The 53297-nt window shown below is 57.0% G+C and carries 61 protein-coding genes and 1 tRNA gene; 19 read left to right on the top strand and 43 right to left on the bottom strand.

Annotated features, from left to right (window positions below):
* Positions 1–163: 163 nt before the first annotated feature.
* Complete coding sequence (locus ACEQWH_RS08325; protein WP_372521396.1) at positions 164–1711, bottom strand: AMP-binding protein; 1548 nt, start codon at positions 1709–1711, stop codon at positions 164–166.
* A gap of 239 nt (positions 1712–1950) precedes the next feature.
* On the opposite strand from ACEQWH_RS08325, the gene ACEQWH_RS08320 reads away from it, so the two are divergent.
* The 3 genes from ACEQWH_RS08320 (at position 1951) to ACEQWH_RS08310 (ending at position 4316) form a co-directional block, all read left to right on the top strand.
* On the top strand, positions 1951–2769 hold the full coding sequence (locus ACEQWH_RS08320) for a DUF6502 family protein (protein ID WP_370229658.1): 819 nt from the start codon (positions 1951–1953) through the stop codon (positions 2767–2769).
* Entirely contained in the window at positions 2766–3662 is an 897-nt protein-coding gene (locus ACEQWH_RS08315) for a DUF5666 domain-containing protein (RefSeq protein WP_370229656.1), read from the top strand. The genes ACEQWH_RS08320 and ACEQWH_RS08315 overlap by 4 nt, the downstream gene beginning before the upstream one ends.
* Before the next feature lie 165 nt (positions 3663–3827).
* A complete protein-coding gene (locus ACEQWH_RS08310) occupies positions 3828–4316 on the top strand; it encodes a helix-turn-helix transcriptional regulator (RefSeq protein WP_370229653.1) in 489 nt (162 codons plus the stop codon).
* Between the two features lie 134 nt (positions 4317–4450).
* On the opposite strand, the gene ACEQWH_RS08305 is transcribed toward ACEQWH_RS08310, so the two are convergent.
* The 4 genes from ACEQWH_RS08305 to ACEQWH_RS08290 form a co-directional block, all read right to left on the bottom strand.
* Positions 4451–4527: transfer RNA gene (locus ACEQWH_RS08305), tRNA-Arg, on the bottom strand.
* A 62-nt stretch (positions 4528–4589) separates the two neighbouring features.
* A complete protein-coding gene (locus ACEQWH_RS08300; RefSeq protein WP_370229650.1) occupies positions 4590–5978 on the bottom strand; it encodes a sensor histidine kinase in 1389 nt (462 codons plus the stop codon).
* A 28-nt stretch (positions 5979–6006) separates the two neighbouring features.
* The gene (locus tag ACEQWH_RS08295; RefSeq protein WP_370229648.1) at positions 6007–7425 is read right to left on the bottom strand and encodes an NAD(P)/FAD-dependent oxidoreductase; all 1419 of its coding nucleotides are present in this window, start codon (positions 7423–7425) and stop codon (positions 6007–6009) included.
* Between the two features lie 5 nt (positions 7426–7430).
* Complete coding sequence (locus ACEQWH_RS08290) at positions 7431–8159, bottom strand: TVP38/TMEM64 family protein (RefSeq protein WP_370229645.1); 729 nt, start codon at positions 8157–8159, stop codon at positions 7431–7433.
* A 283-nt stretch (positions 8160–8442) separates the two neighbouring features.
* Here ACEQWH_RS08290 and rpmH point away from each other — a divergent pair, with 283 nt between their 5' ends.
* The 3 genes from rpmH to yidD are packed head-to-tail and all read left to right on the top strand — an operon-like array spanning position 8443 to position 9305.
* On the top strand, positions 8443–8577 hold the full coding sequence (gene rpmH, locus ACEQWH_RS08285) for a 50S ribosomal protein L34 (RefSeq protein WP_072791770.1): 135 nt from the start codon (positions 8443–8445) through the stop codon (positions 8575–8577).
* A gap of 24 nt (positions 8578–8601) precedes the next feature.
* Positions 8602–9036, top strand: coding sequence for a ribonuclease P protein component (rnpA, locus tag ACEQWH_RS08280; RefSeq protein ID WP_370229642.1), 435 nt, complete (start codon positions 8602–8604; stop codon positions 9034–9036).
* A complete protein-coding gene (gene yidD / locus ACEQWH_RS08275) occupies positions 9036–9305 on the top strand; it encodes a membrane protein insertion efficiency factor YidD (protein WP_370229640.1) in 270 nt (89 codons plus the stop codon). The genes rnpA and yidD overlap by 1 nt, the downstream gene beginning before the upstream one ends.
* On the opposite strand, the gene ACEQWH_RS08270 is transcribed toward yidD, so the two are convergent.
* On the bottom strand, positions 9295–10233 hold the full coding sequence (locus tag ACEQWH_RS08270) for an alpha/beta fold hydrolase (RefSeq protein ID WP_370229638.1): 939 nt from the start codon (positions 10231–10233) through the stop codon (positions 9295–9297). The two genes, yidD and ACEQWH_RS08270, sit on opposite strands and share 11 nt — an antisense overlap.
* A 344-nt stretch (positions 10234–10577) precedes the next feature.
* On the opposite strand from ACEQWH_RS08270, the gene ACEQWH_RS08265 reads away from it, so the two are divergent.
* From ACEQWH_RS08265 to ACEQWH_RS08220, 10 genes are all read left to right on the top strand, one after another.
* Entirely contained in the window at positions 10578–10808 is a 231-nt protein-coding gene (locus ACEQWH_RS08265) for a hypothetical protein (protein ID WP_370229635.1), read from the top strand.
* 121 nt (positions 10809–10929) lie between these two features.
* Positions 10930–12078 (top strand): aromatic ring-hydroxylating dioxygenase subunit alpha, encoded by a 1149-nt coding sequence (locus tag ACEQWH_RS08260; RefSeq protein WP_370229634.1) that lies wholly within the window; start codon positions 10930–10932, stop codon positions 12076–12078.
* A 106-nt stretch (positions 12079–12184) separates the two neighbouring features.
* Entirely contained in the window at positions 12185–13057 is an 873-nt protein-coding gene (ttcA, locus tag ACEQWH_RS08255; protein ID WP_370229632.1) for a tRNA 2-thiocytidine(32) synthetase TtcA, read from the top strand.
* 66 nt (positions 13058–13123) lie between these two features.
* Entirely contained in the window at positions 13124–14671 is a 1548-nt protein-coding gene (locus tag ACEQWH_RS08250; protein WP_370229629.1) for a putative bifunctional diguanylate cyclase/phosphodiesterase, read from the top strand.
* Positions 14672–14865: 194 nt separating this feature from the next.
* Positions 14866–16671, top strand: coding sequence for a membrane protein insertase YidC (yidC, locus tag ACEQWH_RS08245; protein ID WP_370229626.1), 1806 nt, complete (start codon positions 14866–14868; stop codon positions 16669–16671).
* A complete protein-coding gene (locus ACEQWH_RS08240; RefSeq protein WP_370229625.1) occupies positions 16668–17405 on the top strand; it encodes an MOSC domain-containing protein in 738 nt (245 codons plus the stop codon). The genes yidC and ACEQWH_RS08240 overlap by 4 nt, the downstream gene beginning before the upstream one ends.
* Complete coding sequence (yihA, locus tag ACEQWH_RS08235; RefSeq protein WP_370229622.1) at positions 17405–18058, top strand: ribosome biogenesis GTP-binding protein YihA/YsxC; 654 nt, start codon at positions 17405–17407, stop codon at positions 18056–18058. The genes ACEQWH_RS08240 and yihA overlap by 1 nt, the downstream gene beginning before the upstream one ends.
* A gap of 40 nt (positions 18059–18098) precedes the next feature.
* Complete coding sequence (gene argB, locus ACEQWH_RS08230) at positions 18099–18959, top strand: acetylglutamate kinase (RefSeq protein ID WP_370229620.1); 861 nt, start codon at positions 18099–18101, stop codon at positions 18957–18959.
* A gap of 57 nt (positions 18960–19016) precedes the next feature.
* Positions 19017–19811: a sterol desaturase family protein gene (locus ACEQWH_RS08225; RefSeq protein ID WP_370229617.1), complete on the top strand. Its 795-nt coding sequence runs from the start codon at positions 19017–19019 to the stop codon at positions 19809–19811.
* The gene (locus tag ACEQWH_RS08220) at positions 19808–20455 is read left to right on the top strand and encodes a ferredoxin (RefSeq protein WP_370229614.1); all 648 of its coding nucleotides are present in this window, start codon (positions 19808–19810) and stop codon (positions 20453–20455) included. The genes ACEQWH_RS08225 and ACEQWH_RS08220 overlap by 4 nt, the downstream gene beginning before the upstream one ends.
* Positions 20456–20515: 60 nt before the next feature.
* On the opposite strand, the gene ACEQWH_RS08215 is transcribed toward ACEQWH_RS08220, so the two are convergent.
* The 11 genes from ACEQWH_RS08215 to ACEQWH_RS08165 form a co-directional block, all read right to left on the bottom strand.
* Positions 20516–21280 carry an amino acid ABC transporter ATP-binding protein gene (locus tag ACEQWH_RS08215; RefSeq protein WP_370229612.1) on the bottom strand — a complete coding sequence of 255 codons (765 nt, stop codon included), beginning with the start codon at positions 21278–21280 and terminating at the stop codon, positions 20516–20518.
* A 5-nt stretch (positions 21281–21285) separates the two neighbouring features.
* Complete coding sequence (locus ACEQWH_RS08210) at positions 21286–22572, bottom strand: amino acid ABC transporter permease (protein ID WP_370229611.1); 1287 nt, start codon at positions 22570–22572, stop codon at positions 21286–21288.
* A 1-nt stretch (position 22573) separates the two neighbouring features.
* Positions 22574–23794 carry an amino acid ABC transporter permease gene (locus tag ACEQWH_RS08205; RefSeq protein WP_370229608.1) on the bottom strand — a complete coding sequence of 407 codons (1221 nt, stop codon included), beginning with the start codon at positions 23792–23794 and terminating at the stop codon, positions 22574–22576.
* Positions 23795–24021: 227 nt separating this feature from the next.
* On the bottom strand, positions 24022–25041 hold the full coding sequence (locus ACEQWH_RS08200; protein ID WP_370229606.1) for an amino acid ABC transporter substrate-binding protein: 1020 nt from the start codon (positions 25039–25041) through the stop codon (positions 24022–24024).
* 199 nt (positions 25042–25240) lie between these two features.
* Positions 25241–25954, bottom strand: coding sequence for an ATP12 family chaperone protein (locus ACEQWH_RS08195; RefSeq protein ID WP_370229604.1), 714 nt, complete (start codon positions 25952–25954; stop codon positions 25241–25243).
* Positions 25955–25958: 4 nt separating this feature from the next.
* Positions 25959–26630, bottom strand: coding sequence for an HAD-IA family hydrolase (locus ACEQWH_RS08190; RefSeq protein WP_370229602.1), 672 nt, complete (start codon positions 26628–26630; stop codon positions 25959–25961).
* The gene (locus ACEQWH_RS08185; protein WP_370229599.1) at positions 26627–27670 is read right to left on the bottom strand and encodes an RluA family pseudouridine synthase; all 1044 of its coding nucleotides are present in this window, start codon (positions 27668–27670) and stop codon (positions 26627–26629) included. Before ACEQWH_RS08185 ends, ACEQWH_RS08190 begins: the two co-directional genes overlap by 4 nt.
* The gene (gene crcB, locus ACEQWH_RS08180) at positions 27667–28044 is read right to left on the bottom strand and encodes a fluoride efflux transporter CrcB (RefSeq protein ID WP_370229597.1); all 378 of its coding nucleotides are present in this window, start codon (positions 28042–28044) and stop codon (positions 27667–27669) included. Before crcB ends, ACEQWH_RS08185 begins: the two co-directional genes overlap by 4 nt.
* Positions 28045–28223: 179 nt before the next feature.
* Positions 28224–28883 (bottom strand): alpha/beta hydrolase, encoded by a 660-nt coding sequence (locus tag ACEQWH_RS08175; RefSeq protein ID WP_370229596.1) that lies wholly within the window; start codon positions 28881–28883, stop codon positions 28224–28226.
* A gap of 123 nt (positions 28884–29006) precedes the next feature.
* Positions 29007–30098 (bottom strand): sensor histidine kinase, encoded by a 1092-nt coding sequence (locus ACEQWH_RS08170; RefSeq protein WP_370229594.1) that lies wholly within the window; start codon positions 30096–30098, stop codon positions 29007–29009.
* 11 nt (positions 30099–30109) lie between these two features.
* On the bottom strand, positions 30110–30805 hold the full coding sequence (locus tag ACEQWH_RS08165; protein ID WP_370229592.1) for a response regulator: 696 nt from the start codon (positions 30803–30805) through the stop codon (positions 30110–30112).
* 345 nt (positions 30806–31150) lie between these two features.
* On the opposite strand from ACEQWH_RS08165, the gene ACEQWH_RS08160 reads away from it, so the two are divergent.
* Positions 31151–32572, top strand: coding sequence for an amidase family protein (locus ACEQWH_RS08160; protein ID WP_370229590.1), 1422 nt, complete (start codon positions 31151–31153; stop codon positions 32570–32572).
* A gap of 1 nt (position 32573) precedes the next feature.
* Here the strand turns inward: ACEQWH_RS08160 and ACEQWH_RS08155 are convergent, their stop codons facing one another.
* From ACEQWH_RS08155 to ACEQWH_RS08145, 3 genes are all read right to left on the bottom strand, one after another.
* Complete coding sequence (locus ACEQWH_RS08155; RefSeq protein ID WP_370229588.1) at positions 32574–33887, bottom strand: replication-associated recombination protein A; 1314 nt, start codon at positions 33885–33887, stop codon at positions 32574–32576.
* Positions 33888–33904: 17 nt separating this feature from the next.
* On the bottom strand, positions 33905–35290 hold the full coding sequence (locus ACEQWH_RS08150; protein WP_370229586.1) for a trypsin-like peptidase domain-containing protein: 1386 nt from the start codon (positions 35288–35290) through the stop codon (positions 33905–33907).
* Between the two features lie 112 nt (positions 35291–35402).
* The gene (locus tag ACEQWH_RS08145; RefSeq protein ID WP_370229583.1) at positions 35403–36713 is read right to left on the bottom strand and encodes a ferric reductase-like transmembrane domain-containing protein; all 1311 of its coding nucleotides are present in this window, start codon (positions 36711–36713) and stop codon (positions 35403–35405) included.
* 213 nt (positions 36714–36926) lie between these two features.
* On the opposite strand from ACEQWH_RS08145, the gene ACEQWH_RS08140 reads away from it, so the two are divergent.
* A complete protein-coding gene (locus tag ACEQWH_RS08140; protein ID WP_370229581.1) occupies positions 36927–38558 on the top strand; it encodes an AMP-binding protein in 1632 nt (543 codons plus the stop codon).
* Here ACEQWH_RS08140 and ACEQWH_RS08135 read toward each other — a convergent pair.
* Entirely contained in the window at positions 38555–39604 is a 1050-nt protein-coding gene (locus tag ACEQWH_RS08135) for a TauD/TfdA family dioxygenase (RefSeq protein WP_370229579.1), read from the bottom strand. The genes ACEQWH_RS08140 and ACEQWH_RS08135 overlap by 4 nt on opposite strands.
* A 167-nt stretch (positions 39605–39771) precedes the next feature.
* Between ACEQWH_RS08135 and ACEQWH_RS08130 the strand changes: the two genes are divergently transcribed.
* Complete coding sequence (locus ACEQWH_RS08130) at positions 39772–40161, top strand: thiol-disulfide oxidoreductase DCC family protein (protein ID WP_370229576.1); 390 nt, start codon at positions 39772–39774, stop codon at positions 40159–40161.
* 48 nt (positions 40162–40209) lie between these two features.
* Here ACEQWH_RS08130 and rplQ read toward each other — a convergent pair whose 3' ends face one another.
* From rplQ to rpsN, 22 genes are all read right to left on the bottom strand, one after another.
* The gene (rplQ, locus tag ACEQWH_RS08125) at positions 40210–40629 is read right to left on the bottom strand and encodes a 50S ribosomal protein L17 (RefSeq protein ID WP_370229574.1); all 420 of its coding nucleotides are present in this window, start codon (positions 40627–40629) and stop codon (positions 40210–40212) included.
* 166 nt (positions 40630–40795) lie between these two features.
* Positions 40796–41812, bottom strand: coding sequence for a DNA-directed RNA polymerase subunit alpha (locus ACEQWH_RS08120; RefSeq protein ID WP_370229571.1), 1017 nt, complete (start codon positions 41810–41812; stop codon positions 40796–40798).
* A 111-nt stretch (positions 41813–41923) separates the two neighbouring features.
* Complete coding sequence (gene rpsK, locus ACEQWH_RS08115; protein ID WP_209355423.1) at positions 41924–42313, bottom strand: 30S ribosomal protein S11; 390 nt, start codon at positions 42311–42313, stop codon at positions 41924–41926.
* 15 nt (positions 42314–42328) lie between these two features.
* Positions 42329–42697, bottom strand: a complete 369-nt coding sequence (rpsM, locus tag ACEQWH_RS08110) for a 30S ribosomal protein S13 (protein ID WP_209355422.1) — start codon at positions 42695–42697, stop codon at positions 42329–42331.
* Between the two features lie 248 nt (positions 42698–42945).
* Entirely contained in the window at positions 42946–43686 is a 741-nt protein-coding gene (locus tag ACEQWH_RS08105; protein WP_370229568.1) for a hypothetical protein, read from the bottom strand.
* A complete protein-coding gene (locus ACEQWH_RS08100) occupies positions 43676–44212 on the bottom strand; it encodes an RNA polymerase sigma factor (RefSeq protein ID WP_370229565.1) in 537 nt (178 codons plus the stop codon). Before ACEQWH_RS08100 ends, ACEQWH_RS08105 begins: the two co-directional genes overlap by 11 nt.
* Before the next feature lie 25 nt (positions 44213–44237).
* A complete protein-coding gene (locus ACEQWH_RS08095) occupies positions 44238–44612 on the bottom strand; it encodes a cytochrome c family protein (RefSeq protein ID WP_370229562.1) in 375 nt (124 codons plus the stop codon).
* A 65-nt stretch (positions 44613–44677) separates the two neighbouring features.
* Positions 44678–45262, bottom strand: a complete 585-nt coding sequence (locus ACEQWH_RS08090) for a YceI family protein (RefSeq protein WP_370229560.1) — start codon at positions 45260–45262, stop codon at positions 44678–44680.
* 142 nt (positions 45263–45404) lie between these two features.
* Positions 45405–45980 (bottom strand): adenylate kinase, encoded by a 576-nt coding sequence (locus ACEQWH_RS08085; protein ID WP_370229557.1) that lies wholly within the window; start codon positions 45978–45980, stop codon positions 45405–45407.
* Positions 45977–47338 carry a preprotein translocase subunit SecY gene (gene secY / locus ACEQWH_RS08080; protein WP_370229554.1) on the bottom strand — a complete coding sequence of 454 codons (1362 nt, stop codon included), beginning with the start codon at positions 47336–47338 and terminating at the stop codon, positions 45977–45979. Before secY ends, ACEQWH_RS08085 begins: the two co-directional genes overlap by 4 nt.
* A gap of 105 nt (positions 47339–47443) precedes the next feature.
* A complete protein-coding gene (rplO, locus tag ACEQWH_RS08075) occupies positions 47444–47917 on the bottom strand; it encodes a 50S ribosomal protein L15 (protein WP_370229551.1) in 474 nt (157 codons plus the stop codon).
* A 263-nt stretch (positions 47918–48180) separates the two neighbouring features.
* Complete coding sequence (locus tag ACEQWH_RS08070; protein ID WP_370229549.1) at positions 48181–48396, bottom strand: DUF1127 domain-containing protein; 216 nt, start codon at positions 48394–48396, stop codon at positions 48181–48183.
* Between the two features lie 203 nt (positions 48397–48599).
* Positions 48600–48815: a DUF1127 domain-containing protein gene (locus ACEQWH_RS08065; protein WP_370229546.1), complete on the bottom strand. Its 216-nt coding sequence runs from the start codon at positions 48813–48815 to the stop codon at positions 48600–48602.
* Positions 48816–48966: 151 nt separating this feature from the next.
* Positions 48967–49725 carry an anti-sigma factor gene (locus ACEQWH_RS08060; RefSeq protein WP_370229543.1) on the bottom strand — a complete coding sequence of 253 codons (759 nt, stop codon included), beginning with the start codon at positions 49723–49725 and terminating at the stop codon, positions 48967–48969.
* Complete coding sequence (locus ACEQWH_RS08055; protein WP_370229540.1) at positions 49722–50225, bottom strand: RNA polymerase sigma factor; 504 nt, start codon at positions 50223–50225, stop codon at positions 49722–49724. The genes ACEQWH_RS08060 and ACEQWH_RS08055 overlap by 4 nt, the downstream gene beginning before the upstream one ends.
* Positions 50226–50283: 58 nt before the next feature.
* Positions 50284–50670: a hypothetical protein gene (locus ACEQWH_RS08050; protein WP_370229539.1), complete on the bottom strand. Its 387-nt coding sequence runs from the start codon at positions 50668–50670 to the stop codon at positions 50284–50286.
* 156 nt (positions 50671–50826) lie between these two features.
* Positions 50827–51015 (bottom strand): 50S ribosomal protein L30, encoded by a 189-nt coding sequence (gene rpmD / locus ACEQWH_RS08045; protein WP_370229537.1) that lies wholly within the window; start codon positions 51013–51015, stop codon positions 50827–50829.
* A 12-nt stretch (positions 51016–51027) separates the two neighbouring features.
* Positions 51028–51591: a 30S ribosomal protein S5 gene (gene rpsE / locus ACEQWH_RS08040; protein ID WP_370229534.1), complete on the bottom strand. Its 564-nt coding sequence runs from the start codon at positions 51589–51591 to the stop codon at positions 51028–51030.
* 114 nt (positions 51592–51705) lie between these two features.
* Entirely contained in the window at positions 51706–52062 is a 357-nt protein-coding gene (gene rplR / locus ACEQWH_RS08035) for a 50S ribosomal protein L18 (protein ID WP_370229532.1), read from the bottom strand.
* An 11-nt stretch (positions 52063–52073) separates the two neighbouring features.
* Complete coding sequence (gene rplF, locus ACEQWH_RS08030; RefSeq protein WP_370229529.1) at positions 52074–52607, bottom strand: 50S ribosomal protein L6; 534 nt, start codon at positions 52605–52607, stop codon at positions 52074–52076.
* 11 nt (positions 52608–52618) lie between these two features.
* Entirely contained in the window at positions 52619–53011 is a 393-nt protein-coding gene (gene rpsH / locus ACEQWH_RS08025) for a 30S ribosomal protein S8 (RefSeq protein ID WP_370229527.1), read from the bottom strand.
* A 12-nt stretch (positions 53012–53023) separates the two neighbouring features.
* The coding region (gene rpsN / locus ACEQWH_RS08020) for a 30S ribosomal protein S14 (protein WP_370229524.1) at positions 53024–53297 on the bottom strand (274 nt) is incomplete at its 5' end.

The raw sequence follows: 53297 nt of genomic DNA, 5'->3' as shown, positions 1-53297 counted from the left end.
GTTCCGTCGTGCCAATGGCCATCACGAATGCCGATCCCAAAGACCAGCAAGTTGACCGAGGCGACCAGAAAGGCCAGCCGGCGGTATTCCATCAGGGCCGGATGACGGGTGACTCTGCGCCAGCGGGAGGGCTTGGCTTCGATATCAAGTGTTTCAGTCGCCATCACTTCAGCTCCACACCACGGGTCTCGATTTCGGCCTTGGCCATCTGTAACAACACCCGTTTGTCGATCTTGCCGCGCGCGGTTCTTGGCAGCTCGTCCAGCGCCAGAACAAGGCTGGGTTTGTTGTAGTAAGGCAGCTTTGCTTCGACGGACTGCACAGCCGCTGCGACATCCGCTGTCGCGGGCGAAATAAAACTGACAAGGTTGCGGTCGTTGTATTTCAGCGTGACAGCCTGCTCACAGCTTTCGGCGGACTCCAACGCGGATGACACCCCGTCCAGCTCGACACGAAAGCCGCAGATCTTCACAAGGTCATCGACGCGACCATGGTGCAAAAGCTCTCCGTCATCGGTCCAAGAGCCCAGATCGCGTGTGTTGAACATCATATGACCGGGCCGGAACGGATCGGGACGATAGCGCTCGTGCGTCAGCTTTGGATTGGCCAGATAGCCTTGGCTCACACAGTCTCCGCCTGCCCACATCGTGCCTTTCTCGCCAATCGGAAGCGGCCTCAGATCCTCGTCCAGAACATAGACCGTATTGTTGGGCGTCGGCCGTCCAATCGACAGGTCGGCCTTATGCGCGGCATGAGGCTCTGCGGTGTTGATGATCGTCGTTTCGGTCGGGCCGCACGAATTATAAAACGTGCAGAACTGCGACCACGCATCCGCCAGCGGACGCGGACAGGGCTCGCCCGCCACCGCCGCGACTTTGATGTGCTGGCAGGTTTCAACGTCCAACGTGTTCAGGATCGAGGGTGTGCCGATCAGGATGTCTACCTTGGCGGCGGTTTCTGCAATGGATTTCCCGCGGATCACCAGGGTTGCGCCGTTCGACAAAGCCCCCAGGGTTTCCCAGGCCGCCATGTCAAACGCGATCGACAGGATCTGTCCCACACGCAACCCCGGACGCATCCCCAGATTGCCCGGCGAGGTCAGCAGGATGTTGCACAGGTTCTTATGCGTGACCTGAACCCCATTCGGGACGCCGGTCGTGCCAGAGGTGAACAACACAATGGCGCGGTCACTGGCGCGCAGCCTATAAGCGTCACCGGAAGGGGCCTCAGAAGACAGGGCTGTGTCCGCCATGACCTCATCGATACACACCAAGCTCTGGCGATCTGTGTCCACCGGCACGTCGTCTTTGAACTTCGATAGGGTCAGCAAAACTTTGGCCCCGGTCTGTTCAGCGATATAGCGCAGCCCATCTTCAGTCGCGACGCCCACATGCTGCGGGGCATAGGCCGCGCCCACTTTCATTGCCGCCAGAATGCCAACCACCATCTCGATAGAGCGTTGCAGATAAAGGCCTACGACCTGCCCGCGCTTAACGCCCTTTTGCGCCAAAACCCGCGCCAAACGGTTGGCCGCCGTATTCAACGCGCCATAGGTGATCGCTGCCCCCTGATGTTCGACGGCAACCGCCATAGGTTGCAGCGCCGCAAAATGGGTGAAGCCGTCCAGAATGGTTGAAAACCGCGGAGCTTCTGTTGCCCCCCACCCAAAAGCAAAAAACCGGTCGCGGTCATACGGTGTCAAAGCTTGCAAGCCGGTTTGATCGGGACTGGTTAACGCGACAGGGTGAATTTGAGGAGAATGTAACGATGTATCGGATGCAAGGTTCTGCACGGTGAAATCTCTCTTTTGGGTGTGAGTAGATTTTTGTTAATGGGAAATTTTCCCATTTACATATCACAATGGTTAACGCTCGCTCACGACCATGTGTAAATCCGATGAAACTCTGATAGTCACAGTCATAATATCCTTGGAAATATAAGGAATCTGCCTTGAGCGAGAAAACGCCTGACCTGTTTTCGGACGTGCTGACCGATTTGCTCGCGCCACTGTCATCAGCGATGGTGGCGCATGGCGTCACTGTGGGCGCTGTGACGGAATCGATAAAGGTGGCTCTTTTGAATGCGGTAATCGAAGCTCAGGGGCCCGAGGTGTCTGACAGCCGGATCAGCGTTCTGACCGGGCTGCACCGAAAGGATGTGCGCCGCCTTCGCAGCAGCGCCTCCACGGGGGATGGTCGTAAAACCGCGAACCGGCTGGCCCTTCTGGTGGGACACTGGAGCACATCGCCGGACTACCGACAGGCAAACGGACGCCCCCGCGCCCTGCTGCGCGAGGCCAGCGACGAAGGGCCAGGGTTTGACGATCTGGTGCGCCACGTAAGGCTGGACGCGGCACCGGGCACACTGCTTCAGGCGCTGCTGGATCAAGGGGCCGTCACCAAGGACGAAGACGACCGCTATCATCTGGGTGTGAACGCACTGATCCCAAGTGCCGGATCCAAAGAACTGGTGGCCGCTTATCGCGCAACGCTGAGCACGCATTTGAAGGCCGCCACAGAAAACCTTCTGGCGGACGAAGGCACACCCCGACATTTTGATCGCCTCGTGCGCTACTCTCATCTCAGCGATGCCTCTGTTGCCGAGCTTGATGCCCTTGCGCGCACCGAGGCACAGGCCTTGCTAGAGCGCCTGAACGCCCGTGCCCGCGAATTGCAAGACCGAGACACGGATCAGAACGCCAAAGGCCGGTTTGCGGCGGGCGTCTATGTTTTGCCAGTACAAAAAAAGACGACGAAGGACACCGAATGACCCTGTTGCGACTCCTGTTATCTGCCGCTCTGACCCTATCCGTGGCGAGCGCGGCACTGGCTGGTGACGAAGAAAGTGAACAGGAAGGCGGCATACTTGGTACCGGTATTCTGGGAACCGTCACGGCGCTTGGCAGCATCTTTGTGAATGGACAGCACATCCGGTTCGCCCCCGACCTTGAGGTTTCTGAAGGCGCAACCGTTGCTATGGCCAGACAACTGCGCCCCGGTCACACCGTCGCTGTCATCGCCACGCAACATGACGACAGCTGGCAGGCCTCATACATTCGCCAGATTGCGCCGCTGGTCGGCCCCGTGCAAAGCAAAGCTGCGGGGCAGATCATGGTCATGGGCACAGCCGTTCTGGACGCGGGGCTCGACACCACCGACTTAAACGTTGGCGACTGGGTGGCGGTAAGTGGCCTGTGGCGGTCCGATACGATCGTCGCCTCGCGGATAGAAAGCGTGTCGCCCGACAGCCAGGCCCAGATCGAAGGCACCGTCTTTGACGTCACCCCGGGGCAGCCGCTCCGAATTGGCGGCACCGAGATCACGGGCTTTGCGCCGCGTCACTTAAGTGACGGGGACGTCGTACGCGCCTTTGGCACCACCACGGGGAACGCCTTGCGGGCCGACCGTCTGGAGGCTGGTGTCTTTGCCGGCAAGCCGCATGTCGTCTTCTCTGAGGGGTATTTTTCGGTGCCGGAACCCTCTGGCGTCTATACGCTGCTTGGGTCTGACATCGTGAGCTATACGGATAATCCGGAGATGATAGACCCCTCGTCGCGTCAGTTCGTGTGCAACAGCAACGACCGCCTTTTCGCCATCCTTGCTGACCAGAACGAAGCCACAGAGATCGCGACCGTCCTAGAAAGCTGCCTGCCTCCGCACTAGATGCGTGGCGGCAGAGGACATTGGGCGTCGCCGTAAAGACCGCGTCCCAAGGCCCGACGCATCACGAAACATTTTGCGTTCCAGCCCAATGGCTTTTACAGACGCGCACAGCGTCTGAAACGCCGGCGTGCTATGAATAGCCTCTTTCGATCTAAGGACCACAAAATGCCAAATGCCAAAAGACTGATTACAGTGGTCGGCCTCGCCATGTTCCTGGGCGTTTTGATGTTGGCAGAAGAAGCGATCGAAGTTTTCGGGTTTCACGCGCCCGAAGATCTCTTCATCCTGGAAGTGCTTGAAATCATAGTGCTTGTCGCGCTGATCCTCTGCATCGCGCTGGCAGCCTTTGAAGGCCTTAGAATGTGGAAATACCAAAAAACCCTGGAGTTCAAAGTCAGCAGGGCCGCCCACGCGTTTCAGGACATGCTGGATGCGCATTTTGAAAAATGGGACTTCACCGGCGCGGAACGGGACGTCACACGGTTGATCCTGAAGGGATGCAGCATCGCCGAGATCGCGGAAATTCGGGACGCAAAGCAAGGCACCGTGAAAGCGCAGACCAACTCTATCTACAAAAAATCCGGCTACGCGGGCAAAGCCCAGCTACTGAGTGCATTTCTGGAAGAACTAACCGACGGTGCCTCGGTTAAGTAACGCGGCCCGCGCCGTTTCAGATGATCGCGGTACGAGGTGCTCGTCAAGGTCGCTATATGTAATTTCAAACTGAATTGCGCGCAGGCAGAGAAACTGCATGTGTAATGTCGGTCAAGATTTCAGCTGGGGAAAAATGGCGCTCTGGGGAGGATTCGAACCCCCGACCCCTTGATTCGTAGTCAAGTACTCTATCCAGCTGAGCTACCAGAGCGCGGTGTGAGGGGCGGTTTAATCCTAACCTGCGCGACTCGCAAGCGCAAAAATCCACTTTTTTTAGATTTCTGTCACTGCGCCCTTCGGAAGGCGAATTTTGAACACTGTTCCGGTCTCGTCGCTTCTCTCAAGCGTCAGATCACCGCCATGTCCGCGGATCAGCTCTGAGGAAATGGCAAGCCCCAACCCGGTGCCGCCTTTGCGCATACCGCCTTGAAATGGCTTGAAAAGATGCTCAAGCGCTTTGGGCGGAAGGCCCGGGCCCGTGTCGCTGATCCGGATCAGCCAGTCTTGGGGCGCATCCTCTAGGGCGACCTGAATTTGACCAGGTTTGCCAGAGGCAACAATCGCCTGCCGTGCGTTGCGCACAAGGTTGTGGATCACGCGGTAAAGCTGTTCTGCATCTGCCATCACCAAAGCGCCCGGCGTGATGTCGGCAGAAAATGCCAGGTCATATTCGCCCACCGCAAGATTTTCAGATTCCAACGCGTCCTGCACCACATCCGCAAGTGGGACGTCAGTCAGCGACGGGGCCGGTTCTTCGGCCTTACCGAAAGCCAGCGTGCTTTCGCAAAGATGGACAGCCCGCGTTATCGAGTTCACCAGCTTGGGTGCCATGCGCTTGACCGTGGGGTCTTCGGACATTTCAATCCGGTCTGTGAAAAGCTGAGCCGAGGTCAGAATATTACGCAGATCGTGGCTGACTTTGGCCACCGCGCCGCCCAGTTGCGCCAGACGCTCGCGCTGTTTCAGGGCCGCTGTAAGTTCCATCTGAAGCGTCTGCAAGGCCACCTCGGCTTCGCGCAGCTCTTCTACGCCAGCGCTGGGCTGAATGATGCGGCGAGCATCTTCGGGGGCGGCGGCATAGCTTTGCATATACCCGACAACACCTCGGATCGGCTTTACCAGGATCAACCTGACGGCCACAAACAGCAGCGACGCCGTAAAGATCGAGATTACTGCGGATAGCACCAGAATATTCAGGCCATAGTCCAGCATCGCGCTGCGCAGATCCTTGGTCCAGATCGTGACTTCGATCAACAGACCCGCTTCACGCACCGGCGCGCCGATCACGCGGATGACCTCTGGTTCAGGATCAAACAAGCGCGCTGTAGCATCATAAATCAGCGTCCAGGCAGACGGATCGCGCAAGTCGACGGTGTCTTCAATGGGGGCTGGCATCTCGGAGCTCAGCATCAGCTGACGCACCTCGTCGCGCCGCAGCACAACGTTATAGACCTCGGCGTTGCGTAACAGCTCTGCCTCAAGGTCTTCGCTGATCATGTCATCTGCAAGCAATGCGAGAGAGGCAATCTGAGCGCGTTCCAGGCGCGACAAAAGATAGTCTTCGCGAAAGCGTGCAATCGACGGCACAAAGATCAGGATTTCCGCAACCATTACAAAAATAACAGTCAGTATAAGAAACCGTCCTGAGAGGGTTCTGAGCATCTGTGCCGCCTGTGCTAATATATAGGTCTTATGGGAGCCAGCGCTGTACGAAACGAACCACCGACTTAACCTTAGGGTTATCAAACAATCTTGGAGAGTAATAGGCACCTGCGGCGCGTTTGTTCAACTCTCCGACTGTTGGATAGGGTGCAACCATATTGGCAACAGCGGACATTTTCAGTTTGTTCGCGATCACCAGAGCCCACAGATTGACAAGTTCACCTGCCTGATACCCGGCAATCGAGGCTCCGATCGGGCGGCCCTTTACAACCATAACTTTAATAAGACCGGCGGTCTTACGCTCGGCAATTGCGCGGTCGTTGTGGTTGAAATGGAAGCGTGCCACCTCAAGATCGTCGCCATGCTTTTCGCGAGCTTGCGCTTCGGTCAGGCCAACCTGCGCCAGTTCTGGCTCTGTATAGGTCGACCAAGGAATGTGATCGGTGCGCTCTTTGGCTGGCAGGCCGAACAGGGCCGAGCGAATGATAAGACCCGCGTGGTATCCGGCGACATGGGTGAACTGCAGACCGCCTGCGACATCGCCGATGGCATAGACGCGACGGTTCGTGGTCCGCATTCCGGCATCGACTTTGATACCAGTGCGGGTGGTTTCGATGCCCGCAGCTTCCAGATTGAGTTTGTCGATGTTTGGCTTGCGCCCTGCGGCCATCAGCAGATGGGTGCCCTTAAAGACCCTACCATCCTGTACTTCGACCTCGATCGCACCATCTGTGCCACGCACTTCAGAGACCAGCGCGCCTTCTTCGATCTCGACACCTTCGGCGCGCAGATTGTCCAGAACAATCGCGGCCATTTCCGGATCGTCCTTGCCCAGCGCCTTCATGCCTTCGATGACCGTCACCTGAGAGCCCAACCGACGGTGCGCCTGTGCCATTTCCAGACCGATAGGACCACCGCCAATCACCAGAAGGTGCTCGGGTTGCTCGCGCAACTCAAACAGGGTTTCGTTGGTTTGATATGGCACTTTGTCCAGCCCGGGGATCGGCGGCACAAACGGGGAAGAGCCGGTCGAAATCACAACCCGACGCGCTTTAATCAGCGTGTCGCCTGCCTTGACTTCACGATCCGAGACGAATTCGCCGTATTCCTGAATGACACGCACGCCCAGACCTTCGAAACGTTCGACCGAGTCGTTTGGCTCGATTTCGGCAATGACGTCCGCCACATGATCTTTGGCAGCAGCATAGTCCACTTTGGGCGTTACATCCGCCACACCGTATTTGGAGGCGTGGGCCTGACCCCAGGCGGCCTTGCCACTTGCGATCAGAGCCTTGGAGGGCACACAGCCAAAGTTCAGACAGTCGCCACCCATCTTGTGGCCTTCAAGCATGGTCACATCTGCGCCCATCTGAACGGCACCGGCTGCGACGGACAGACCACCAGAGCCTGCACCAATAACGAGGAGATCGGTTTTAATGTGTTTCATTGTGATCAGTCCTTTTGGCCGCGAATGGCTTTGAGCGCGATAGGGAGAGCCGCCAGAGCACAAAGGCCGAGGATTGGCAGCAGAATTTGAGGTTCAAAGATAATGCCGAGGTTTGGTGTTTCACCGCGTGCAAACACATCGCCCAGACCCGCTCCAACCGAGGTATAGACAACGCCGCCCGGAATGATGCCCAGGAAGGTCGAGATCGCAAAGCGGTTCAGCGGAACACCGACCAGCGCAGGTACGAGGTTGGCGACAAAGAAGGGCACAACAGGCACCAGGCGGATCAGGAACAGCATCGACCATTGGTTCTCGTCGATTCCGTCTTTGATATTCTTAACGGCGCCTTCAGAGCCTTCCATCTTTGCGGCCAGGCGTTCGCCAAGCCCCCAGCGGGCTGCCAGAAAGATCAGGATGGCCCCGATGGTTGCGGCGGTGACGTTGAACAAAGCGCCGGGGAAGGTTGCGAAAAGGAACCCGCCAGTCAATGTGGCCACCGTAGCCCCCGGGAGGCTAAAGGCGACGATGACCACATAGGCCAGCATAAAGGCCGCGACCGTCAGCAGGTAGTTTGCATCACGGAAGGCCAACAGCGCTTCGCGATTGTCACGCAGTGTTTCAAAGGTCAGATAATCGCGCAGGGTAAAGGCCCCAATCGCGGCGATCACTAAAATTGCAATAAGGGGCAGGCGTTTGGCCAAACCGGACTTGGGTGCTTCGCTCATATCAGACATTCTACCTATCTCGTGGCTTTCGATTGCCCTCAAGATGTCCTGTTGTGCGCAATACCGAAAGGGTGTTCACAGGCGCTTGAACTCGATCACGACTTCTGTGATGAAAGCGGCCATATTGTAATGGAATTGAAACATTACTCCCCCGACTGGCCGCATTTTTGTTGCAAAAACGGGGATCGACGTTTGACTTCCCCCAAAGCCGCGCCTATAGGCAGGGCTTCGAATAGACTGTTTGCCCGATGTGAGTCGGCGCAGGCCTCAAGTTAAGTACGGAGACGGAGCGATGAAACGCACCTACCAACCCTCGAACCTGGTTCGCAAGCGCCGCCACGGCTTCCGTGCGCGCATGGCAACAAAAGCCGGTCGTAAGATCCTGAACGCACGTCGTGCACGTGGCCGCAAGGCGCTGAGCGCGTAAGCCTTAGCCTTTAGGTCAAAGAACATGACGCCGCCGGAGGCCCCCATGGATGGCACAGCCACGACGGGGGAGACCCCTCCGGCGGCTTCGTCATGTCTGGACGGCGCAAAGCTGGTCATCATCAAAACCCGCAAAGACTTTGTTGCGGCGTCACGGGCCCGCAGACAGGGCACCGGCTCGATGATGGTGCAGGCCCGAAAACGGCGCGAGGGCGAACCACATGACCCTGTGGCATTTCGCGTCGGCTTTACCTGTTCCAAGAAAGTTGGCAACGCGGTCGCGCGCAATCGCGCAAAACGGCGTTTGCGTGAAGTCGCACGCGCGGTTTTGCCTCTTAAGGCGCGTGCGGGCTGGGACTATGTCCTGATCGGACGCGCAGAGGTGACCGCCGCCCGCCCCTTTGAAGATCTGAAACGCGATCTTATCTATGCGCTGAAGAAGCTGCACGAGAAACGCTGATGTCTCCGCTTGCGCATATCGCGGCCCTGCCCGTCCGCGCCTACCGTCTGATCTTCAGCCCGTGGGTTGGACACAACTGTCGCTATCAACCGACATGTTCTGCCTATGCGTTAGAAGCCCTGGACAAACACGGTGCCGTCAAAGGCAGCATTCTGACCCTTCGCAGAATTGGCCGCTGTCACCCGTGGGGCAGCAGCGGCTATGACCCCGTTCCCGGAACCTATCAGGACGAGGCCGACGAACAGGCCTCGGGCGATCCTAAGACATAAGCGCCAGTCGCCCCTTATTGGTGAAACCGCGGGTCGGGATTTCCTCGCGATCCAATTTCCCTGAGAGCGTGTGATTTAGATCTTCATAAAACCGGTCTGCCTCGAAATACCAACGGTGGCTCGTAGACACGCCGCTTTCAAACGAGTCTTTATGGTCTTTGTAAAACTGCCCACAGTAGACGTCATAGACCTTTTCCGAATGCTCGCTTGGCAACCCAACCCGCCCCAGACGGCGCGACACGCCGATGCGTTTGACCTCTGAAATCGACAGAATTTCGTCCAAAGGGCTGAAATAGTTGGTCACTCGGGTGGCATGGCGCAGCAACGAGGATGTCTTAGGGCTGCCGCCCCGCATCGATTTGGCCGAAATATCAGCTGCAACCAAAGCCACCTGGCTGACGTTCCAGCTTTTCTGCGCGGTCTTGTGGTCATCATCGGCATAGTCAAACGCCTCGCGGACAAGGAAAGACCCCATCGAGTGCGCCAACACGTGAATATTGAATTCACAGTCCTCGCGTTGCATCGCAGACAAACGCGTAATGCCATGTTTAAACAGATAATCCGCCGCCCGCCGCGCATCGCGCCGATCCGAGACATAGCCCAGCGCGGTGCCGTCACTGGGCCAGTCGAAACTAACAACCGTGCCGACATAGCCCCGCTTTTGCAGCCCCTTGCGAATAAGCCGGTGGCGCTCCAGCATATCCCATTGGTCCGTATTGAACCCATGCACAAAAATCAGAATATTGCCCTTGGCCGGTGGCGACGCGCAGGCGGCCTCTTGCACATCGCTCAGCCATTGTTTCAGCCCGACCTCGTGGTCGCGATGCAGCCCATCGGCGCCTTCAGGTACTTTTAGGTATTTTGGCGTTGCCAGCGCGTTTGAATAGTGGTCGCCAGACCGACCTCTGACCGAGAAAAAATAGTCCATCGTAAATACTCCTGAAAAACAGGCCTCAAGCTTACTGCCCGACGGGGATGCAATCAAATACAGGGCTTAGACTACGCTCAACCTAAGGAATACCGTACTCGTGTTTCACGTCCGCCCCTTTAGAAAGAGCAACAGTTCAACCCACAGCCACAGGAGGCGACACATGCGTATGACTGCACGAGCTTGCCGCCCTCTTTTTGGCCTATCAGCCCTAGCCTGGGCAGACGCGGTCTAACCCGCCCCGTCACTTGAACTCTCTTCAGATTTTACTCTGATCTTACGTCCGCACCCGGACTCTCATTTTAACAATTGATATAGGATCGCCGCATTCGGCGAAGACAGACATGACTCGTATTGAAAACCCATCGCCCCTGCATGACTTGCATCTGGCGCTTGCGCATCTGATCACGCGCTTCGGCTTGCGGCGGATAGCACTCGCGCTTCTGAAAGAAGCCTTCAAAACGACCAGGCGGCCGATCAAGCTGCCTCATACCGCAAGTGACCATCTGCGTCGGGACATCGGCCTGCCGCCTCAGGTCAAATCGCCAGACAGGTGGACCAACGGTCCATTCTAACCCGTCGTCAGTCCAGTTTTGGGCTGGAGATGTCGCTGAGAGGACACTCTTGTCGCCATGATATTTTGCGCCCAGCGCATTCGGGCGTAGCATTGGCCAATCAGCCACGGAGGACGCAGCTATGGTCACGGATATTTCAGGCGTAGATCGCCCAATTGCCAAAGCGAACGGCTTGCCAAATGCGCATTACACGGATCCCACCGTGTTTGCCGAAGAACGCGACGCCCTGTTGTTTGACCAATGGGCCGGCCTTGCGGTTGCCTCTGATGTCCCCGAACCCGGCGATGCAAAACCGATCGAGTTTCTTGGTGCGCCCTTGCTGCTTTTGCGCGACAAAAAGGGTGTTGTGCGTGTGTTCAACAACATCTGTCGCCATCGCGGGATGATCCTGGTGAGCGAGCCGCGCAAAATCGAAGGCGCGATCCGTTGTCCCTATCACAGCTGGTGCTATGGCACAGATGGCAAGCTGGTGGCGACGCCTCACGTCGGTGGGCCGGGTATGAACACGCATGATGACATGGACCGCGCGACACTGGGGTTGATCGAAGTGCCCAGCTATATCTGGCGTGATGTGGTGTTTGTGAACCTGTCAGGCAAAGCCGCGCAGTTTGAAGAGGTCAACACCGATCTTATGGAGCGCTGGAAGGAATTTGACAGCCCCCATATTCACGGCGGAGACGGCAGCTATTTCCGCCTTGATGTGAAAACCAACTGGAAACTCGCCGTAGAGAATTATTGCGAAAGCTACCATCTGCCGTGGGTGCACCCGGGTCTGAACAGCTATTCGCGTCTGGAAGATCACTACAACATCGAAGAGCCGGGCAAATATTCTGGCCAGGGCACTTTGGTCTATCGCCAGATCGAGAGCGAGGCAGGCGAAACCTTCCCCGACTTCCCAAATCTGTCTGACAAATGGAATGAGGGCGCGGAATATATCACCGTGTTTCCCAACGTTTTGTTGGGCGCCCAGCGCGATCACGCCTTTGCCATTATTCTGGAACCCAAAGCCACGGATCAGACCGCCGAACATATCCATCTTTACTATGCACAAGAAGACACCGACGCTGAGCTGCGCACAAAGAACGCCGCGCTTTGGAAGCAGGTGTTTGAAGAGGATGTCTTTGTTGTCGAAGGCATGCAACGCGGCCGTCACGCCCCAGGCTTTGATGGCGTGCGGTTCTCGCCTGCGATGGATGGGCCAACGCATCTGTTTCACAAGTGGGTTGCAGACAAGGTTGCAGACCGCCGTCGCAAGATTGCCGCAGAATAGAGTCGGGCACATGCCGTGGGTTTTCGCCACTCTGGTCAGGGGCTGACGGTCATGCACAGAGCAAATACAGCTTTTCTCGACAGGCATTCTTTGGCATATGCCCGCCATGCTTGATGATGACCTCGACGATATCCACCCGCTCTTTCATGGCGCTCCTTCCAGTGCCAGCTTCAAAAAGCTGCGCAAACGGATTGTGCGCTACACGCGCGCGGCTATCGAACAATACGGCAGGATTGAACGCGGCGCGCGTTGGCTGGTGTGTCTGTCAGGCGGCCAAGACAGTTACACGCTGCTTGCGGGTCTGCACGAGCTGAAATGGCGCGGGCTGCTGCCCGTCGACATTCTGGCCTGCAATCTGGATCAGGGACAGCCCGGCTTTCCGGCGACCGTTCTGCCAGAGTTTCTGGAAAAGATGGGTGTCGAGCACCGCATCGAATATCAAGACACCTATTCCATCGTGAAAGACAAGGTTCCCGCCGGTCGCACCTATTGTGCGCTGTGTTCACGGTTGCGTCGCGGAAACCTCTATCGCATTGCCCGCGAAGAAGGCTGCTCTGCTGTCGTTCTGGGCCATCACCGTGATGATATTCTTGAAACCTTTTTCATGAATCTTTTTCACGGAGGCAGGCTGGCCACGATGCCGCCAAAGCTGGTCAACGAAGAGGGCGATCTTTTCGTCTATCGCCCGTTGGCGCATGTGGCCGAAGAGGATTGCGAGAAATTCGCCAAGGCGATGAACTATCCAATCATTCCTTGCGACCTCTGCGGCTCGCAGGACGGGCTTCAGCGACAGCAAGTTAAACAGATTCTGGATCAGTGGGAAAGGAACGCGCCCGGACGCCGGCAGGTCATGTTCCGCGCGCTGATGAACGCGCGGCCGTCTCATTTGCTGGACCCTAAACTCTTTGATTTTGCAGGGCTTTCTCTGGGGTCTGTAAAATTCGAAGAAGATTCAGACCTGCCACCCAAGCTGCGTTAAACATCGCCTTACTCTACGTCCCTAGGGTGTCAGTCCTATTCTTGTTTGGATTTGGACTGGCGGCTTATGAGGCATATTCTGAAACTGAACGCGACGATTACGACGGCGCAAATGCTTGTAGCCAAGCTGGACGTGCGGCTTTTGGTCTTTCTGATTGTTCCGTTCAGCGCGCTGGCCTTTCAGCTTGCCGGCCCACTTGGGTTTGTTCTGTCTGGGCTGCTGCTGCCGGCGGCCTGTCTTGCCTTCAGGCCGATGCGCTCAGACCAGGGTGTTGCCTCCAATGGCGACGGGCTAACCGGCCTTCCAACCCCAAGTCAGGTGGACGCGTTGACCAAGGCATGGCCCGACATGCTGGTGCAGGATCACAGAAAAACCGCATGTTTCATGGTGCAGGTCGACAGGTTTTCTGACTTTCTGGCCACCCATGGTGACACTGCCGGATTTCAACTTCAGCGCAGCTTTTCCGAACGCCTCAGCCGTGTCCTGCGAGATGGCGATCTGGTCACCCGCGTCGCAGATGGTGCGTTTAAGTGTCTGATCCATCCGGTCAAACATCTGGATCTGGAAATCTGCATTCATATGGCCAACCGGATCAAATCCGCTTTGGAAAGCCCGCTTTTGATTGATGGGCACAGCGCTCGGGCCACCGTCTCGGTTGGCTTTTGTATCAGTGGGCAGATGCAGACGCATACGCTCGCCTCTTTGGAAGAGGGCGCGACGATCGCCCTTGCCGCCGCGCAACGGGCCAGCACATCCTCTATTCGGGCCTTTTCCCCGAAGCTTCTGCAACACCATCAAAACCGCAAAAAGATTTGCGACGAGGCCCGCGATGCTTTGATCAACGGCGAGGTGGTGGCTTGGTTTCAGCCGCAGGTGTCCACAGAAACCGGGGCGATCACCGGGTTTGAGGCCCTCGCCCGCTGGCAGCACCCGCAACACGGCATCATGCCGCCCGGAGAGTTTCTGGACACGCTGGCTGAGAGCGGTCAGCTGGAAAAACTTTCCGAGGAAATGCTGCGTCAGAGTATCTCGGCCATCAACAGCTGGGATCTGAAGGGGCATTCCGTCGCCCGTGTCGGCATTAATTTTTCCGGCGACGAGTTGCACAACCCGATGCTGGCGGAACGCATCAGTTGGGAGTTGGACCGCCACGAAATGCCTGCTCACCGCATCGCCATCGAGGTGCTGGAGTCTGTGATCGCCGGTGCACCCGACGGCGTTCTGGCCCGCAACCTGCGCGACCTCGCCAAGCTGGGGTGCCACATCGATCTGGACGATTTCGGCACGGGCCATGCGGCGATCAGCTCGGTTCAAAGGTTCTCAGCCAACCGGCTAAAAATCGACCGGTCTTTCGTCAAAGAGGTCGATCGCAATCAAGACCAGCAAAGACTAATCGCGGCGATCGTCACCATGGCGGAACAACTGGGTATCGCGACTTTGGCCGAAGGGGTCGAAACCGCCGGAGAACACACAATGCTTGCGCAATTGGGCTGCGGTCATGTCCAAGGTTTTGGCATCGCGCGCCCGATGCCTTTTCACGATACGATTCCCTGGATGCGCACCCACGCGCAGAAACTGTCGTCTCTGCCCTCTTTGGGCCGAAAAACCGGGTAAAATCCCCCGCTCAACCGCCTGCAAAGCCGCCACAATGGGAATCCACTTGACCTTTGGCGCGGACCTCTGTTGAACCACCATGAGCTATTGCACCCTTGTCCCAAAGCCGGACGAGGCTTAGGTGCATCCAAAGGTTAAAGACGGGCAAGCGCGGCATCCGCTGCGACGCCCAGCAAAACAGGTGGCCCCGCGTCATGGACGACAACAACAAGAACCTCATTCTGGCAACTGGTCTGAGCCTTGCCGTACTTTTGGTGTGGATGTATTTCTTCCCACCAGCAGAGCCACCGGTTTCCGAAGATCCCAACGCCGCAACTGCCACTCAGACGGCCTCGCCGACCGCCGAGGCACCGCTGTCGACCGCGACAACCGGTGAAACTCCGCAAACGCAGACAGCCACGGTTGAGGCCGAGAGTGTCGCGATTGAAACGGCACGTCTGAAAGGGTCCATCTCGTTGCAGGGTGGCCGGATCAACGACCTTTCCCTGAAGGACTATCGCGAAACCCAGTCACCAGAGGCGGACATCGTTCACCTGTTCAAGCCACGCACGCAGCCTGGCGGGTACTACGCGCTTTACGGATGGGCCCCGGGCGCAGGTTTGAGCCTTGATCTGGTGCCTGGCGCCAACACTATCTGGTCGCTGGAAACAGGGACAAGCCTGACGGAAAGCACTCCGATTATTCTGGCTTGGGACAATGGCGCGGGCTTGGTTTTCCGCCGCGAGATTTCGGTGGACGCCAACTATATGTTCTCGGTCAAGCAGACCGTTCAAAACACCGGCGCAGGCACAGTTTCACTGGCGCCTTACGGTATTCTGGCGCGTCATGGCGAACCGGTGGATCTGAAGAATTTCTTCATCCTGCACGAAGGTCTGATTTCGATGACCGACGGCGAGCTGACGGAAACAGACTATGACAACATGGTCGATTTCGAATTCAATCAGGCTGAGAATGCCAAAGCCGAAAGCATCTCTGTTACGGAAAACGGCTGGATCGGCTTTACCGATCACTATTGGATGGCAACGCTGATCCCGTCCCAGACATCCGGCTTTAAAGCGGTTGGCAAATACGACGACCGCCGCGGGATCTATCAGGCCGAGGCCGTTATGCCGACCCAAACGGTTGCGGCCGGTCAGACCATCACGGTCGACAGCCAGCTGTTTGCCGGTGCTAAAGAATGGGCCACCATCCGCGCTTATGAGCGTGACGGTGGTATCAACGGCTTCCTAGACTCGATTGACTGGGGTTGGTTCTTCTTCCTGACCAAGCCTATCTTTGCGCTGTTGCACTATCTGAACGAACTGATCGGCAACATGGGTTGGGCCATCATCGGTCTGACCATCATCATCAAAATGGTTCTGTTCCCCTTGGCCTATCGCTCTTATGCGTCGATGGCAAAGATGAAAGAGCTTCAGCCACAGATGGAAAAGCTGAAGGAATCCGCGGGCGACGACCGTCAGAAGCTTCAGAAATCCATGATGGAGCTGTACAAGAAAGAAAAGGTAAACCCGGCCGCTGGCTGTTTGCCGATCCTCTTGCAGATCCCGATCTTCTTCTCGCTTTATAAAGTGATCTTCGTCACGCTCGAGTTGCGTCACGCCCCGTGGGAAGGCTGGATCACAGACCTGTCGGCACCAGATCCAAGCTCGATTTTGAACCTGTTTGGCCTGCTCAGCTATTCCACGCCAAGCCCTGACAGCTTCTTCTTTATTTTCAGCCTGGGCGTCCTGCCGATCCTTCTGGGTGTCTCTATGTGGCTGCAGCAAAAGCTGAATCCGGCCCCAACAGATCCAACCCAGCAGATGATCTTTGCCTGGATGCCATGGGTCTTCATGTTCATGCTCGGCAGCTTTGCCTCTGGTCTGGTGATTTACTGGATTGCAAACAACACGATCACCTTCATCCAGCAGTACTCGATCATGCGAATTCACGGCTATAAACCGGACGTGTTCGGCAACATTAAATCGAGCTTCAAACGCAAGCCGAAGGAAGAGAAATGACGCTGACGGTCACATCCCTCTGGCGTCATCCGATCAAGGCGCATGGGCGGGAAGAAGTCTCTGAAGTTACCTTGGTCCCCGGGCAGAGCATGCCCGGGGATCGTCTTTGGGCGGTTGCGCATGAAGCGGCGCAGCTAGACGGTCAGAACTGGGTACGCTGCACCAACTTCACCCGCGCCGCCGGCTCTCCTAAGTTGATGGCGATCACCTGCAAGACCGAGGCTCATAAACTGCGTCTCAGCCATCCGGATCTGGACGACCTGCTGTTTGATCCCAATGCCGAGCAAGCCGCCTTTCTGGATTGGGTCATGCCCTTGATGCCTGAGGGGCGCGCCAAGCCTGTGAAACTGATCGAGGCCGCGGATCAAGGGTTTACCGACAGCGGCTGGCCGTCATTGACGCTGTGCAACCACGCCTCACATAAGGCGGTCGAGCAAAAGCTTGACCAGGATCTCTCGATCCACCGCTGGCGCGGCAACGTCTGGTTTGACGGTCTGCCCGCTTGGGAAGAACTGGATTGGGTCGGGCGTGATCTGCGTTTGGGCGAGGCTGTTGTCTCGATCCGCGAGCGCACAGAACGCTGTCTGGCCACATCGTCTAACCCCGACACAGGGGTACGCGACGCAGACACCCTTGGTGCACTGCAGTCCTTTGGCCACAAAGATTTCTCTGTAAAGATCGCCGTTACACAGGGCGGTTTGGTGCGCGTGGGCGACACGCTGGAGCTTATGTGATGCAGCTGCCCTTTCCCATCGTAGAAGAACCCGACGACATCAGTCGTGAGAAAGGTCGCAAGCTGTTTGTCGGCAGCAACGCGGACTTTCTGAAAGGCGTTGTTGCAATGAACGGACTGCCTGCGGATGATCGCATCGAGGTCTGCTTTGCCGGTCGGTCCAACGTCGGAAAATCCAGCCTGATCAATGCGCTGACCGGTCGCAAAGGCCTGGCGCGGGCGTCAAACACACCGGGGCGCACGCAAGAAATCAACTTTTTCACCCTGACTGAAAGCCACTATTTGGTCGACCTGCCCGGCTATGGTTTTGCCAATGCGCCTCTTTCGGTCGTGGAAAAATGGCAGCGGCTGCTCAAGCAATATCTGCAAGGGCGCGTCAGCCTGCGCCGTGCCTTTGTGCTCATCGACAGCCGTCATGGTGTCAAAGACGTGGACGAAGAAATCATGTCGCTGCTCGATAGCGCGGCTGTGACGTTTCAGGTGGTGATGACCAAGGCTGACAAGGTCAAAGAAAAGGACCGTGCCAAAATCATGGACCAGGTCCGCAGCAAGCTGAGCAAACACCCCGCCGCTTTTCCGGAAATCGTGCTGACCAGCTCTGAAAAGGGCGATGGCATTGCGACTTTGCGCGCGCTGATAGCCAATCTAGTATAGCCCCTCACCCCAAAGATTTCGTCCGCCAGAGGACCAACGAATGAGAACGCAAAATATGAACCGCGATTGGATTGCCACAGCCAGAACCCTGTCTTCGGCCTTGCCCTATCTGCAGCGCTATACCGGTGCGACCGTTGTCATCAAACTGGGTGGCCACGCCATGGGCAGCGATGCCGCCATGGAAGAATTTGCGCGCGACGTCGTGCTTATGCAGATGGTTGGCATTCAACCGGTTGTCGTGCATGGCGGCGGGCCGATGATCAATGCGATGCTGGACAAGCTCGAGATCAAGTCCGACTTTGTGAATGGCAAACGCGTGACCGACAAAGCCACCGTCGAAGTGGTCGAGATGGTCCTGTCTGGCACCGTCAACAAACGCATTGTTCAGGCCATCAACATGGCGGGCGGCAAGGCCGTTGGTCTGTCGGGTAAAGACGCCAATCTGATGATCTGCGATCAAACGAACCCGGATCTGGGATACGTGGGCACGCCGTCCTATATGAACCCAACCGTTCTGCGCGACATGGCCTCAAACGGCACGATCCCTGTGATTGCCCCTCTGGGCGCAGGTAGGGATGGCGAGACCTTTAATGTGAACGGCGACACAGCTGCAGGCGCAATCGCCGGGGCGCTGAAGGCTGATCGTTTGCTTTTGCTGACAGATGTTTCGGGCGTCAAAAACAAGGACGGCGACGTTATCACAGAGCTGAACGCCCAAATGATCCGCGACTTCATCGCCGACGGCACCATCGCGGGCGGTATGATCCCCAAGACGGAAACCGCTTTGGACGCGATCAAGGATGGCGTGCGCGCGGTGGTTATTCTGGACGGGCGTGCGCCCAACGCCTGCCTGCTCGAGCTGTTCACAGACCATGGCGCAGGCTCGCTGATCCGCGCCTGACGCAAATGTGTCGTTCTCGGAATTGACAGGCCGCCTGCGGAGTTTCATGGTCCGCCCATGGAAAACGAAGCCGCAGTCCGCCTGTCCATTTTTCTGGGCCTTTTCATCCTCTTGGCCAGCGCCGAGGCGCTGTTCCCGCGTCGTGCGCGGCGTCAGGGGCGTGGCGGTCGCTGGTTTACCAACTGGGGCCTTGTTCTGATCGACACAGCTGCGTTGCGTTTGGTTGCGCTGGTGCTGCCTGCTTTGGCGGCAGGCGCTGCTTTGGATGCGTCAAACCAGGGATGGGGCTTGTTCAATCAGTTGGGCTGGCCTTTGTGGGCCGAGTTCGTTCTGGCCGTCCTGATCTTTGATTTCGCGATCTGGGCGCAGCATCTGATCACGCACAAGGTGCCCTTGCTATGGCGCTTGCACCGTGTGCACCATGCGGATCGGGATATGGATGTGACCACCGCAATCCGCTTCCATCCGGTCGAGATTGCCTTGTCGATGCTGTTGAAAATCGGCCTGGTCTATGCGCTTGGCCCCTCGGTTCTGGCCATCGTGGTGTTTGAAATCCTGCTTAACGGCACCGCCATGTTCAATCATTCCAATCTGCGCTTGCCGCTGGCCTTTGATCGCGCGCTACGCAAAGTGCTGGTCACGCCCGACATGCACCGGGTGCATCATTCGGTTCATCGCCACGAACATGACAGCAACTATGGGTTCTCGCTGTCGCTTTGGGACCGCATGTTTGGCACCTATATTGCACAGCCAGAGGCCGGACATGACGACATGAAAGTGGGGCTTCAGTGGCAGGATGATCGCCCGTCAAAACTGGCATGGGTTCTGGCCCTGCCGTTCTTTCGCAAATGAAATTTGACGCTTTCGATAGCCTGTGCCGTGACAACTCCCTGCGCATTCTGGGAGGCTTTGCGGTCACGCCCGAAGACCACGACATCGCCGACGCGCAAACACTTGTGATGCTCGGCCCGGACGAGCCGGTTTTCTGGGACGTGTTCCGCGTATCGCCCGAGTTTTCCGCCCCTGAAAATCCGATGGACCTTTGGTCAAAGCGTGTGCTTGGATCGGTTGCGACTGCCACCGGCGGCCGCGCGATTTTCCCTTCCGATGGCCCGCCCTATGCGCCGTTTTTCACATGGGCACTGCGGACAGGGCGTTGCCACCAATCCCCGATAAATCTGCTGGTGCACGATCACGCGGGGCTTATGGTGTCTTTCCGCGGCGCGCTTGCGCTGCCGTTCGCACTAGAGCTGCCAGCGCCGCCGCAATCGCCGTGCCTAACCTGTCAGGCTAAACCTTGTCTCTCCGCCTGCCCCGTCGAAGCGCTGACGCCGGATGGCTATGACGTCCCGACCTGCAAAACGCATATCCGCACGCAAGGACAGGACTGTATGCAAGGGTGTCTGGCCCGACGCGCGTGCCCGGTGTCGCAGCAATTTGGACGCCAGCCTGCACAGTCCGAGTTTCACATGCGCGCCTTTGTCGGACCCAACTAGGCCGCGCAAACAAAAAGGCCCCGCGTCTCCGCGAGGCCTTTAAAGTCATATTGAATAGGATCAGTGACCCAGGATCTGGCTGAGGAACAGCTTGGTCCGGTCGCTTTGTGGGTTATTGAAGAACGCTTCTGGTTCGTTCTGTTCCACAATTTGACCCGCATCCATAAAGATCACGCGGTTCGCAACCTGACGCGCAAAGCCCATTTCGTGGGTCACGCAGAGCATGGTCATGCCCTCTTCCGCCAGCTCGATCATGGTGTCCAGAACCTCTTTGATCATCTCTGGGTCCAGAGCGGATGTTGGTTCGTCAAACAGCATGATACGTGGCTTCATGCAGAGCGAGCGGGCAATCGCCACACGCTGCTGCTGACCACCGGAAAGCTGACCTGGGTACTTGTTCGCCTGATCTGGGATCTTCACTTTTTCAAGGAAGTGCATCGCCCGTTCTTCGGCTTCTTTCTTAGGTGTTTTACGCACCCAGATCGGAGCCAGCGTACAGTTTTCCAAAATCGTCAGATGCGGGAAGAGGTTGAAGTGCTGAAAGCACATGCCAACTTCGGAGCGGATCTTGTCGATGTTCTTAAGGTCAGAAGACAGAACCGTGCCGTCCACTTCGATCAAACCCTGCTGGTGTTCTTCCAGAGCGTTGATGCAGCGGATGAGCGTGGATTTACCAGAGCCGGACGGCCCACAGATAACGATACGTTCGCCACGGTTAACGGTAAGGTCGATGTCACGCAGCACGTGGAAAGACCCGTACCATTTGTTCATCTTTTGAATTTGGATCGCGACTTCGTCCGATACTTTCATTTGAGCATTAGACATTGAGATTAATCCCTATGATCAGTTTGCAGCTGGCGTTCGAGCCACTGCGAATATTGTGAAATGCCGTAGCAGACGACAAAGAACAGAAGGGCTGCAAAGCCAAAGACTTCCCAGTAGATCCCGGTCCAGTTGGCCGACCCAAGGATCGGACCACGAATGGCACCGACGAGGTCGAACATCGAGATCACGGAAACCAGCGTGGTGTCTTTGAACAGACCCACAGCAACGTTCACGATGCCCGGGATGGAAATCTTCAGAGCTTGCGGCAGAATGATCAGACGCATCGCCTGAGAGTAATTCAGACCCAAGCTGTCTGCGGCTTCGTATTGGCCCTTCGGCAGCGCGGCCAGACCGCCACGGATCACCTCGGCAATATAGGCCGCCGAGAAGAGTGTAATCATGATGATTACCCGCAGGATCAGGTCGATGTTTGCATCCGGTGGGAAGAAATACGCCAGAACAACGTTTGCTACGAAGAGCAAAGTGATCAGCGGAACGCCCCGCACGAATTCAATAAAGACCACGCAGATGCCTTTGATGATCGGCATAGACGACTGACGACCCAGCGCCAAGGCAATCCCAAGTGGGATAGACAAGGACACACAGATCGTGCCGAGGATCATGTTGAGCATAAAGCCCCCCATGTCGCGGCTTGCGACCGGTTCAAATGCTAGGAACCCAGAGGCTGCGCCCGAAAGCATACCGCCCACGCGCCACACAACGATGGCTGCGATGACGCCGGCAATAAGGCCCAGAACAAAACCAGAGCGCTTCTCGCCTTCAAGGAACGCGTAATAGGCTGCGATGAAGCCGATCAGACCCACGATAGGTGTCAAGATTGTGCCGCCCCAGATCAGCCAGAAGGCGATGAACGGGTAAAGCAGAGTCAGAACCAGAAGCCGTCGTGGCAGATTGCTGAACAGCACTGGCGATACGCAGGGCAACAGCAGGACAAAGGCCAGGAACGGACGCCAGTAGCTTTCAGACGGGTAGCTGATCCCAAACAAAAGCTGGTTCCAGCGCTCACCTAGAATGGCAAAACACGCACCGGATTGGCCTTCAAGCGCGGCCACACAGTCTGCAAGGCTATTGCCTTCCCAGACACCATTGGCAAACCAAGGATAAACGCCGACCACGATCCGAACGATGAAATAGACCGCCAGAATGGTGAGGATCGAGTTGAGCCAGCCTGAGAACAGGTTCTCACGCAGCCATTTGACCAACCCAGCTTCCCGCGCCGGTGGCGGGGATGGAGGGATCTGATCGTGACGAACAAAGGATACATCAGACATATCAGCGCTCCTTCAACTTAACGGAGTTGTTGTAGATGTTCATAATCACAGAGATTGTCAGGGACACACAGAGGTAGAACAACATCAACAGGAGGATGGCTTCGATCGCCCGACCCGTCTGGTTCAGCGTGATGCCGCCCAGCGTACCGGTGATATCCATATAGCCCACAGCGATCGCCAAGGACGAGTTCTTGGTGATGTTCAGATACTGCGAGATCAGCGGTGGAATGATGACGCGCAGCGCCTGTGGCAAGATCACAAGGTTCATGATCCGACCCGGACGCATCCCAAGGGCTGCGGCGGCTTCGGTTTGACCTTTGCTGATCGCCTGAATACCCGCCCGCACGTTTTCCGCAATAAAGGCACCGGTATAGATCGCCAGCGCGAACCAAAGTGCGATCAGTGACAGACGCAGGTGAATACCGCCTTGGAAGTTAAAGCCCTTCAGTTCTGGACGCTCCAGACCAACAGGCTGTCCCAAGAGGAAGTACATCACCAGACCAGGAACGATCAGAATTGCCAGAGACGGCCAACCGGTCGGCAGCATACGTCCGGTGCTATACAGCAGGTTGCGCGCATAGCGACGATAGACAAACACACCAATGATCGAGGCCAGAATCGTCAACCAGAACACAACAGAACCGCTGCCGTTTTCAAAGGCTGGGATGTAAACCCCGCGGTTGGTGAAGGCGACCAGATCAAGCCAAACCTCGGACGTCGCGTTTTCCCCCCGGAACGCCCGCGGTTGTGGCAGGGCATTGGACATCGCAAGAAAGATGATCAGGATCCAGATCAGAACCGGAACGTTGCGGAAGGCTTCGACATAGATGCTCATCAGACGCGCGACCAACCAGTTGTTGGACAGGCGCAGAACACCGGCAATCACACCGATCACAGTCGCCGAGGCACAGGCCAGAACAGCTACGATCAATGTGTTGATCGCGCCTACAATCGACGCACGGGCGTGTGTGGACTGTGACGTATAGTCGATCGGTCGTTGGTTAATGTCGTAACCCGCTGGTTCTCCTAGGAAAGCCCAAGAGATATCGAGACCATTGCGTTCAAGGTTCGTAAGAAGGTTGGAGATCAGATAGCCGATGCCAAGAAGCAAAAGCAAAAGCGCGATAAACTGGAACGTATACGCGCGGTAGCGTGTGTCGTTGATCAGCATTCCTATGCGGAAGCCGTCTTGACGCACACCTGGGTCAGGTATTGTGGACATATGTGTCCTCTGTCAGCAAAAGCCGTCTCCGAGCAAGCAGCGCTCTTAGAAGAGGCAAAGTTTCGTTAGCTTTGGCGCTTTGCTAAACAAGCCAGGACCTGCAGATACAGTCAAATACACGTCTCCAGACGGGTTCGTGCATACCCCATCCCAACTTGTTCTTTTGTATTGAAAACGCCCCAGAAAAAGAAAGGGCGTGGCAAGCCACGCCCCTTCCAAAGATCAACTTAGCGGAATGGTGGGGAGTAGATCAGGCCACCGTCGGTCCACTTGGCGTTTACGCCGCGTGCCAGACCGATGTTTGTGTCTTCGCCGATGTTGTTTGCAAAGACTTCGCCGTAGTTACCGCCCGCCATGATAGCGCGCTTCGCCCACTCTGCGTCCAGACCAAGCATCTCACCCAGAGTACCTTCGGTACCCAGCAGACGGTTGATTTCTGGAGTTGCTGGGTTCGCCGCAGCTGCCAGAGTTGCGATGTTGTCAGAAGTAACACCCAGCTCTTCAGCAGTGATCATTGCGTTCAGAGTCCAGCGAACGATGTCGCCCCAGTTGTTGTCGCCGTGACGTACCAGTGGGCCCAGTGGCTCTTTGGATACGATTTCTGGCAGAACAACGTAGTCACCTGGGTTTGCGAAGTTTGCACGCTGAGCAGCCAGAGCGGATGCGTCAGTTGTGTAAACGTCACATGCGCCGGACAGGAACAGCTGAACCGCTTCGGAACCGGTTTCGATTGGCACTGGCTCGTAAGAGATGTTGTTCGCGCGGAAGAAGTCCGCCAGGTTCAGTTCGGTTGTTGTACCGGTTTGGATACAAACAGTCGCACCGTCCAGCTCTTTCGCGGAAGAAACGCCCAGTGCAGTTGGAACCATGAAGCCCTGACCGTCGTAGTAGTTTACGCCAACGAATTCAAACTTCAGGTCAACGTCACGAGAGAACGTCCATGTGGTGTTACGTGCCAGCATGTCGATTTCGCCTGCTGCCAACGCGGTAAAGCGAGTTTTACCGGTGGTTGGAACGAACTCAACAGCAGTGGAGTCGCCCAGTACAGCAGCAGCAACCGCACGGCATACAGCTACGTCAAAGCCCTGCCACACGCCGTTTGCATCAGGCTCAGCAAAGCCTGGAACGCCGGTGGAAACGCCACAGTTCAGTTTGCCGCGCGCCTTGACGTCGTCAAGGGTACCAGCAAACGCAGCGCCAGCAGACAGTGCAAGTGCTGCTGCGCCGAAAATAACGGATTTTTTCATTTTTACCTCTTCCTGGTTGTCGCCCTGATTGGGCGGCTATTGATTCCGTTTTATTGGAACCTTTTACCCGAGTGGAGTGCTCCCCAACCCAGTGGCGCCAAGTTTGGCCAAAAATAGACTGGAAGGTCAAGCCTATCTGTCACATTTGACGTGAAATCTCGGCGGCGAACGGCGATTGGTATTCCTTAGGCGCAATCGCCTATTGTTTGCGCAAACAATAGAACAAGTAGGCGTTTTTAAAGGCAGATTTCTTGATCTCTGCTTGCTCTTGCGCCTCTTCGTCGACGCCCCACTGCTCTTCTTGCCAGGTTTCGTCCAATCTCGAATGCGCCCAAAGTTCGTCGATTGGGGCGAAATCTGAAACAGCGGCGAATCCCAAGACCAGGGATCCGGACAGACAAACGAGGTCATGAAAGGCCGCCAGCTCGAAATTATCCATCGCATGAACCGCTTCTCTGAGCGCCTCAAGTGCCTCCGAATCCTGCCCGTGGAACATCACACCTGCCGCCGGTTTCAGACGCGCGCCATAGGTTTCTGCGGCCCAATCCAACAACGGATCCCAGGCAGCATTTTGCCGCGCCACCAGCGCGTCTGGGGCCTCAGCGCGATAGCACAATAGATCCGTGCCACCGTATTCCGCCAGCATATCCGCAACCTCAGCATGCTGCAGCGCGACTTTGTCCAGCGCCGAATTTGCGCAGCGAGTCACAGGCATCGAAAGCGGATCGATCTGCTCGTCTTGCGCGTCCCATTCAGCGGCAATCGCCTCGGCCAAGGCGCGGGTGGGAACAACAACAGGTGTCTTTGCCGGGGTCTTCAAAGGGCGTCCGTCCAGCTCGATGGCAAAGCCTCCGTCGACCTCCGCAACACCCGCAGTTTTCCAAAATCGTTTCGCCGAATTCCAGCCAGCCATTATTCTATCCTAAGATTTGATCCAAAACCGGAAGAAGATCCTCGTACCGGTCAATGATGATGTCCGCCGCACCAAGCTTGTCGCGGCTGTGATACCCCCAGCTGACGCCGATGCTGTGCATGCCCGCAGCCCGTGACATCTCCATGTCAAAACTGGTGTCGCCAATCATGACCGCGCGCGGCGCGTCCACGCCAGTTTCTGCCATCGCAGTGGTCAGCATCGACGGGTGCGGCTTGGACGGATGATGGTCTGCCACCTGTTGCGTGACGAAATACTGCTGCAGTTCGTGGCCTTCAATCAGAGTGTCCAGCCCGCGTCTGGACTTGCCCGTGGCAACCCCCAAAAGCGTGTCCGGCTCGGCGCGCAAATGGTCCAGAACAGAGCGCGCGCCAGGATAGAGTGGCGACGACGAGCGGCTGCCTTTTTCCGCCCGCAATTGCTGATAGGCTTCCTTATAAGCATCGACCAGATCGATCTGCTCGCCAAGGCTGGCATCAGGTGCCAGCCGCGCCATTGCCACATCTAGCGACAGCCCAACAATCGAGAGAATGTCAGACCGCTCAGGCGCCGGCTTGTTCACCGTTGCAAAGGCGCGCGTCATCGACCCGACGATGTCGCCCTGGCTGTCCACCAGCGTCCCGTCGACATCAAAGACCACCAGCCTCAAGGCGCTCATCGCAGCTCCTCAAACGGGTCTTCCTGCGCCATGTCAGGGGTCCAGTCAAAGGTTTCAAACGTATGCGCCATATGCTCGGGCATAGGCGCCGTAACCGTCATAACGGATTTCGTTTCTGGATGTTCAAAGCGCATCAGTCGCGCGTGCAGGTGCAGCTTTTTAGAAATGATGCCGCCCAATTGCGCACCCCACCCGTCGCCGAGGTTCTCTTGGCCGGATCCGCCGTATTTGCCATCGCCAATGATCGGGTGACCAATTTCTGCCATATGCGCACGAAGCTGGTGCGTGCGCCCGGTGATCGGCTCCATCGCAACCCATGCTGCGCGGCTCGCCACACGATACAGCGTTGCATATTGCGTCAGCGCCCGCTTTGCACCCGGTGTATCGCCTACGTCGCGCGGATGCACACAGTGCATCTTTTCACCTTCCCCGCGGCGACCATGACCCGAGGCCTTGACCAACCCGTATTTGATCTCGCCCAGATAGGGGGTCGGCACGCCAGCAACGACGGCCCAATAGATCTTTCGGGTCGCGTGATGTCGAATAGAGGTGGTCAACGCCTGCGCCGCCGCTCGTGTCCGCGCCAGCAGCAACACACCCGAGGTGTCTTTGTCCAAACGGTGCACCAGACGCGGCTTCTCGTCATAGCCAAACTTCAGCGCCTCGCTAAGCCCATCCACGTGGCGGGTCTGCTTGCTGCCACCTTGCGTGGGCAGGCCGGGCGGTTTGTTCAACGCGATGATATGATCATCGCGATAGATCACGCAGGACTGGATCAGCTTTTCATCCGCGGCCGACACTCTGTTGGTGCGCGGCTTGGGCGGCGGTGCCTGATCTGGCAATGGTGGCACGCGCACGGTCTGGCCAGCCTCAAGCCGTGTAGCGGGTTTAACCCGCCCGCCATCCACGCGAAGCTCGCCTTTGCGGCACATCTTTTCGATGCGAATTTGATTGAGCTGTGGAAAGGTCGCCTTAAGCCAGCGATCCAGACGCATATTTGCGTCTCCTTCTGGCACTTCTATGTTTTGAACACCACTCATGCCCATATCCCCCGAGCAAGCCAAACGCCCAGACACAGGGCCGCAATGGACGCAACTACTGACAACACAACATAGAAAGCCGCGCCGACGGTGTCGCCTTTTTCAAACAAGCTAACCGCCTCTAGCGAGAAAGCGGAAAACGTCGTGAACCCGCCTAAAAGACCGGTCATCACAAAGGGGCTGAGGTGCACAAGACCTTTGCGTTCGGCCAGCACCACGAACAGCCCCATAAGGAATGAGCCGACAATGTTCACACTGATGACACCCAGCGGAAAGCCTGCCCCGAACAGGCGCAAAACACCCAGTCCGGTCAGATAGCGCAACACGGCGCCCAACGCGCCGCCCAGCGCAACATATGTCAGGTTCAAAAGCATTCAGGCTCTCTCGCCTCTACCCCGTGTCTTGTCAACCGTAGCAGGATTTTGTGATGGGGATTTGCCAGATTTTCAATCAATGTTGCGGCGCGCAGCTTCGGGCAAGGGGCATAAGAAAAGCCGCCCGATACGGGGCGGCTTTGGGGATCGCGTGTCAGACGCGCTGCGGAACTGGCGGATCAGAACACCAATGCGTTGCAGCGGGCTTCGCGCTCGGCTGCGGTCTCGGTCGGGGTTTCGTCCAGACGCACTTTGCTCAGATTAAAGCGGTTGATTTCCTTTGCCGACATCCAGTGCATGCCCTCAGGCGACGCGGCCTCGAGTGTGAACCAGTAAAACGACGCTGGCACGTTCACCGTTTCGTAGAAATCCAGATAGAGATCGTGCGCCTCGTCGGAGCGCGGCAGGTCAGCCCCTGAGTCAAAGCCGAACAGATTGCCGATGGCCCAGCTGTGCACCCCGACGCAGGCGCCTTTTTCAATGACACGGTTCTTGCTCATGACAGCCATATCAGTGCCGCCTGATGCAACCAAACCATTGGCCGGAACTCGTGTCGCCAAATTGTTGTCTTTGACCAAAGCCGCCAAGGCGTTCAGAGAGGCTTCATCATCCGCAGACCCCGGAACATTGACCAGTCTCAGTGTGGTGATTTCAGGCGAGTCCGCGAGGGCTGCGCTGATCGTCTCGACAGTGTCTGCGTCGATGACGCCGGTCACATCCAGAGTTTTTCCGTTCTTTTGAACAGTCACGTCTTCATAGGCGAGGCTGCAGGCCGAGACGCCCAGAACAACTAGGGCCGACAGTGTAAATCCACCCAAGCGGGTCATGCGATGTTTCATTTTGCGATCCTTGTTTCGCGAGAGCCCCGCCGCTGCGAGCGCTCTGGTTGGGAAGTGATGACACCCAAATAAGAAACGCCCGTTGCGACATCATTCGCGTTTGATGGAGGTTTTGTGGAGAGGTCAGGCGTTTGTCAGCGGCAGGTCGATGTGGATCTCAAGCCCGCCCCCATCGCGTGGTCGCGCCCCGACGCTTCCGCCATGCGCCTCGGCTATGGCTTTGACGATTGAGAGGCCTAGACCCGAGCCGCCAAGCTCTCGCGAGCGAGAGGCTTCGGCGCGTTGAAAGGGTTCAAAAACTACTGCGCGAAAATCAACGTCCAGACCGGGGCCGCGATCCGCCACGACTAGTCGCGCCGTGTCTTGGTCTGCTGAAACCGAGATGTCCAACGTCTCGCCTTCGGCTGCATATCGGATTGCGTTTTCGATAAGGTTGGACAGTGCCTGCCGCATGCGATCAGGATCGACGTCGGCAACAACAGCCTCACCCGCAAGCACGACAGTGATTTGGGCGGTGTCCAAAGGCTTGGCGTGAATTCCCACCACCGACCGCACCAGAGCCATAAGGTCGGTTTTTGCCGGCACCAAGGTCAGATCCCCGCGCGAAGCCAGCGACAGGGTTCGCAGATCTTCGACGACGCGCGCCAAAACCTGCGACTGCGCCAGCAAACGCTGAAGCTCGTCTGTCGAGACATCGACAACTCCATCAATCATGCCATGCAGCTTCATTTGCAGCGCGGCCAGCGGGGTGCGCAGTTCATGCGCGATGGCCGCGGCGTCCTCTTTGATCTGTTGATCCGAGGCCTGCACCATATCCAGCAAGCTGTTGACGTTTTCAATCAGAGCCCCAATTTCACCACCTTCCTGCGACCGCGGCACTGGCGCGCGAGCCGACAGGTTTCCGCTGGCCACCGCCTGCGCCGCTTGGCCAACATCAGAAATCGGCTTGGTGATCCGCATTGCCAAAATGGTGCTGGCGAAGACCGATAGCGGAATGGCGACGCCCAGACCCAAGAGTATCGTCACATTTTCCGAGATCGGGTCCAGCGCCGCACTCAGATCGTCGGCAGCAAAGAACGCCTCGCGCTCGGCCTCGGACAAAGTGGCCAGAAACGCTATGTCGACGACAATATAGGCAAGCGTAAACAAAACGAAAAACGCACACAGCAGCGCCACAAACCACAGCGCCAGACGGAACCACAGTTTTCTGAACATGCCCGCGCCCATCATTGTGGCAGCAACCGGTAGCCCACACCGCGTACGCTGCAGATGTGATCTTCCGCGCCCATCGCCGCGAGCTTCTTACGCAGATGGCTGACATGGCTGTCGATTGTGCGCTCGACGGCATCGCTGTCGGCAAGGCAGGCATCCAGCAAATCCGAGCGCGAAAACACCCGCCGTGGCGCGCGTACCATATGCGCCAGCAGGCGAAACTCGGTGAGGGTCAGATCCAAAGACCGCCGGTTCTCACCCTGCACAACAAAGGCGCTGTGGCTGTCTTGGTCGATCTCGACAAGGCCTGCCTGCAGTTTGGTTTCGCTCTTGCCCTGCGATCTGCGCAGAACGGCCCGCGCGCGAGCGACGATTTCCATCGGATTGAAAGGTTTCACAACATAGTCGTCCGCCCCCAGACGCAAGGCCAGCAGCTTGTCCAGATCCTCGCCCAGCGCGGTCGCCATGATGACGGGCGTTGTGCCGCGCTGATTGATCTCTTTCAGGATTTCGATGCCGTCCTTTTTGGGCAATTTCACATCCAGAATAACGATGTCCGGTCGCAACATATCCAGCTGTGCCAACGCCGTTTCGCCATCCCGCGCCGCGACGGTGCGAAAGCCGTCGCGCTCAAAATAAGCGACAAGAACCGAGGCAATATCCGGTTCATCTTCGACAATCATGACAAGCGGTTGAAAATCATCGGTCATAAGAAGGCTTGATCCATTGGTCTGACGTGAGTGTGCGCTCCTGTTGCCTGCGGTGCAAGCGGTTCCAGAACGGCTGCGGTCAGTCTTGCCAGACTTGGTCGATGCTGCGCGAAGATACGATGGAGATTACGTGGAGAGACCACGCCATGCGCAGGGTTCACCGCCATTTGACGGGTCCGAACACGGTTGTGACATTCAATTCTAAGCAGAGTTTTTTGAAATGACGTCCCGCGACTTTGCCTAAAAAGGGATGAGATCCTGTAGCGAATATACTAGCCTAACACAAAATAGGTCGCAGAGTGTGACGTAAACGGGGACTGAACCCCGAGAAAGAGATTGGCCACCGTGACACAGAAAACCGATACCTGGAAATTGAGCGCCTCTGAAATCGTCGAGGCCACACACTCTGGCGCGCTCAAAGCAATCGACGTCACCGAAGCCGCACTGGCCCGCATGGAGGCCGTGAACCCTGATCTGAACGCCGTGGTAGACAGCTGCGCGGACACAGCCCGAGCCGAAGCCGAAGCGCTCGACGCAAGTTCTGGGCCCAAAGGTCCGCTGCATGGCGTTCCAGTGACCATCAAGATCAACGTTGATCAGAAAGACTATGCCACATCAAACGGCGTGGTGGCCTTCAAGGATATCATTGCCCCTGATGACTCTCCCATTGTGCGCAGTCTAAGGGCAGCAGGGGCTGTCATCATCGGGCGCACCAACACGCCAGAGTTTTCGTTTCGTGCCGATACGGACAATCCGCTGTTTGGGCGCACGCATAACCCTTGGGGTCAGCATATCTCGGCAGGCGGCTCTTCTGGCGGTGCTGGCTCTGCGGTTATGGCAGGCATCGGCGCGCTGGCGCATGGCAACGATATTGGCGGATCGCTGCGGTTTCCGGCCTCGGCCAATGGCGCGGTGACCGTAAAGCCAGGACTTGGCCGCGTACCAGCCTTTGCGCCGTCCCAAAAGAAAGAACGCGGCCTGCTGGCCCAAAGCATGTCCGTACAAGGGATCATTGCGCGCAGCGCATCCGATCTGCATCTGTCCATGCCGACGGTCATCGCACCAGACGCGCGCGACCCATACCATGTTCCCCTGCCCTGGCGCGGCGCGCCAATTGAGGGGCAGATTAAAGTGGCCGTCACCCGCGATGATTTCGGCTTTGGACTGGACCCAGACGTTGCAACCGCAATCGACAAAGCCGCCTCGGCCCTGTCAGATGCAGGCTATGCCATCACCGAAGTGCAGCCGCCTTTGGCCAAGGAAACCGGCGACATTGGTTATCGAACCCTGCTGGGCGAGGTCAAAGCCTTGATCGGGCCTGACATCAAAGAGCACGGGTCTGACACGATCAACGAGATCTTTGACGAGTACTTCCGCCAGTTCCCGGTTTTCGAAGGCGACGCGCTTTTGACCCAACTGGCAGAGCGCACCCGCTATGCCCGTGCCTGGTCAGAGTTTCTGGAAGACTATCCGCTGGTTCTCACGCCATTCATGCTGAAACCCTTCTTTGCGCCTGGACGTGACACCGAAGGTGCAGAGGGCGTGCGCGACGTGCTGGGTCAGGCGCATTGGTCCTTCGTCATGAGCTATACGGGCCTGCCCGCAGGCAACATCCCGACGCATATTGCCCAGACAAAAGAGGGGCCCAAGCCAATCGGCGTTCAAATCGCGGGTCGCAGGTGGCGCGAGGATCTGATCGTGGACGCCATGCAAGCCATAGAACAGCGCATTCCGCCAACGGCCCCGACGCTGTGGGACCGCATGTAACCTAGCCTTTGCTGCGCTGCGCTCTCAGCTTGGCGAAATATGCGACGCGCTTGGCAAGCTCCCGTTCAAATCCGCGTTCCACGGGAACAAAGAAGTCCGGGCGCTTCATACCTTCCGGGAAATAGTTCTGACCAGAGAACCCGTCTTCGGCGTCGTGGTCATAGGCATATCCAGCGCCATAGCCCTGATCTTCCATCAGACCTGTCGGGGCGTTGAGGATATGCTTGGGCGGCATCATCGAGCCGGTCTTTTTGGCCGCCTTGCGAGCCGCCTTATAGGCCACATAGTTGGCATTGCTCTTGGGTGCCAAGGCCAGATAGATCACCGCCTGAGACAGCGCCAGTTCGCCTTCGGGCGAGCCCAAACGTTCATAAGTTTCCCAAGCCTGCAAGCAGACCGCCTGCGCCTGCGGATCCGCAAGGCCGATATCTTCGACGGCCATACGCGTCAGGCGGCGCGCCAGAAACCGTGGATCTTCGCCGCCTTCAAGCATTCTGGCGAACCAATACAGAGAGGCATCCGGGTCTGATCCGCGCACCGACTTATGCAGCGCGGAAATCAGGTTGTAATGCTCATCCCCCGACTTGTCATAGTTCACCGCCCGCTTCATCAGCCGCGTGGCAAGTTGATCTGTCGACAGCTTGCCGTCGACCTTCCAGGCGGACACCTGTTCAATCAGGTTCAATAACGCGCGCCCGTCACCATCAGCCATCTCAAGCAGCGCCTCGCGTGCGCCACCTGCCAGCGGCAGTGCTTTGCCAAGCTCTTGTTCGGCACGTTGCGCCAGACGCTCTAGGTCGGCCAGGTTCAGACGCTCCAGCACCAAGACCTGCGCGCGCGACAGGACCGCTGCGTTTAACTCAAAACTGGGATTTTCGGTGGTTGCCCCGACCAACAGGATCGTGCCGTCCTCCATATGCGGAAGGAACCCGTCCTGCTGCGCTTTGTTGAAACGATGGATTTCATCAACGAACAGCAGAGTGCCCTGCCCGTTCGCCCGCCGGATTTTGGCGGCCTCAAACACTTTCTTCAGATCAGGAACGCCCGTGAAGATCGCCGAGATCTGAACAAAGTGCAGATCCGTTTCCTGCGCCAGCAAACGCGCGATGGTGGTCTTGCCAACGCCGGGCGGTCCCCAAAAGACCAGCGAGCTTAGGCTGTTTGCCTCAAGCATCACCCCCAACGGAGCATCCGGCCCCAGCACCTGTTCTTGACCGATGACCTCTTGCAAGGTTTTCGGACGCAGCCGATCCGCCAGAGGGCGCGGCGCAGTGTCAACAGCAGGGGTCTCTGGGTCTCCGAAAAGATCAGCCATAGGGGGTGCCTTCGTGCTTAGAGTCGAAAGCGCATGAGAATCTGTTGGCCTCCGCGCTCGACGGCCAAGGTGATACGGCTGCCCGCTTTTCGCAAGGCACGCTCCGCAGATTTCGTATCCGGCGTTTCATCGCCGTTGACCGCTCGCAGAATATCGCCACGCCGCAGACCAACACGGCCGCCGATCTGTCCCGGATCCTGAACGATCACCCCTGTCGCGCCCAATGGCAGGCGCGCTTCGGCGATGACGGCGGGGTTGATGTTTGACAGGGTCATCTCGGGGATCGCAGAGCGTCGTCCCGTGGTAACTGTATCGCGTGCAGGCACCTCTGGCGGAGGCGTCAGCGCGACCGACAAAATTTTTTCCTGACCGTTCTGCAGCACGGTCAAATCAGCTTCAGACCCAAGTCCCGCAACGGACATCCGGAAAATCATTTCCGATCCGGTGTTCACCGGCTGGCCGTCGACGGCCAGGATAACATCCCCAGGGGCCAGACCGACCGTGCGCAGCGGGCTGGCCTCGTGCAGCCCAGAAATCATGATGCCGCCGGGCCGGTCCATCCCAAGGCTTTCAGCCATATCGGCGTCGACAGACTGACCAGACGCCCCCGCCCACGGGCGCATAAAGCTGTCGTTTCCGGCCGCCGCCTGCGTCATGAACTGCGCAACCAGATTGGTGGGGATGGCAAAGCCAATGCCGTTGCTGCCGCCCGAGCGCGTCAGAATGCGTGTGTTGATGCCTATCAGATCACCATTGATATCAATCAGCGCGCCACCGGAATTGCCCGGGTTAATCGGTGCGTCGGTTTGCAGGAAATACCCCTGCCCGGCCCCCGCCGCAGTGCCCGAGCGCGCAAGACCCGAGACGATGCCGCTGGAGACCGTCTGCCCCACACCAAACGGGTTTCCGATGGCCAGAACCAGCTCGCCCACATTGACCGTATCGCTATCACGCAGGGTCAGATGCGGCATGTCACGCGGGGCATCGATAAGTTGCAGGATCGCAAGATCGCTTTGCTGATCGCCCAGCAAAACCCGCGCCGCAAACTCTCGGCGATCATTCAACACCACCCGAATATCGGTCGCCATTCCCACGACGTGATAGTTGGACACCACGATGCCATCGCCCGATAGAATAACGCCTGATCCCAGCGAGTTCTGCACCTGAGGGCGGGCCGTGCCGAAATCGCGGAACAGGTTTTGAAAGAAGGGATCGCCCTGAAACGGGCTTTGACGGGTTTCCACCACGCGTTTTGCATAGATGTTGACCACGGCAGGCGCGGCCTCTTTGACCAGTGGCGCAAAGCCCAGTTGGATCTCTAGCTGACTGGTGGGAACTTTTGTGTCCGCAGCCACGACAGACGCGAGCGCAAGCGAGAGGGCGGCAAGGGTAAGACGGATCATGCGATGTCCTTGGTCGGTTCATATGCGATCAGATATGTTCAGACCCGCGCGGCATTGCAAGAGTCCAAAAGGCCGGGGCAAAACCCCGGCCAAGTTGCGCCCATCGCTGGGATCACGCGTTGCGCTTGGGGGCCACAACGCGTTCAAACAAAAACGCAGCCAGTCGACGCAGGCCAATACCGGTTCGAATTTCGAACTCTTCGAACTTGAATCTGCCACCAGATACACCAGCGCGACGGAACCCTTCAAGCAAGGCAACCCGCATCGGCTTCGGCCCGCAGAAAGCGACAGTCAGACGCTCTGTCGACACACCGGTTTTGGCCAGAATGCTGTCAGCACTTGCGCGGCCGTCTTTCGCAGAGTTCTGAATGTGCAGCGTCAGGTTTGGCTTTGCATTGGCCAATGCTGTCACCTCGGAAAGATGGGCCGCAGAGGCCTCGTCGCGGATGCAATAGACCAGATGCACAGGCCCACTTGTGGGATCCAGCGCCTCGGACCATGCCAGAAACGGCGTGATACCGACACCTGCCGCAATCCAGACCTCGGGGTCTTTGGTATTGCGGCGTTCGAAATGTCCAAACGGTCCCTCCAGTTTGACCTCTGTGCCCGTGTTCAGCCTGTGCGCCAATCGATTGGTGTAATCCCCAAGCTTGGCGACCGTCATCCGCAGGCTGCCATCTTCGCGCGGGGCGCTCGAGATCGTAAAGGGATGCGGCTCGGCGCCCTCAATGCTGAGAAACGCGAATTGCCCTGCTTTGTGCTTCAACGCCCGCGATTTTGGAGCCATCGTGATCGCCAGCGCATTGCCGGTTTCCGAGATCTCCGTCACCGTATAGCGCTTTGACGCGCGCATGCTGGCCGGCAACAGGCGATAGACGAAAGCCACGATCCCTAAGGCACAAAACGCGCTGGTGTACAGGCCAAGCGGATCGCCGTTGGCAAAAGGTTTCAGGATAAACAGATAGTGGAACGCACCGGCCATAAAGAAAAAGCCCATCAGTCGGTGGGTCCACCGCCACAGGTGATATGGAATAAAGGTGGCAATCGTAATCACGACCAAGATCAGAATCCCATAGAGGCTGATTTCGCCGAGGGTTTCCGCCACTTCGACTAGGGCGGTTTCACGCCCCAGGCCATCCATCTCGGCGTCGATGGTATCGTGCAGCAGGATCGCAGCCATCGCGCCGATGCCCAGCCATTTGTGCAGAATGTACCCGCGGTCCAGCCCACCGAAAATCGCCTCGACGCCGGGCCAGCGGGTTGCGATCACCTGCAAAAGCGCCATTGCGATCAAGGCCCAGATGCCCAGATACTGGCTGAACAAGGCGATCACATCGCGTCCTGCCGCAATCTGAGGCCACCAGATCATTGGGGTGCAAAGTGCGGCGGCGGTCAAAACCAGTCCGAATGGGCGAAGTGACATAAAGACGTCCTGTGTTGGCAATTGGCTGACACCGACTATTAAGGCCTTTGCCCCCACCGTCAAAGTCGAGCGCTTTGAAATCTGAGCACTAGGGCTCCTTCGGGCATAAACTTTTGGTCGAAACGGGGGCTCTGGATGGATGCAACTTGACAGCCGGTGATCTCTGACGCATTTTCCGTAAATGAACGATCGTTCATTTAATGGGAGCCCAACATGTTGCATCGTCAGGATACCGTTACAGAAACACGCGCTCAGTTTCGCTGGGACGTGCCAGAGTTCTATAACATCGGCGTCGATGTCTGCGACCGCTGGGCCTCTGTCGAGCCGGATCGCCTGGCAATTGTCGACATTGATGCCACTGGGCAAGCGCAGGATTATTCCTATGAAAATCTGCGGTCTATGTCTTCTAGGCTGGCGCATGTTTTGTCTGATCTGGCCGAGGCTGGTGACCGTGTTGGCGTGCTCTTGCCGCAATGTGTTGAAACGGCCGTCAGCCACATCGCGATCTATAAGATCGGTGCCATCGCGCAGCCGTTGTTCACACTTTTCGGCCCAGACGCGCTGGCCTATCGCCTGAGCGACTCAGGCGCGTCGGTGGTGATCACCAACGCAGCAGGCGCACGTATTCTGCAAGACATCAGAGAACAGCTGCCAAATCTGCGCACGATCATTTCGGTGGACGGTGCGGATGAGGTTTGCCTTGGGTTTCACGAAGCCTGCGCGGCGCAAAGTGACCGTTTCACCCCGATTGCCACCCGCGCCGAGGATCCGGCGGTGCTGATTTACACCTCTGGCACCACGGGCAACCCCAAGGGCGCGTTGCATGGCCATCAGGTCTTGCTGGGCCATCTGCCCGGCGTGGAAATGAGCCATGACTTCCTGCCGCAGCCCGGTGATAAAATCTGGACACCAGCAGATTGGGCCTGGATCGGAGGCCTGTTGGACGTGCTCCTGCCCGCCCTGCACCATGGCGTTCCTGTGGTGGCCTGCCGGTTCAAGAAATTCACCGCCGAGGCGGCGTTTGATCTGATCAAGTCGCAGGGCATTCGCAACGCCTTCCTTCCGCCGACGGCCCTGAAGATGATGCGCCTCTCTCCGGAGGCGGAAAGCTTTGGGCTGCAGATGCGCTCTGTCGCGAGTGGCGGCGAGCCGCTGGGCAAAGAGCTGATCGACTGGGGCCAGCGGGTGCTTGGCACAACGATCAACGAGTTTTACGGCCAGACTGAATGCAACATGATTGTCTCGTCCTGCGCAGATCTAGAACCGCCGGAACCCGGTGTGATGGGCTTTGCCGTGCCGGGCCATGATCTGGACATTCTGGATGTTGAAACTGGCGAGCCTTCGGGCATCGGCGAACAGGGCGACATCGCGGTGCGTGCGCCGGACCCTGTTATGTTCCTGCGCTATTGGAATAATCCCGAGGCGACAGAGAAGAAATTCAGAACGGTTAACGGCGACAAATGGCTTTTGACCGGGGATCAGGGCATGAAAACCCAGTCGGGCCGGATTGCCTTTGTAGGACGTGACGATGATGTCATCAATTCCAGCGGCTACCGGATTGGCCCGGCCGAAATCGAAGATTGCCTACTGACGCATCCAGCCGTGGCAATGGCAGGCGTGGTCGGAAAACCTGATCCGATCCGCGGTGAAATCGTCACGGGCTTTGTTCAGCTGGCCGAGGGGCATGCCCCGTCAAGCGCGCTGTCATCAGACATCGCGGCCCACGTCAAAGCACGTCTGGCGGCCTATGAGTACCCGCGCGAGCTGCATTTTGTTGACGCCATGCCGCTGACCACGACCGGCAAGATCATTCGTGGCGATCTGCGCAAACGGCTGCTGGGTTAATCCAAAGGCGCGTGCAAGCGCGTATTGGCGGTGATAATCCCGCCGCGATTGCCAATTTCCAAACTGCCATAGCGCTGCGCGAAGACCTCGGGCAGCGCTCTGTCGCCAGTCGGAGACAACCACAGTCGGAACAGGTGACGGCGGTTTGACGGCTCTGGCCAGTCGGTGAACCCAGTGCGGTCATGCAGTTGCGCGTGATTGTAGACAAATTGCATGTCGCCCGGGTCCAGCCGCATTTTCAGATGCAATGACGGATCATTGGCAAGCGCATCAAACATATCCAGCGCCTCTACATGGGCGGGCGTCAGGCGCATCGCCTCGGGAAACCGCTGTGCGCTGTCGATATACTGACGCTGATAAAAGACCGTCAGCTTGCCTGCGTGCCAGTTCAAAGGCGGGATGGTCATAAACGGATCCATCCCCTCGGGCACCTCGCCACGACGGTCTGTGGCGATCGGATCAAACAACAGCTGCAACAGATCCGGGCGCGCGGCGCGCATGCGGTTATAGATGGTTTCCGCACTTACCAGCAGCGAGTCTCCGCCCTCTTTGGCGTCCCTCAGGCACATCAGCCCCACGATATCGGCACTGTCCGTGTGAAACGTCTGTCGCGCGGCAGTTTGATAGATCCGGGCGTTGGGGTCATTGGGATCAGCACCGATATTGCGCACATGCCCCAGGATATGACCCTGCGCGTTTTGCGACCGGGCCGAACCAAGATGCGCGCCAATGCCGCAAAAAATCGCTGCGGCCATTTCCTGAGTGTATTGAGCGACAGGCAGACCGCGCAGCACCTCAAACCCGTGCCCATTGATAAGACGATCCTTCAATGCTGCCAGATGCGCGCCAAAGACCGGTAAAGGGAAATCCTCTTTGCGGATTTCGCCGATGTCGCGGCCCAAAGACAGGTAATGCTCTGCCGCCTGTTCGATATCGTCGATGTCAGATGGCGTCAGATGATAAAGCCAGATGTCATCTCGCTCTTGCATCTCGGCCCCCGTCCACGCCGCGGGACCGACAATTTTTTCGGGAAGCGAGAGGGTCATATCAGCATCCTTTTTTTGATCTGTCGCAACCCTGCACAAAAAGCGCCGATATGTAGAGAAATTATTTTTGGGTCTGAGACCCGAGTGTATGCGGCAAGACGTCTCGTTGGATTGCCTTGGGCAGTCGGCAGCCCTATATCGAAGACGGAAAGAGATGGAGAAAGCCCATGTCGCAATCCCCCAATACTCGCGCGCTTTATAATGGCGACTGCCCCGTTTGCAGTGCAGAGATGTGCCACTATGAGGACTATTCCAAGAAACGGTCCTTGCCCGTCGGGTTTGAAGACCTCAACAATATCGACCTAGCGGAATGGGGCGTCTCGGAAGACGAGGCAACACGGCTTTTGCACGTCATGCACAATGGGCAACTGTTTGTGGGCTGGGACGCGTTTCTGGTGCTTTGGGAACAAATGCCGCGCTATCGGTTGGCCGCCCGGATCGCCCGTGTTCCGGGGATCTATCACATTTGCAGCTGGGGCTACGCCAATATCGTGGCCCGCGTGATCTATAACCGTCATCAACGCCGCAAAGCGCGTGGACTGATCGGCGCGAAATAAAAAAGCCCGCCAAGAGGCGGGCTTTGTCAGATCCTGAAGATCTAAATCTTATTCTGCTGCCGCGTCTTCTTCGGCCAGACGTGCTTTGTCTGCTGCGCCTTTGGCGTCCGCGTCGCGCTCAACGAATTCGATAATCGCCATTGGCGCCATGTCGCCATAGCGGAAGCCCGCTTTCAGAACGCGGATGTAGCCACCCTTACGCTCTGCGAAACGTGGGCCAAGCACCTCAAACAGTTTCGCAACATGCTTGTCCTGCTTCAGCTGCGCTGCGGCCTGACGGCGCGCGTGCAGATCGCCGCGTTTGCCCAGAGTGATGAGTTTCTCAACAATCGGGCGCAGTTCTTTTGCTTTTGGCAGCGTTGTTTTGATCTGTTCGTGTTCGATCAGAGAGCCCGCCATATTCGCGAACATCGCTTTGCGGTGCTCATGTGTACGGTTCAGGCGGCGGTAACCACGTGCGTGACGCATAATTTCATTCCTTTTTCAGTGGCCTTGCTTGGCCGGTGCTTTGTCTGGCTTCCCATGCGTGGCGGGAAACTCTCCTTGGGGCAGGATTGCCCGTTTTGTCCCCGGATGTCCGGGCATTCATTGGTGGGTGGCGGGCTAAAGCCCGCCCTACCCTTGTTTCTAACGCTTAGAACGCGTCTTCGAATTTCTTCGCCAGATCTTCGATGTTGTCTGGTGGCCAGTCGTCCACGTCCATGCCAAGGTGCAGACCCATGCCGGACAGCACTTCTTTGATCTCGTTCAGAGACTTGCGGCCGAAGTTCGGCGTGCGCAGCATTTCTGCTTCGGTCTTCTGGATCAGATCGCCGATGTAAACGATATTGTCGTTCTTCAGGCAGTTCGCAGAGCGGACAGACAGTTCCAGCTCGTCCACTTTCTTCAAGAGAAGTGGGTTGAACTCAAGACCATCATCTTCGTCCTGACGACCAGCTGCTTCTGGTTCATCAAAGTTCACGAAGATAGACAGCTGGTCCTGCAGAATACGCGCAGCAAATGCCAGCGCATCTTCAGGTGTGATGGACCCATCGGTTTCGATCTTCAGCGTCAGCTTGTCATAGTCCAGAACCTGACCTTCACGGGTCGGCTGAACGTCATAGGAGACTTTCTTGACCGGAGAATAGATCGCGTCGATTGGCATCAGGCCGATTGGCGCGTCTTCTGGCTTGTTCTTGTCTGCAGAAACATAGCCTTTGCCAGTGTTGACGGTCAGTTCCATGTAGAGATCCGCGCCGTCATCCAGGTGACAGATCACATGCTCTTTGTTCAGAACTTCGATGCCCGCAGAGTCAGAAATATCACCCGCAGTCACAGCACCCGGACCTTTGGCATTGATCGACAGACGCTTAGGGCCTTCGACTTCCATGCGCAGGGCAACCTGCTTGAGGTTCAGGATGATGTCGGTGACGTCTTCGCGCACACCTGCCACAGAAGAGAACTCGTGCAGCACGTTGTCGATTTGCACAGAGGTGATCGCGGCCCCTTGCAGAGAGCTCATCAGAACGCGACGCAGCGCGTTGCCGAGCGTCAGGCCAAAGCCACGCTCCAGCGGTTCTGCGATGGCAGTCGCCTTGCGCATCGGATCATTGCCCGGCTTAACTTCAAGCTGGGTTGGATTAATCAATTCTGCCCAGTTTTTGTGGATCATGCGTCCCTCCATTCTTGTTCAACCCCCATGATCAATCAGGGTCAAACGCCCGAGGTTTCAAAATGACGGACTGGGGCCGTGCGAAAAACGCGGCCCCAGCGGGTAGTTCAATTATACGCGGCGACGCTTTGGAGGGCGGCAGCCGTTGTGTGCGATTGGGGTCACGTCACGGATAGATGTGATGTTGAAGCCAATTGCAGCCAGCGCACGCAGCGCGGATTCACGACCAGAGCCTGGGCCTTGGACTTCGACCTCAAGGGTCTTAACGCCATGCTCTTGTGCTTTTTTGCCCGCGTCTTCCGCAGCCATCTGAGCCGCATATGGGGTAGACTTACGAGAGCCTTTGAAACCCATGGTGCCCGCAGAAGACCAGGAAATTGCGTTGCCCTGAACGTCAGAAATCAGGATCTTGGTGTTGTTGAAGGAAGAGTTAACATGCGCAACACCTGCTGCGATGTTCTTACGTTCCTTACGCTTGGTTACGCGACGATCACGTGCCATTGGTCAGACCCTCCCTTATTTCTTCTTACCAGCAATGGCCTTTGCAGGGCCTTTGCGAGTACGAGCGTTGGTGTGGGTACGCTGACCGCGAACCGGCAGGTTACGACGGTGACGCAGACCGCGGTAGCAGCCCAGGTCCATCAAGCGTTTGATGTTCATTTGCACTTCGCGGCGCAGGTCACCTTCTACGGTGTAGTTTGCGTCGATGTGCTCACGGATTGCCAGAACCTCTGCGTCAGACAGTTCGTTCACACGACGGGTTTCGTCGATGTTCACTGCTTCGCAGATCGCTTTCGCGGATGTATGGCCAATGCCGGTGATATAAGTCAGGGCGATCGGGACGCGCTTGTGCGTCGGGATGTTCACGCCAGAAATACGTGCCACGTATGTCTTTCCTTTTCGTTGCGGTTCCGTAGCGCCAGAACCTTTTTTCACAACATAAGCCCGAGGCGTTTTTGCCACCGGGCTATAGCTGATCGAGGTGCTCTGCCAAGTGGGAGCGACCCACAAAGCGGAATTTGATTCTCTGATAGAGATGGGTTGCTTTAAGGGGGAAAAAGGGCTGGGTCAACCGTTTATCAACCTATTCCCAAAGCTCGGCAATTTTCGCCGCGCGCTGGCGTGTATATAGGTCAAATCTCCAAAGACCGAAAGGCCTGCCCCATCCGTTTGATAAGACCGTCTTCGGTGCCGCCTATCAGCAGATATTCATAGTCCCCCTGCGCCCAGGTCGCGGAGCTCAGCCCTTCCAGCCGCAACGTGTTCATCACGGCCTCAGTGGGTGCTGACTCGCCCGCGCGAATAATGCACAGCGCGATCGGCACGCCGGTTTTGGTGGCAAAGGCCAGTTGCACCAGTGGACGCCCCTCAAAGGCCAAAACCTGCGCGCGCTTGTAATCCACTTCGTCCAATTCGGTGAGACCTGCCAGATCAAAGTCCTTTCCGATCGCCGACCCGACCCGAGCGAGTTCCTGACTCAGTTGTTCGGGTGTCTGACTGATGTGGTCCAACGTCGCGTTTGTATAAAGCGCCTGATAGGCCGCCACATAGGCCACCCACCCGTCCAAAGGTTTCTCGCGGGTCCACGTGCCTGCCCCAAAGCCAATCGCAAGTGCGAGGCAGGCAGCCACGGCCACGCCAACCCAGCCGCGCTTTGGCTGCGCAGCTGCAAGGGGAACATCGACAAACTCTGGTGCGCTCAGCAAGTCAAAGCTTTCCGCAAGCGCGGCCTTATCAAGCCGCAGGGCATCCAGCCGCTTCACCAAAGACGGATCTTGGGCAAGGGCCGCTTTGATAGCCGCGACAGGCGCGAAGTCGTCTTCGCCGTCAAGGAATGCGACGAGCTCTTCGTCCGAGAAATGTCTATCTTGCATTGCTCACCCCTTCCTGATCGCGGAATTTTCGCCCCAAATTTGCGCGCGCTGTGGCCAGTCTGCTCATCACCGTGGCCAATGGGATATTTAGTATTTCAGCCGCCGCTTTGTAAGAATAGCCCTCAACATACACCAAAAACACCGTCGCGCGCTGTGCCTCCGGTAAATCCAAAACAGATTTCAGAACCTCTTTGCGGTCGTAAGCCTGCTCTGGAGACTGGGCCGGATCCGGTATCTCGGACACATCGACAACCGGCAACCCGCCGCCTTTTCTGACCCGATCTTTGCGCACTTCGCTAATCCAGAGGTTATGAGTAATGCGGAACATCCAACGATCCAAATGCGAGCCGGACTTGAATTGGCTGGCCTTTTCAATCGCACGCAGACAGGCCGCCTGCGCAAGGTCATCGGCCCCGTCTCTGGACCCCGTCAGCGAAAACGCATAACGCCAGATACGTGGGAAAACCGAGGGCAAACCGGATTGAACCTCTTGCAGAGGCGACTGGCGGCGCAGCGATCTTAGCATTGGAATCCAGACATTGGCTTAGCGCTTACTCCGTTTCCATTTCACTTTGCAAATAGGCGATCAGATCGTCAACTTGCGCAGGCTTCTTCAGACCACCAAAGGCCATAGACGTTCCGGGCACCAGATCCTTGGGTTTGGTAAAGAACGCCGCGAGTGTGTCGGTGTCCCAGATCAATCCGGCCTCAGACATTGCTTTGGAATAGCGGAAATCCGGGTTGGCGCCGGACATCGCGCCAATGATGTTGTAAAGCGTCGGCCCGACTTTGTTGTCACCTGCCTTTAGACTGTGACACGCCTTACATTTCTTAAAGACTTTCTTGCCGGCTTTGATGTCACCCTCTGCCATTGCAGCCGAGGACAGAGTGATCAATGTCGCGACAGTCAGTGCAAACTTAACCATGTGATGCCTCCAAAAAGGTGTTCCGGGAGCCTCATTAGGGACGCGGAGCCCCCGGAACTGGGGGATTACTTTTCAAACACCATGCGAATGGTGGCCGGGCTGACGCGGGTGATGCCAGACAGGCTGGCCAGTTCCATCAGCTTGTCGACACCTGCGGTCACGCCGATGTCTGCTGTCGACAGCATGAGGATGTCAGAGGTCGTCACCAAAACACGGTCTTCGCTCAGACGCGCGACAAAGACTTCGGTTTCAATCTCTGATGACACACCGGCCAGGCTCAGCTCGCCTTCAAAATCCGTGACCATCGTCGCTCCGACGTCCAAGGCGCTGACATCGTCCATATCGACAGAGCCGGTCAGTTCCGCCACAGCGTCCAACCCTTTGAACACGTGTTCGATCATGCGTTCGTTGCGAATGTCGATGTTGGTTTCGACAGAGGCCAACTGGATCGAGATCGACACCTCGCCGGCGTCTGACACGGTTCCGGTCACGTCCTCGAATGTGTGAACTTCGCCGACCGCGTCTTTTTTGATCGATCCAAATGCGATCAGGCTTTCATCGGCGACCGAGGTCCAGGCCGCGTGGCCTCCGGCGGCTGCAGGTGTTGCCAATACCGCGGCGGCCATTGCTGCCTTTAGAATAGTTTTCATGACGTCCTCCCAAGACTTCTGTGTGCTGTTTGTTGCGGTTCTGAGAGGTCAACGCGGCAGCGCCGAAAACTATTCAAACTTTTTTTTCCAAAAAAAAGCCTTCGGAAAACCGAAGGCTTTTTGAATTGATGTGTTGACTGGCTTAGCCGAGGATCTTGGCGATAGAGCCCTGAACCTCTTCGATGCTCGCGAGGCCGTCAATCGACGTCAGATTGCCTTTCGCGTGATAGTAACCAATCAGCGGGCTGGTCTTTTTGTAGTATTCCATCAGACGGATCTTGAGGCTTTCCTCATTGTCATCCGCCCGGGCCGTACCACCGGCAGCCACCGCTTCTTTTGCACGGTTGACGATACGTTCGACCAGAACCTCGTCGTTGACCTGCATTTCGATCACAGTGTCGAGCTTTTCGCCAAACTCGTTCAGCAAGGCTTCCAGCGCGTCTGCCTGTGCCAGCGTGCGTGGGAAGCCATCAAAGATGAAGCCGCCCTTTTTGTCGCCTTCCAGCTGTTCGCGGATCAAGCCGATCACGATCTCGTCTGTCACAAGCTCGCCGCGGTCCATGACCTCGGCAACCCGCTTGCCCATTTCAGTTCCCGAAGTCTTTGCGGCGCGCAGCATGTCGCCAGTGGACAACTGGATCATGTCCCGGGTTTCTACCAGATGACCCGCTTGGGTCCCCTTTCCTGCGCCCGGAGGGCCAAGCAGAATAATGTTCATCGACGAGCAGCTCCCTTTTTACCGCGTCGCTTGCCCCGGCCACGCAGCTGTGATTTTTCGATCAGCCCTTCATACTGGTGTGCCAGCAAATGGCTTTGGACTTGTTGGATCGTGTCCATGGTGACCGAAACCACGATCAGCACGGATGTGCCGCCAAAATAGAAAGGAATTGCCAGTTGGCCACGCAAAATCTCTGGAAAGAGACAAACTGCCGCAAGATAGGCCGCACCCAGCACCAGAACCCGGTTCACCACATACTCAAGATACTCGGCCGTTTTTGCACCTGGACGGATACCTGGAACAAAGCCGTTCTGGTTCTTCAAGTTGTCGGCAACTTCGTCGACCTTGAAGGACACGTTGAAGGTGTAGAAATACGCGAAGAACACGATCATGCCAGCAAAGAACAGCAGATAGAGCGGCTGACCAGGGCCGAAATATGCCAGAATGGTCGACATGATCGGGCCGGTGTTATTGCCCGAGAAGGTCGAGATCGTGGTCGGCAACAGCAGCAGAGAGCTTGCGAAAATCGCCGGGATAACGCCTGACGGGTTGACCTTAACTGGCAGGTGGGACGAGCCACCGTCGTACATCTTCATCCCGACCTGACGGCGCGGGTACTGAATGTGGATCTTGCGCAAAGCGCGTTCCATGAAGACCACGAAGGCGATCGTCGCAACGACCATGACAATCACGCCTACGATAACCGCAGGGCTGATCGCACCAGAGCGACCGGAGGCAAAGAACTGAGCCAGCGCAGCTGGAATTTCAGCGATAATGCCAACAAAGATGATCAGCGAGATACCGTTGCCGATGCCGCGTGCGGTGATCTGTTCACCCAGCCACATCAGGAACATCGTACCGCCCACCAGCGTCACCATGCAGGCAATGATGAAATAGAGACCCGGCGTGGTGACCAGCTCGCCCGATTGCAGCGAAACAGCAAGGCCATAGGACTGCAACGTCGCCAGAGCCACGGTGCCATAGCGGGTGTATTGGTTGATTTTCTTGCGGCCTTGCTCGCCTTCTTTTTTCAACTGTTCCAGTGCCGGAACCATCGAGGTCAGAAGCTGAACGATAATGGACGCCGAGATGTAAGGCATAATGCCAAGAGCAAAAATCCCCATCCGTCCCAGTGCGCCGCCTGTGAACATGGTCAGAATACCGCCGATACCACCGGCTGCCTGTTCCATGAATTCACGGAGCGCGATCGTGTCGATGCCTGGAACCGGGATAAAGGTGCCAAGACGATAAACGATCAACAGTCCGATGGTGAAAAAGATGCGGTTGCGAAGGTCAGTTGCTTTGCCCAATGCGGACCAACTGGTGTTCGCTGCCATTTGCTCTGCTGCAGATACCATTAGGATCTCTCTTTAATACAAACGCCGCCAAGAGCTTTCGGCTCTGGCGGCGTCTTAGAAAACTCAGAGGAGTATGTAAGGGGTCAGATGCCCGCTCACAACCTCTTATTCAGCCGCTGCCGCGGATGTGACTGTAAGAGAGCCACCCGCTTTCTCGACAGCTTCGACAGCAGACTTGGATGCGCCGGTCACTTCGATGTTGGCTTTGGCGGTGATTTCGCCCTTCGCCAGCACGCGGATGCCGTCTTTTTTGCGGCGAACCAGACCGGATGCGATCAGAGCATCTTCGGTGATCGCTGCTTTGGCGTCCAGTTTACCGTCGTCGATGAATTTTTGGATCAGGCCCAGGTTTACAACGGCGAATGCCTTGCGGTTTGGCTTGTTGAAGCCACGCTTAGGCAGACGTTGGTACAAAGGCATTTGGCCGCCTTCGTAGCCGTTGATCGCAACACCGGAACGGGATTTCTGACCTTTGATACCACGGCCACCCATTTTACCTTTGCCGGAACCCGGACCACGGCCAACGCGCATACGTTTCTTGGCGGCACCTGGGTTGTCACGCAACTCGTGCAGTTTCATATCGCTTCTCCTTTGCCGGAACTGACCCCTGAAGCGTAAGCGGGCCAAACACGGCTTTTCTTGATTGTTGATTCTGTGACGAGACTCGCCACTGGGGGCGTATAGGCCTGTTATCTGATGGAATCAATAGGCCTTCGCGCCCTGTCGCACCTTGGTGCGAAGCCTATCTGCATTTCAGCAGGTTGGGCTGTGGACAGGGCGGCGAAAATGGCCAGCAATCTCGCTGATGGCCAATCTGGGCGCCCTATCCCGTATCTTGCGACTTACGCGCCAAAAACGTGACGCTGGGCAATGTCGGCGATGTCGCCGCGGCGGATGCCGATGTCTGCCAATTCACGGTCACTCAGGCCGTCCAGCTCGCGGAAGGTCTGATTGTATTTCTGCTGTTCCAGACGTGCTTCGCGATAGGCCGCGACAAAAGCTTGAACGCGTTTGGTGAAGCCGAAGTCTGGTTGAATATTTGTGATGGTCTGAGCCATTATCTTTTCCTTTGAAAGGTCCGAAACGTATTTTTCGGAGATGTGTTTTTCGTCTTTTTGACACGGCGGATATAGCCAGCGCCCCTGCCCCTAACAACGCACAAACCCGCCGTAGCGCCATGCAGGAATCGCAACGGTCCCGGAAAGCAAAACGCCCACGGAAATCCGAGGGCGTTACACAGAACCGACGATGTCAGTAGGGCTTATTTCGCGTAAGCAACTTCATAGGCGATGCTAGAGATGGATGCGCGGGACATGCCCAGATCCGCCAGCTCGCGGTTGCTCAGGGTTTGCAGCTCGCGCAGGGTTGTCACATAGACTTTGCGCTTTGCCAGACAGTCTTGCAGTGCAGAAATCGCGGAACGAACGTAGGCAACAACTGGGTTTGCGGATGGGGCGATGGAAACGGCGTTTGCCATGGAATTAATCCTTCATACGGTGGCCAAGCGATTGGCCTTGAGTGTCTTTCCTCCACTTGCAAACAGACTTAACCCTCTGGCGGGCCAGCAACAATCGCCAATACGGACAGGCCGATATGCATCAAATGCATAGCTTTCTGATCGCGCGTCTTTAAAGCAGGGTATCTTTGACTTCGACCTGGATCGGTGCCATTTGCTGCTGTTCCAAAGGCGCGGTCAGCACGAAAATCCAGGCGCCGCTTTGCCACCGCAAAGACGTAAGCCCTGCGTCTTGCAGAACCTGAACCTCGGTGTTTTCCTCTTGGTCCAAGCGCGTCATGAACAGCGTCACTCGTTTGCCGTCCGCCGTTTCATACATGTACTGCGCCGCCGCCCGGTCATCAAACGGCAGCATCCGCCCGCCAAGGAACGTCAGCCCAAAGGCCGACAAGTTCGGCACCGTCATCTCGCGCCCCATGCGGTCTGCCAGCCAGGTTTGCAGATGCTCGGTTTCGTCGGCTGAAACCTCGACGGCATGACGTTTTTCGGCGGCAAACACGCGGTGCGAATTGGTGGCGCCCATGGTGGCCTGCACAATGATTGTGGTCGACGTCTGGGTGGTCAGCTGGCTGAGGCCATATCCGCAGATACCGCCGAACGCAAAGACCGCAAGCATCGCCGCCACACGCGCGAGAGGCCTTTGGGTGCGATTGGCGACGGTCTGTGACGCCACCAATGCATCCAGATGCGCCGCAGATGGTGTCGGGATCGACTCGGCGAACAACGCTTCTGTATTGGCCCATTTCTGAACCCGCGCAGCAAGCTCTGCATCCTTTGCCATTTCCGCTTGAAACGTTGCCCGTTGCTCAGGCGTCATCTGGGCGTCAAGATAGGCGCTGATCTGCTCTTCTATGTTGCGATAGTCACTCATGTCGCGCTCCGAATGCCGGGCACCTGAGGCATTGCTTCCTGATTCAGGAACGCCCGCGCCCGCGATATCCGAGACATAATCGTTCCAATCGGAACATCCAGTACCTCAGCAGCCTGCGCATAGCTCAGGCCACCGACGGACACCAAAAGCAAGGGTTGGCGTTGCTCGTCAGGCAGATCATTCATGCGCTTCATAACCGCGCGCAGTTCCGAGCGGGCTTCGACGGTGCGGTCGTCTGATCCGACGTCGCAGTCATCTTCCATCGCAACTTCGCGCGCACGGCTCTGCGCACGGTACTTGTCGCGGAAAATGTTCAGTTCGATTTTCATAAGCCAGGGCCTCAGAGGATGCAGCGCGTCCCAAAGACTGCGCTTTCGGATGCCCCGTTCGACCGTGTCCTGTACCAGATCGTCTGTCTGGTGGTGTGCGCGTGTCAGGGAAAACCCATACCTCCAAAGGTGCGGGAGCGACTCTTTAAGCTGCGCATCAAAAGTGGCCATAAAGGGCCTCCGTTAAGGGTGGCGAGCGGCCCGGGGAAGCCGCCCGCCCACAAAACCATTAAGGTTTTGCAAGGTGCCAGGTGCCTCCGACGCCGTCGCCTGTCGTTTGACCAGGCTTCTTGTCTTGTACCCAGAGGTACAGCGGTTGGTCGTTATAAGCTACCTGTTGATCGCCGTTTTTGCGGGAAATCACGCTGAAGCCCTCGGGCAGCGCATCTGCCTTGCCTTCCAGGATCAGCGGAGGCCAAGCTTTGGCGCAGCCGGCATTGCAGTTGGACTTGCCCGCATCGTCTTTGTCGAACGTGTATAGGGTCATGTCATGGCCATCGGTAAAATAGCCGGCATCCGACAGTTTCACGTCTTTGTGGCCGTGACCTGCGGCATAGGACGCGCAGGCGGTGACGGAAAATGCAGCAGTGGCGGCGAGGATAATAAAGCGGTTCATCGTTAAGGTCTCCTAAGTGAGGGTGTCTGTTTCTGCTGCAGATACTTCACTTACGATCCCGGCCCGGATTTATTCCGCACCACGACAAAAAAACTTCAAAAAAGCAAAAAGCCCCCGAAAAATCGGAGGCTTTTCAATGTCTTGTCGAAAAGGGACTTAGCCTTTTTCTTCGATGATTTTCACCATGTGTGGGATCTTGTTGATCATGCCACGCACCGAAGGAGTATCCTCCAGCTCACGGGTTTTGTTCATCTTGTTCAGACCCAGACCGATCAGAGTTGCGCGCTGATCTGCTGGACGACGGATCGGAGAACCGACCTGTTTTACGACGATGGTTTTAGCCATTGATCAAGCTCCTTACGCTTCTGCTTCCGCAGGTGCTTCGTCCTTTTTCAGGATGTCAGCAACTTTTTTGCCACGACGTGCAGCAACCTGACGTGGGGAAGATTCCTTGCCCAGTGCGTCGATGGTTGCGCGGATCATGTTGTAAGGGTTCTGAGACCCGATGGACTTGGAAACAACGTCCTTAACGCCCAGCATCTCAAATACCGCACGCATTGGACCACCGGCGATGATACCGGTACCTTCTGGTGCTGTCCGCATGATGACTTTGCCTGCGCCGTGACGACCTTCGATGTCGTGGTGCAGAGTACGGCCTTCACGCAGTGGAACGCGGATCATTTGACGTTTTGCTTGCTCGGTCGCTTTGCGGATCGCTTCAGGTACTTCTTTCGCTTTACCTTTACCGAAACCAACGCGGCCTTTTTGGTCGCCAACAACTACCAGAGCAGCAAAGCCAAAGCGCTTACCGCCTTTGACGGTTTTGCTGACGCGGTTGATCGCGACCAAGCGGTCTGCGAATTCTGGGGTTTCTTCTTCGCGGTTGCGACCGCGACCCCGGCGGTTTTCACGTTCTGCCATTTGGCATTCCTTTGTTTTCTGGCGCGTCTAGGCGCCGTTTTGTCCAATCCTGGTGGGCACTGGCGAACCAGAGCCCCCGGATCATCGGGAGGACGCGAACGTCCTCCGCAACACTTAGACTTTCAGGCCACCTTCACGCGCAGCTTCGGCCAGAGCCTTCACTTTGCCGTGGAAGAGACGACCGCCCCGGTCGAAATACGCTTCGGTGTAGCCAGCTTTGACCGCACGTTCTGCGATTGCAGCGCCCACTTTGGTTGCTGTCTCGATGTTGTTCTTGCCGGTGTTCAGGTCTTTTTCCAAAGAGGAAGCAGAAACCAGAGTCACGCCTTGAACGTCGTCGATCAGCTGTGCGCTGATGTTTTTGTTGGAGCGGTTCACGGACAAGCGAAGCTTGCCAACGTTGACCTTGCGAAGTTTGTTCCGGACGCGCAGGCGGCGCTTGAGGAACAGTTCCCGTTTGCTGTTTGCCATTTGTCTGGTCCTTACTTCTTCTTACCTTCCTTGCGGAAGATATACTCGTCTTTGTATTTGATGCCCTTGCCTTTGTAAGGCTCTGGCTTACGCCATTCGCGGATATTTGCCGCGACTTGGCCAACGAGTTGTGGATCGGTGCCTTCGATGATGATCTCAGTCGGCTTCGGTGCAGTGACCGTAACGCCGGCTGGAACTTCAAAGTTGACGTCGTGGGACAGGCCCAGTGCCAGCTTCAGAGTGTTGCCCTGCATCTGTGCACGGTAACCAACACCAACGATCTCGAGCTCTTTTTTGAAGCCCTCGGTCACGCCGGTGACAAGGTTTTGCACAACAGTACGGGACATACCCCATTGCTGGCGAGCGCGCTTGGACATGCCGCGAGGCGTGACTTTAACAGCGTTCTCTTCAACAGTCAGAGTGACATCATCAGTTGCGGTGAAGCTATGGGTCGCTTTTGGACCTTTCACTTCGATGGTCTGGCCGGAGACAGTGGCAGTTACGCCGCTGGGCAGCTCGACCGGTTTTTTACCAATACGAGACATTCAGCTTCTCCTTAGAAGACCGTGCAAAGCACTTCGCCGCCAACGTTGTTGGAGCGCGCGCTTGCATCAGACATCACACCTTTAGAGGTGGAGACAATCGACACACCCAGGCCCTGACGGACGGTTGGGATGTCACCGACGCTCATGTAAACGCGACGACCAGGTTTAGAAACCCGCTTCAGTTCGCGAATGACAGGAGTGCCTTCGAAGTATTTCAGGCTGATTTCCAGAGCCGGGTGGCCCTCGGAGTCAGTCGTCTTTTCGTAGCCGCGGATGTAGCCTTCGTCAGCCAATACATCCAGAACCCAGCCGCGCAGTTTAGATGCAGGCGAAGACACAGTGGACTTGCCGCGCATTTGACCGTTGCGGATACGGGTCAGCATATCACCGATAGGATCGTTCATAATGCTCTCTCCTTACCAGCTAGATTTAACCATGCCAGGGATCTGACCAGCAGAACCCAGCTCGCGCAGTGCAATACGGGAGACCTTGAGCTTACGGTAGTAAGCGTGAGGACGACCGGTCAGCTGACAGCGGTTGTGAAGACGTGTAGCCGAGCTGTTGCGCGGCAGTTTCGCCAGTTTCAGACGCGCTTTGAAACGCTCTTCCATTGGCTTGCTTTCGTCGTTTGCGATCTCTTTAAGCTCGGCACGTTTGGCAGCATATTTTGCAACCAGGCGTTCGCGCTTT

Origin of the sequence: Cognatishimia sp., from assembly GCF_964229375.1 — a bacterium.
Classification (GTDB): Bacteria; Pseudomonadota; Alphaproteobacteria; order Rhodobacterales; family Rhodobacteraceae; genus Cognatishimia.
This window is presented reverse-complemented; position numbering and strand designations above follow the sequence as displayed.

Bases quoted from the DNA above. Each gene is read 5' to 3' on its own strand.
- ACEQWH_RS08315 (WP_370229656.1), top strand. From the start codon at position 2,766: ATGACCCTGTTGCGACTCCTGTTATCTGCCGCTCTGACCCTATCCGTG.
- ACEQWH_RS08310 (WP_370229653.1), top strand. From the start codon at position 3,828: ATGCCAAATGCCAAAAGACTGATTACAGTGGTCGGCCTCGCCATGTTC.
- ACEQWH_RS08300 (WP_370229650.1), bottom strand. From the start codon at position 5,978: ATGCTCAGAACCCTCTCAGGACGGTTTCTTATACTGACTGTTATTTTT.
- ACEQWH_RS08295 (WP_370229648.1), bottom strand. From the start codon at position 7,425: ATGAAACACATTAAAACCGATCTCCTCGTTATTGGTGCAGGCTCTGGT.
- ACEQWH_RS08290 (WP_370229645.1), bottom strand. From the start codon at position 8,159: ATGTCTGATATGAGCGAAGCACCCAAGTCCGGTTTGGCCAAACGCCTG.
- rpmH (WP_072791770.1), top strand. From the start codon at position 8,443: ATGAAACGCACCTACCAACCCTCGAACCTGGTTCGCAAGCGCCGCCAC.
- rnpA (WP_370229642.1), top strand. From the start codon at position 8,602: ATGACGCCGCCGGAGGCCCCCATGGATGGCACAGCCACGACGGGGGAG.
- yidD (WP_370229640.1), top strand. From the start codon at position 9,036: ATGTCTCCGCTTGCGCATATCGCGGCCCTGCCCGTCCGCGCCTACCGT.
- ACEQWH_RS08270 (WP_370229638.1), bottom strand. From the start codon at position 10,233: ATGGACTATTTTTTCTCGGTCAGAGGTCGGTCTGGCGACCACTATTCA.
- ACEQWH_RS08265 (WP_370229635.1), top strand. From the start codon at position 10,578: ATGACTCGTATTGAAAACCCATCGCCCCTGCATGACTTGCATCTGGCG.
- ACEQWH_RS08260 (WP_370229634.1), top strand. From the start codon at position 10,930: ATGGTCACGGATATTTCAGGCGTAGATCGCCCAATTGCCAAAGCGAAC.
- ttcA (WP_370229632.1), top strand. From the start codon at position 12,185: ATGCTTGATGATGACCTCGACGATATCCACCCGCTCTTTCATGGCGCT.
- ACEQWH_RS08250 (WP_370229629.1), top strand. From the start codon at position 13,124: ATGAGGCATATTCTGAAACTGAACGCGACGATTACGACGGCGCAAATG.
- yidC (WP_370229626.1), top strand. From the start codon at position 14,866: ATGGACGACAACAACAAGAACCTCATTCTGGCAACTGGTCTGAGCCTT.
- ACEQWH_RS08240 (WP_370229625.1), top strand. From the start codon at position 16,668: ATGACGCTGACGGTCACATCCCTCTGGCGTCATCCGATCAAGGCGCAT.
- yihA (WP_370229622.1), top strand. From the start codon at position 17,405: ATGCAGCTGCCCTTTCCCATCGTAGAAGAACCCGACGACATCAGTCGT.
- argB (WP_370229620.1), top strand. From the start codon at position 18,099: ATGAGAACGCAAAATATGAACCGCGATTGGATTGCCACAGCCAGAACC.
- ACEQWH_RS08225 (WP_370229617.1), top strand. From the start codon at position 19,017: ATGGAAAACGAAGCCGCAGTCCGCCTGTCCATTTTTCTGGGCCTTTTC.
- ACEQWH_RS08220 (WP_370229614.1), top strand. From the start codon at position 19,808: ATGAAATTTGACGCTTTCGATAGCCTGTGCCGTGACAACTCCCTGCGC.
- ACEQWH_RS08215 (WP_370229612.1), bottom strand. From the start codon at position 21,280: ATGTCTAATGCTCAAATGAAAGTATCGGACGAAGTCGCGATCCAAATT.
- ACEQWH_RS08210 (WP_370229611.1), bottom strand. From the start codon at position 22,572: ATGTCTGATGTATCCTTTGTTCGTCACGATCAGATCCCTCCATCCCCG.
- ACEQWH_RS08205 (WP_370229608.1), bottom strand. From the start codon at position 23,794: ATGTCCACAATACCTGACCCAGGTGTGCGTCAAGACGGCTTCCGCATA.
- ACEQWH_RS08200 (WP_370229606.1), bottom strand. From the start codon at position 25,041: ATGAAAAAATCCGTTATTTTCGGCGCAGCAGCACTTGCACTGTCTGCT.
- ACEQWH_RS08195 (WP_370229604.1), bottom strand. From the start codon at position 25,954: ATGGCTGGCTGGAATTCGGCGAAACGATTTTGGAAAACTGCGGGTGTT.
- ACEQWH_RS08190 (WP_370229602.1), bottom strand. From the start codon at position 26,630: ATGAGCGCCTTGAGGCTGGTGGTCTTTGATGTCGACGGGACGCTGGTG.
- ACEQWH_RS08185 (WP_370229599.1), bottom strand. From the start codon at position 27,670: ATGAGTGGTGTTCAAAACATAGAAGTGCCAGAAGGAGACGCAAATATG.
- crcB (WP_370229597.1), bottom strand. From the start codon at position 28,044: ATGCTTTTGAACCTGACATATGTTGCGCTGGGCGGCGCGTTGGGCGCC.
- ACEQWH_RS08175 (WP_370229596.1), bottom strand. From the start codon at position 28,883: ATGAAACATCGCATGACCCGCTTGGGTGGATTTACACTGTCGGCCCTA.
- ACEQWH_RS08170 (WP_370229594.1), bottom strand. From the start codon at position 30,098: ATGTTCAGAAAACTGTGGTTCCGTCTGGCGCTGTGGTTTGTGGCGCTG.
- ACEQWH_RS08165 (WP_370229592.1), bottom strand. From the start codon at position 30,805: ATGACCGATGATTTTCAACCGCTTGTCATGATTGTCGAAGATGAACCG.
- ACEQWH_RS08155 (WP_370229588.1), bottom strand. From the start codon at position 33,887: ATGGCTGATCTTTTCGGAGACCCAGAGACCCCTGCTGTTGACACTGCG.
- ACEQWH_RS08150 (WP_370229586.1), bottom strand. From the start codon at position 35,290: ATGATCCGTCTTACCCTTGCCGCCCTCTCGCTTGCGCTCGCGTCTGTC.
- ACEQWH_RS08145 (WP_370229583.1), bottom strand. From the start codon at position 36,713: ATGTCACTTCGCCCATTCGGACTGGTTTTGACCGCCGCCGCACTTTGC.
- ACEQWH_RS08140 (WP_370229581.1), top strand. From the start codon at position 36,927: ATGTTGCATCGTCAGGATACCGTTACAGAAACACGCGCTCAGTTTCGC.
- ACEQWH_RS08135 (WP_370229579.1), bottom strand. From the start codon at position 39,604: ATGACCCTCTCGCTTCCCGAAAAAATTGTCGGTCCCGCGGCGTGGACG.
- ACEQWH_RS08130 (WP_370229576.1), top strand. From the start codon at position 39,772: ATGTCGCAATCCCCCAATACTCGCGCGCTTTATAATGGCGACTGCCCC.
- rplQ (WP_370229574.1), bottom strand. From the start codon at position 40,629: ATGCGTCACGCACGTGGTTACCGCCGCCTGAACCGTACACATGAGCAC.
- ACEQWH_RS08120 (WP_370229571.1), bottom strand. From the start codon at position 41,812: ATGATCCACAAAAACTGGGCAGAATTGATTAATCCAACCCAGCTTGAA.
- rpsK (WP_209355423.1), bottom strand. From the start codon at position 42,313: ATGGCACGTGATCGTCGCGTAACCAAGCGTAAGGAACGTAAGAACATC.
- ACEQWH_RS08105 (WP_370229568.1), bottom strand. From the start codon at position 43,686: ATGCAAGATAGACATTTCTCGGACGAAGAGCTCGTCGCATTCCTTGAC.
- ACEQWH_RS08100 (WP_370229565.1), bottom strand. From the start codon at position 44,212: ATGCTAAGATCGCTGCGCCGCCAGTCGCCTCTGCAAGAGGTTCAATCC.
- ACEQWH_RS08095 (WP_370229562.1), bottom strand. From the start codon at position 44,612: ATGGTTAAGTTTGCACTGACTGTCGCGACATTGATCACTCTGTCCTCG.
- ACEQWH_RS08090 (WP_370229560.1), bottom strand. From the start codon at position 45,262: ATGAAAACTATTCTAAAGGCAGCAATGGCCGCCGCGGTATTGGCAACA.
- ACEQWH_RS08085 (WP_370229557.1), bottom strand. From the start codon at position 45,980: ATGAACATTATTCTGCTTGGCCCTCCGGGCGCAGGAAAGGGGACCCAA.
- secY (WP_370229554.1), bottom strand. From the start codon at position 47,338: ATGGTATCTGCAGCAGAGCAAATGGCAGCGAACACCAGTTGGTCCGCA.
- rplO (WP_370229551.1), bottom strand. From the start codon at position 47,917: ATGAAACTGCACGAGTTGCGTGACAACCCAGGTGCCGCCAAGAAACGT.
- ACEQWH_RS08070 (WP_370229549.1), bottom strand. From the start codon at position 48,396: ATGGCTCAGACCATCACAAATATTCAACCAGACTTCGGCTTCACCAAA.
- ACEQWH_RS08065 (WP_370229546.1), bottom strand. From the start codon at position 48,815: ATGGCAAACGCCGTTTCCATCGCCCCATCCGCAAACCCAGTTGTTGCC.
- ACEQWH_RS08060 (WP_370229543.1), bottom strand. From the start codon at position 49,725: ATGAGTGACTATCGCAACATAGAAGAGCAGATCAGCGCCTATCTTGAC.
- ACEQWH_RS08055 (WP_370229540.1), bottom strand. From the start codon at position 50,225: ATGGCCACTTTTGATGCGCAGCTTAAAGAGTCGCTCCCGCACCTTTGG.
- ACEQWH_RS08050 (WP_370229539.1), bottom strand. From the start codon at position 50,670: ATGAACCGCTTTATTATCCTCGCCGCCACTGCTGCATTTTCCGTCACC.
- rpmD (WP_370229537.1), bottom strand. From the start codon at position 51,015: ATGGCTAAAACCATCGTCGTAAAACAGGTCGGTTCTCCGATCCGTCGT.
- rpsE (WP_370229534.1), bottom strand. From the start codon at position 51,591: ATGGCAGAACGTGAAAACCGCCGGGGTCGCGGTCGCAACCGCGAAGAA.
- rplR (WP_370229532.1), bottom strand. From the start codon at position 52,062: ATGGCAAACAGCAAACGGGAACTGTTCCTCAAGCGCCGCCTGCGCGTC.
- rplF (WP_370229529.1), bottom strand. From the start codon at position 52,607: ATGTCTCGTATTGGTAAAAAACCGGTCGAGCTGCCCAGCGGCGTAACT.
- rpsH (WP_370229527.1), bottom strand. From the start codon at position 53,011: ATGAACGATCCTATCGGTGATATGCTGACCCGTATCCGCAACGGTCAA.